Source organism: Vibrio penaeicida, assembly GCF_030689305.1.
Classification (GTDB): domain Bacteria; phylum Pseudomonadota; class Gammaproteobacteria; order Enterobacterales; family Vibrionaceae; genus Vibrio; species Vibrio penaeicida_B.
In genome coordinates this window covers 1-56,359 of sequence record NZ_JAUYVM010000011.1, presented here as the reverse complement: position 1 = coordinate 56,359, position 56,359 = coordinate 1, and the positions used below count along the sequence as shown (strand labels likewise).

General features: G+C 44.7%; 58 protein-coding genes. 36 read left to right on the top strand and 22 right to left on the bottom strand.

Features of this window, described 5'->3' with window-relative positions; genetic code table 11:
- Window positions 1-219 precede the first annotated feature (219 nt).
- Window positions 220-2,667, bottom strand: a complete 2,448-nt coding sequence (gene fadE, locus Q8W40_RS17615) for an acyl-CoA dehydrogenase FadE (protein WP_305399057.1) — start codon at window positions 2,665-2,667, stop codon at window positions 220-222.
- 359 nt (window positions 2,668-3,026) lie between these two features.
- Between fadE and lpcA the strand changes: the two genes are divergently transcribed.
- Window positions 3,027-3,602 (top strand): D-sedoheptulose 7-phosphate isomerase, encoded by a 576-nt coding sequence (lpcA, locus tag Q8W40_RS17610; protein ID WP_104402061.1) that lies wholly within the window; start codon window positions 3,027-3,029, stop codon window positions 3,600-3,602.
- Between the two features lie 16 nt (window positions 3,603-3,618).
- Window positions 3,619-4,464 carry a class II glutamine amidotransferase gene (locus tag Q8W40_RS17605; RefSeq protein ID WP_305399056.1) on the top strand — a complete coding sequence of 282 codons (846 nt, stop codon included), beginning with the start codon at window positions 3,619-3,621 and terminating at the stop codon, window positions 4,462-4,464.
- A gap of 38 nt (window positions 4,465-4,502) precedes the next feature.
- Here the strand turns inward: Q8W40_RS17605 and Q8W40_RS17600 are convergent, their stop codons facing one another.
- Window positions 4,503-5,738 (bottom strand): alpha/beta hydrolase, encoded by a 1,236-nt coding sequence (locus tag Q8W40_RS17600; protein ID WP_305399054.1) that lies wholly within the window; start codon window positions 5,736-5,738, stop codon window positions 4,503-4,505.
- Between the two features lie 309 nt (window positions 5,739-6,047).
- On the opposite strand from Q8W40_RS17600, the gene Q8W40_RS17595 reads away from it, so the two are divergent.
- The 14 genes from Q8W40_RS17595 (at window position 6,048) to Q8W40_RS17530 (ending at window position 19,788) form a co-directional block, all read left to right on the top strand.
- Window positions 6,048-8,348, top strand: a complete 2,301-nt coding sequence (locus Q8W40_RS17595; protein WP_305399052.1) for a bifunctional salicylyl-CoA 5-hydroxylase/oxidoreductase — start codon at window positions 6,048-6,050, stop codon at window positions 8,346-8,348.
- A 38-nt stretch (window positions 8,349-8,386) separates the two neighbouring features.
- Entirely contained in the window at window positions 8,387-8,839 is a 453-nt protein-coding gene (locus Q8W40_RS17590) for a MarR family winged helix-turn-helix transcriptional regulator (protein WP_305399050.1), read from the top strand.
- A gap of 81 nt (window positions 8,840-8,920) precedes the next feature.
- Entirely contained in the window at window positions 8,921-10,537 is a 1,617-nt protein-coding gene (locus tag Q8W40_RS17585) for an AMP-binding protein (protein ID WP_305399049.1), read from the top strand.
- Between the two features lie 63 nt (window positions 10,538-10,600).
- A complete protein-coding gene (locus tag Q8W40_RS17580) occupies window positions 10,601-11,740 on the top strand; it encodes an ABC transporter substrate-binding protein (protein WP_305399047.1) in 1,140 nt (379 codons plus the stop codon).
- 20 nt (window positions 11,741-11,760) lie between these two features.
- Entirely contained in the window at window positions 11,761-12,678 is a 918-nt protein-coding gene (locus Q8W40_RS17575; RefSeq protein WP_305399045.1) for a branched-chain amino acid ABC transporter permease, read from the top strand.
- Window positions 12,675-13,691: a branched-chain amino acid ABC transporter permease gene (locus Q8W40_RS17570; protein ID WP_305399043.1), complete on the top strand. Its 1,017-nt coding sequence runs from the start codon at window positions 12,675-12,677 to the stop codon at window positions 13,689-13,691. Before Q8W40_RS17575 ends, Q8W40_RS17570 begins: the two co-directional genes overlap by 4 nt.
- The gene (locus tag Q8W40_RS17565; RefSeq protein ID WP_305399041.1) at window positions 13,684-14,448 is read left to right on the top strand and encodes an ABC transporter ATP-binding protein; all 765 of its coding nucleotides are present in this window, start codon (window positions 13,684-13,686) and stop codon (window positions 14,446-14,448) included. The genes Q8W40_RS17570 and Q8W40_RS17565 overlap by 8 nt, the downstream gene beginning before the upstream one ends.
- A 1-nt stretch (window position 14,449) precedes the next feature.
- The gene (locus Q8W40_RS17560) at window positions 14,450-15,139 is read left to right on the top strand and encodes an ABC transporter ATP-binding protein (RefSeq protein WP_305399039.1); all 690 of its coding nucleotides are present in this window, start codon (window positions 14,450-14,452) and stop codon (window positions 15,137-15,139) included.
- 2 nt (window positions 15,140-15,141) lie between these two features.
- Window positions 15,142-15,558: an acyl-CoA thioesterase gene (locus tag Q8W40_RS17555; protein WP_305399037.1), complete on the top strand. Its 417-nt coding sequence runs from the start codon at window positions 15,142-15,144 to the stop codon at window positions 15,556-15,558.
- Entirely contained in the window at window positions 15,555-16,574 is a 1,020-nt protein-coding gene (locus tag Q8W40_RS17550; protein ID WP_305399036.1) for a carbon-nitrogen hydrolase family protein, read from the top strand. Before Q8W40_RS17555 ends, Q8W40_RS17550 begins: the two co-directional genes overlap by 4 nt.
- A 38-nt stretch (window positions 16,575-16,612) precedes the next feature.
- On the top strand, window positions 16,613-17,755 hold the full coding sequence (locus tag Q8W40_RS17545; protein ID WP_305399034.1) for a cupin domain-containing protein: 1,143 nt from the start codon (window positions 16,613-16,615) through the stop codon (window positions 17,753-17,755).
- A 41-nt stretch (window positions 17,756-17,796) separates the two neighbouring features.
- Window positions 17,797-18,720 (top strand): fumarylacetoacetate hydrolase family protein, encoded by a 924-nt coding sequence (locus Q8W40_RS17540; RefSeq protein WP_305399032.1) that lies wholly within the window; start codon window positions 17,797-17,799, stop codon window positions 18,718-18,720.
- Window positions 18,717-19,460, top strand: coding sequence for a maleate cis-trans isomerase family protein (locus Q8W40_RS17535; protein WP_305399030.1), 744 nt, complete (start codon window positions 18,717-18,719; stop codon window positions 19,458-19,460). The genes Q8W40_RS17540 and Q8W40_RS17535 overlap by 4 nt, the downstream gene beginning before the upstream one ends.
- A 55-nt stretch (window positions 19,461-19,515) precedes the next feature.
- Window positions 19,516-19,788, top strand: coding sequence for an Lrp/AsnC family transcriptional regulator (locus Q8W40_RS17530; protein ID WP_104402026.1), 273 nt, complete (start codon window positions 19,516-19,518; stop codon window positions 19,786-19,788).
- 146 nt (window positions 19,789-19,934) lie between these two features.
- On the opposite strand, the gene purN is transcribed toward Q8W40_RS17530, so the two are convergent.
- Window positions 19,935-20,573, bottom strand: a complete 639-nt coding sequence (gene purN, locus Q8W40_RS17525) for a phosphoribosylglycinamide formyltransferase (protein WP_305399029.1) — start codon at window positions 20,571-20,573, stop codon at window positions 19,935-19,937.
- A 3-nt stretch (window positions 20,574-20,576) separates the two neighbouring features.
- Window positions 20,577-21,617 carry a phosphoribosylformylglycinamidine cyclo-ligase gene (purM, locus tag Q8W40_RS17520; RefSeq protein ID WP_305399028.1) on the bottom strand — a complete coding sequence of 347 codons (1,041 nt, stop codon included), beginning with the start codon at window positions 21,615-21,617 and terminating at the stop codon, window positions 20,577-20,579.
- A 248-nt stretch (window positions 21,618-21,865) separates the two neighbouring features.
- Here purM and upp point away from each other — a divergent pair, with 248 nt between their 5' ends.
- Window positions 21,866-22,492: a uracil phosphoribosyltransferase gene (gene upp / locus Q8W40_RS17515; protein ID WP_305399026.1), complete on the top strand. Its 627-nt coding sequence runs from the start codon at window positions 21,866-21,868 to the stop codon at window positions 22,490-22,492.
- 156 nt (window positions 22,493-22,648) lie between these two features.
- On the opposite strand, the gene Q8W40_RS17510 is transcribed toward upp, so the two are convergent.
- The 3 genes from Q8W40_RS17510 to Q8W40_RS17500 form a co-directional block, all read right to left on the bottom strand.
- Window positions 22,649-24,034, bottom strand: a complete 1,386-nt coding sequence (locus tag Q8W40_RS17510) for a TRAP transporter large permease (protein ID WP_305399025.1) — start codon at window positions 24,032-24,034, stop codon at window positions 22,649-22,651.
- Window positions 24,021-24,527 carry a TRAP transporter small permease subunit gene (locus Q8W40_RS17505; protein WP_305399253.1) on the bottom strand — a complete coding sequence of 169 codons (507 nt, stop codon included), beginning with the start codon at window positions 24,525-24,527 and terminating at the stop codon, window positions 24,021-24,023. Before Q8W40_RS17505 ends, Q8W40_RS17510 begins: the two co-directional genes overlap by 14 nt.
- 111 nt (window positions 24,528-24,638) lie before the next feature.
- Window positions 24,639-25,643 carry a TRAP transporter substrate-binding protein gene (locus Q8W40_RS17500; RefSeq protein ID WP_237322445.1) on the bottom strand — a complete coding sequence of 335 codons (1,005 nt, stop codon included), beginning with the start codon at window positions 25,641-25,643 and terminating at the stop codon, window positions 24,639-24,641.
- 214 nt (window positions 25,644-25,857) lie between these two features.
- Here Q8W40_RS17500 and Q8W40_RS17495 point away from each other — a divergent pair, with 214 nt between their 5' ends.
- Window positions 25,858-26,868: a sensor histidine kinase gene (locus Q8W40_RS17495; protein WP_305399023.1), complete on the top strand. Its 1,011-nt coding sequence runs from the start codon at window positions 25,858-25,860 to the stop codon at window positions 26,866-26,868.
- Window positions 26,865-27,494, top strand: coding sequence for a response regulator (locus Q8W40_RS17490; RefSeq protein WP_305399022.1), 630 nt, complete (start codon window positions 26,865-26,867; stop codon window positions 27,492-27,494). Before Q8W40_RS17495 ends, Q8W40_RS17490 begins: the two co-directional genes overlap by 4 nt.
- A gap of 79 nt (window positions 27,495-27,573) precedes the next feature.
- On the opposite strand, the gene Q8W40_RS17485 is transcribed toward Q8W40_RS17490, so the two are convergent.
- The gene (locus tag Q8W40_RS17485) at window positions 27,574-28,827 is read right to left on the bottom strand and encodes a uracil-xanthine permease family protein (protein WP_305399020.1); all 1,254 of its coding nucleotides are present in this window, start codon (window positions 28,825-28,827) and stop codon (window positions 27,574-27,576) included.
- A 207-nt stretch (window positions 28,828-29,034) separates the two neighbouring features.
- Here Q8W40_RS17485 and Q8W40_RS17480 point away from each other — a divergent pair, with 207 nt between their 5' ends.
- Window positions 29,035-30,375, top strand: a complete 1,341-nt coding sequence (locus tag Q8W40_RS17480; RefSeq protein WP_305399018.1) for a DUF2066 domain-containing protein — start codon at window positions 29,035-29,037, stop codon at window positions 30,373-30,375.
- Between the two features lie 128 nt (window positions 30,376-30,503).
- Here Q8W40_RS17480 and Q8W40_RS17475 read toward each other — a convergent pair whose 3' ends face one another.
- From Q8W40_RS17475 to Q8W40_RS17460, 4 genes are all read right to left on the bottom strand, one after another.
- Window positions 30,504-30,920 carry a DUF2069 domain-containing protein gene (locus Q8W40_RS17475; RefSeq protein ID WP_101112919.1) on the bottom strand — a complete coding sequence of 139 codons (417 nt, stop codon included), beginning with the start codon at window positions 30,918-30,920 and terminating at the stop codon, window positions 30,504-30,506.
- A 24-nt stretch (window positions 30,921-30,944) separates the two neighbouring features.
- Window positions 30,945-31,532 (bottom strand): NAD(P)H:quinone oxidoreductase, encoded by a 588-nt coding sequence (gene wrbA, locus Q8W40_RS17470; protein ID WP_305399016.1) that lies wholly within the window; start codon window positions 31,530-31,532, stop codon window positions 30,945-30,947.
- On the bottom strand, window positions 31,529-31,879 hold the full coding sequence (arsC, locus tag Q8W40_RS17465) for an arsenate reductase (glutaredoxin) (protein ID WP_305399014.1): 351 nt from the start codon (window positions 31,877-31,879) through the stop codon (window positions 31,529-31,531). Before arsC ends, wrbA begins: the two co-directional genes overlap by 4 nt.
- Before the next feature lie 116 nt (window positions 31,880-31,995).
- On the bottom strand, window positions 31,996-33,453 hold the full coding sequence (locus Q8W40_RS17460; RefSeq protein ID WP_305399012.1) for a beta-barrel assembly-enhancing protease: 1,458 nt from the start codon (window positions 33,451-33,453) through the stop codon (window positions 31,996-31,998).
- A 234-nt stretch (window positions 33,454-33,687) separates the two neighbouring features.
- Between Q8W40_RS17460 and Q8W40_RS17455 the strand changes: the two genes are divergently transcribed.
- Both Q8W40_RS17455 and Q8W40_RS17450 read left to right on the top strand, forming a co-directional pair.
- Window positions 33,688-33,918, top strand: a complete 231-nt coding sequence (locus Q8W40_RS17455; protein WP_101112915.1) for a sulfurtransferase TusA family protein — start codon at window positions 33,688-33,690, stop codon at window positions 33,916-33,918.
- Window positions 33,918-34,994 carry an AI-2E family transporter gene (locus tag Q8W40_RS17450; protein WP_305399010.1) on the top strand — a complete coding sequence of 359 codons (1,077 nt, stop codon included), beginning with the start codon at window positions 33,918-33,920 and terminating at the stop codon, window positions 34,992-34,994. The genes Q8W40_RS17455 and Q8W40_RS17450 overlap by 1 nt, the downstream gene beginning before the upstream one ends.
- 64 nt (window positions 34,995-35,058) lie before the next feature.
- On the opposite strand, the gene bcp is transcribed toward Q8W40_RS17450, so the two are convergent.
- The gene (gene bcp, locus Q8W40_RS17445; RefSeq protein ID WP_305399008.1) at window positions 35,059-35,529 is read right to left on the bottom strand and encodes a thioredoxin-dependent thiol peroxidase; all 471 of its coding nucleotides are present in this window, start codon (window positions 35,527-35,529) and stop codon (window positions 35,059-35,061) included.
- Between the two features lie 18 nt (window positions 35,530-35,547).
- The gene (locus Q8W40_RS17440; RefSeq protein ID WP_305399006.1) at window positions 35,548-36,090 is read right to left on the bottom strand and encodes a glycine cleavage system protein R; all 543 of its coding nucleotides are present in this window, start codon (window positions 36,088-36,090) and stop codon (window positions 35,548-35,550) included.
- 302 nt (window positions 36,091-36,392) lie between these two features.
- Here Q8W40_RS17440 and dapA point away from each other — a divergent pair, with 302 nt between their 5' ends.
- Together dapA and bamC are read left to right on the top strand one after the other, a co-directional pair.
- Entirely contained in the window at window positions 36,393-37,271 is an 879-nt protein-coding gene (gene dapA, locus Q8W40_RS17435) for a 4-hydroxy-tetrahydrodipicolinate synthase (RefSeq protein ID WP_305399004.1), read from the top strand.
- A 69-nt stretch (window positions 37,272-37,340) separates the two neighbouring features.
- The gene (bamC, locus tag Q8W40_RS17430; protein WP_305399002.1) at window positions 37,341-38,366 is read left to right on the top strand and encodes an outer membrane protein assembly factor BamC; all 1,026 of its coding nucleotides are present in this window, start codon (window positions 37,341-37,343) and stop codon (window positions 38,364-38,366) included.
- A 45-nt stretch (window positions 38,367-38,411) separates the two neighbouring features.
- Here bamC and Q8W40_RS17425 read toward each other — a convergent pair whose 3' ends face one another.
- Complete coding sequence (locus Q8W40_RS17425) at window positions 38,412-39,170, bottom strand: Crp/Fnr family transcriptional regulator (protein ID WP_101112896.1); 759 nt, start codon at window positions 39,168-39,170, stop codon at window positions 38,412-38,414.
- A 113-nt stretch (window positions 39,171-39,283) separates the two neighbouring features.
- Between Q8W40_RS17425 and Q8W40_RS17420 the strand changes: the two genes are divergently transcribed.
- From Q8W40_RS17420 to Q8W40_RS17400, 5 genes are all read left to right on the top strand, one after another.
- On the top strand, window positions 39,284-39,724 hold the full coding sequence (locus Q8W40_RS17420) for a CopD family copper resistance protein (RefSeq protein WP_101112894.1): 441 nt from the start codon (window positions 39,284-39,286) through the stop codon (window positions 39,722-39,724).
- A gap of 102 nt (window positions 39,725-39,826) precedes the next feature.
- Complete coding sequence (locus tag Q8W40_RS17415) at window positions 39,827-40,318, top strand: hypothetical protein (protein WP_101112893.1); 492 nt, start codon at window positions 39,827-39,829, stop codon at window positions 40,316-40,318.
- Between the two features lie 60 nt (window positions 40,319-40,378).
- Window positions 40,379-41,872, top strand: a complete 1,494-nt coding sequence (locus Q8W40_RS17410) for a hypothetical protein (protein WP_305398998.1) — start codon at window positions 40,379-40,381, stop codon at window positions 41,870-41,872.
- A gap of 4 nt (window positions 41,873-41,876) precedes the next feature.
- Window positions 41,877-43,961 carry a TonB-dependent receptor domain-containing protein gene (locus Q8W40_RS17405; protein ID WP_305398996.1) on the top strand — a complete coding sequence of 695 codons (2,085 nt, stop codon included), beginning with the start codon at window positions 41,877-41,879 and terminating at the stop codon, window positions 43,959-43,961.
- On the top strand, window positions 43,955-45,253 hold the full coding sequence (locus Q8W40_RS17400; RefSeq protein ID WP_305398995.1) for a hypothetical protein: 1,299 nt from the start codon (window positions 43,955-43,957) through the stop codon (window positions 45,251-45,253). Before Q8W40_RS17405 ends, Q8W40_RS17400 begins: the two co-directional genes overlap by 7 nt.
- Here Q8W40_RS17400 and Q8W40_RS17395 read toward each other — a convergent pair.
- Genes Q8W40_RS17395 through Q8W40_RS17380 form a run of 4 tightly spaced genes read right to left on the bottom strand, consistent with a single transcriptional unit; the run spans window position 45,250 to window position 47,617 of the window.
- Complete coding sequence (locus Q8W40_RS17395; RefSeq protein ID WP_305398993.1) at window positions 45,250-45,441, bottom strand: DUF2897 family protein; 192 nt, start codon at window positions 45,439-45,441, stop codon at window positions 45,250-45,252. The genes Q8W40_RS17400 and Q8W40_RS17395 overlap by 4 nt on opposite strands.
- 1 nt (window position 45,442) lies before the next feature.
- Entirely contained in the window at window positions 45,443-46,117 is a 675-nt protein-coding gene (locus tag Q8W40_RS17390) for a M15 family metallopeptidase (RefSeq protein ID WP_305398991.1), read from the bottom strand.
- The gene (dapE, locus tag Q8W40_RS17385; protein WP_305398990.1) at window positions 46,114-47,253 is read right to left on the bottom strand and encodes a succinyl-diaminopimelate desuccinylase; all 1,140 of its coding nucleotides are present in this window, start codon (window positions 47,251-47,253) and stop codon (window positions 46,114-46,116) included. The genes Q8W40_RS17390 and dapE overlap by 4 nt, the downstream gene beginning before the upstream one ends.
- Window positions 47,254-47,269: 16 nt before the next feature.
- Entirely contained in the window at window positions 47,270-47,617 is a 348-nt protein-coding gene (locus Q8W40_RS17380) for an ArsC family reductase (protein WP_305398988.1), read from the bottom strand.
- A gap of 355 nt (window positions 47,618-47,972) precedes the next feature.
- Here Q8W40_RS17380 and Q8W40_RS17375 point away from each other — a divergent pair, with 355 nt between their 5' ends.
- A complete protein-coding gene (locus Q8W40_RS17375; RefSeq protein ID WP_101112879.1) occupies window positions 47,973-48,254 on the top strand; it encodes a winged helix-turn-helix domain-containing protein in 282 nt (93 codons plus the stop codon).
- 293 nt (window positions 48,255-48,547) lie between these two features.
- On the opposite strand, the gene Q8W40_RS17370 is transcribed toward Q8W40_RS17375, so the two are convergent.
- Window positions 48,548-48,889, bottom strand: coding sequence for a DUF4156 domain-containing protein (locus Q8W40_RS17370; RefSeq protein ID WP_305398986.1), 342 nt, complete (start codon window positions 48,887-48,889; stop codon window positions 48,548-48,550).
- Window positions 48,882-49,229 (bottom strand): DUF2956 domain-containing protein, encoded by a 348-nt coding sequence (locus Q8W40_RS17365; protein ID WP_305398985.1) that lies wholly within the window; start codon window positions 49,227-49,229, stop codon window positions 48,882-48,884. Before Q8W40_RS17365 ends, Q8W40_RS17370 begins: the two co-directional genes overlap by 8 nt.
- A 74-nt stretch (window positions 49,230-49,303) precedes the next feature.
- Here Q8W40_RS17365 and Q8W40_RS17360 point away from each other — a divergent pair, with 74 nt between their 5' ends.
- From Q8W40_RS17360 to Q8W40_RS17350, 3 genes are all read left to right on the top strand, one after another.
- Entirely contained in the window at window positions 49,304-49,756 is a 453-nt protein-coding gene (locus Q8W40_RS17360; protein ID WP_305398983.1) for a DUF2919 domain-containing protein, read from the top strand.
- A gap of 180 nt (window positions 49,757-49,936) precedes the next feature.
- On the top strand, window positions 49,937-50,836 hold the full coding sequence (locus tag Q8W40_RS17355; RefSeq protein WP_305398982.1) for a Dyp-type peroxidase: 900 nt from the start codon (window positions 49,937-49,939) through the stop codon (window positions 50,834-50,836).
- Between the two features lie 236 nt (window positions 50,837-51,072).
- Window positions 51,073-52,206 carry a flagellin gene (locus Q8W40_RS17350; protein ID WP_101112871.1) on the top strand — a complete coding sequence of 378 codons (1,134 nt, stop codon included), beginning with the start codon at window positions 51,073-51,075 and terminating at the stop codon, window positions 52,204-52,206.
- A gap of 31 nt (window positions 52,207-52,237) precedes the next feature.
- Here the strand turns inward: Q8W40_RS17350 and Q8W40_RS17345 are convergent, their stop codons facing one another.
- Window positions 52,238-53,122 (bottom strand): LysR family transcriptional regulator, encoded by an 885-nt coding sequence (locus tag Q8W40_RS17345; RefSeq protein WP_305398978.1) that lies wholly within the window; start codon window positions 53,120-53,122, stop codon window positions 52,238-52,240.
- A 125-nt stretch (window positions 53,123-53,247) separates the two neighbouring features.
- Between Q8W40_RS17345 and Q8W40_RS17340 the strand changes: the two genes are divergently transcribed.
- The 3 genes from Q8W40_RS17340 to Q8W40_RS17330 form a co-directional block, all read left to right on the top strand.
- Window positions 53,248-54,147: an N-acyl homoserine lactonase family protein gene (locus Q8W40_RS17340; RefSeq protein WP_305398977.1), complete on the top strand. Its 900-nt coding sequence runs from the start codon at window positions 53,248-53,250 to the stop codon at window positions 54,145-54,147.
- Between the two features lie 509 nt (window positions 54,148-54,656).
- Window positions 54,657-55,790: a flagellin gene (locus tag Q8W40_RS17335; RefSeq protein WP_305399251.1), complete on the top strand. Its 1,134-nt coding sequence runs from the start codon at window positions 54,657-54,659 to the stop codon at window positions 55,788-55,790.
- A gap of 414 nt (window positions 55,791-56,204) precedes the next feature.
- Window positions 56,205-56,359 (top strand): flagellin N-terminal helical domain-containing protein (locus tag Q8W40_RS17330; protein ID WP_442316513.1); only part of this gene is annotated, 155 nt, incomplete at its 3' end.

The window sequence follows — 56,359 nt, the reverse complement described above, 5'->3', positions numbered from 1 at the left end:
GCGACCCAATCCAATAACTTAGGATTCACACTGGGATGTAATTATTTGTCGGAGGGATTGTTAATTACTTGGAGGAAGATCTCAATTGCCCGTTTGTACTATTTTTGAGACTAGAGCGTTTGTCTTAAGTTTGAGAGGGTTTGTGGAAAGGCTAAGTAATTGTTTGGCTAAGTATTAGATGAGTCTTAGTTCACCTAATACTTAGCTGAGGGAAAGAAACTATGCGACTTCATCCATTTTTGAAGGCATATGAGGGTTTGCTGCAAGAGCGTTGAAGTCGAAATCATCGACGTTGATGGTTTCTAACCTTAGCTTCTCGGCCAATACCAATAAATTAGCCTCTTCTTGAGAAAGAATATTATTTTCAATTCCTATATTTGCTACTTTATCTAGTTGCGTAAATGGTATTCTTTTCTCAATTTCTTTGCATACTTTATTAAATAAAGGCTCTGCTTCCAAAATTATTTCCAACGCATATTCTAACTTACCCGCAGGGTTATTTTCCGTTGGAATTAAATATTGGTTACGACCTATTCTAGAACGTGTTTCACTTGGCACTTGAAGGATTGCCGCTACTTTATGATCTAAGTTATCTGAAGGTGATTTTCTGATTCGACCAAAAGGTAGAATGATGACTCGGAGCATTTTTCCTAGCCAAGGGCTTGGGAAGTTCGCGAGGAACTCATCAATTGCGATTTCTGTTTGGATCAAACTGTCTTGCATTCCCCATTCCAGCAATGGCAAATCTTCTGTTTTATTTCCTTCATTTTCGAAACGCTTTAAGGTTGCGCTTGCCAAATAGAGTTGACTCAGAATATCACCTAAACGTGCACTTAAGCGCTCTTTTCGTTTTAGTGAACCACCCAGAACTGCCATGGAAATATCGGATAACAATGCCATATTCGCACTGTAGCGATTAAGCTGTTGGTAGTAACGACGAGTCTTGTCGCTGGTTGGGCTGTCTGAGCCTCTGCCATCCGTAACACCAAGCCAGAAGCTACGTACCAAGTTACTCATGGTAAAGCCTATGTGTCCCATCAGTGCCTTATCAAATTTAGCTAACGCGTCTGGCTTATCTGAATGAGCGGCATTCATCTCTTCTAAAACATAAGGGTGACAACGAATCGCTCCCTGACCATAAATGATCATCGAACGTGTCAGAATGTTTGCGCCTTCAACCGTAACGGCGATGGGCGAACCTTGATAACCACGAGCCAAAAAGTTAGATGGACCTAGGCAGATTCCTTTACCACCGACAATGTCCATGGCGTCGATGATGCTTTGCTGTCCTCTGTGAGTACAGTGGTATTTAACGATAGCGGAAATAACCGATGGTTTTTGCCCCATGTCGATCCCAGCTACTGTAAGGCTGCTCGCGGCATCCATAACGTAAGCATTACCTGCAAGGCGCGCTAAAGGCTCTTCTATTCCTTCCATATGACCAATTGGTTGCTTGAATTGGCGACGAATTCGAGCGTACGCCCCAGTTGCTAACGCTGCCGTTTTGATGCCACCAGTTGAATTCGAAGGTAACGTAATACCGCGACCTACACTTAAGCATTCAACCAGCATACGCCAGCCTTGCCCTGCCATTTTAGGACCGCCGATAATGAAATCGAGTGGCACAAAGACATCGTTACCTTTGGTCGGGCCGTTCTGGAATGGAACATTCAATGGGAAATGCCTACGACCTATCTCAACACCATCAATATTGGTTGGGATCAACGCACAAGTAATACCAAGATCTTGCTTTTCACCTAATAGCCCATCTGGGTCTTGTAGCTTGAATGCTAAACCCAAAACGGTCGCGACAGGCGCTAAAGTAATATATCGCTTGTTCCATGTTAGGCGCATTCCCAACACTTCTTTTCCTTCCCATTCACCCTTGCAAACCACACCATAGTCAGGGATAGATCCCGCATCCGAGCCAGCTTCTGGGCTCGTTAAAGCAAAGCAAGGGATCTCTTTACCGACAGCGAGTCTTGGCAAGTAATGGTTTTTTTGTTCTTCGGTCCCATAGTGCTGAAGTAGCTCACCAGGACCTAAAGAGTTAGGTACGCCAACCGTGGAAGAAAGTACACCCGAGACGCCAGTGAGCTTCTGCAATACCAAAGATTGAGCATAGGCAGAAAACTCCAAGCCGCCATATTGCTTCTTAATGATCATAGCGAAGAATTTGTGGTCTTTAAGGTATTGCCAAACTTCTTGAGGAAGATCGGCAAGTTCGTGAGTGACCTGATGATCACTTGTCATCGCACACACTTCATTCACCGGGCCATCAAGGAATTCTTGTTCTTCTTTTGTCAGAGTGGGTTTTTTAATGGATTGAAGTTGACGCCAATTTGGCTTGCCTTTAAATAGCTCCGCTTCCCACCATACTGTACCTGCATCCAATGCTTCTTTTTCTGTTTGAGACATGGCAGGAAGAACTTTTTTAAAGAACTTAAGCGCTTTGGCACTGAACAGGGACTGTCTTACTGCTGGAATCGCTACGATGGCACTCAACACGATAAATACAATCCAACTTGTTCCTCCGGTCCAGCCTAGAACAGTTGTCCCGATTAGTGCGGCACCAATGATAAGCAGAGAAACAGCGAGCGACGTTCGATGATAGAGCACTAGCCCGACGGCTAGCACCAGCGTAATTGTAGAGAGCAAGATATCCATAATTATTATCCTTTTAATTGGCAGTCTACTGCCTTATTCAGGTAAGAGGTCATACCAGTTAATGTGGATTGTAACTTAGATGTTACTGACTTGTAAAACTGTTATTTGTTCAAGATTTGATCGCGATCTGATGTGCGAGCAACCAGTTTTATTTCAAGCAACAAATTCTCACTACAATTGAGAGGATTCTGCTCTCTGCTATCGACACGAAATTAATAATCGGTAAAATTTAGGGGGAAGGTAATCGGAACTCCCATTCCTCAATTTTTTGGGGATATATACTCAAACTGTTTGAGTTTAGGAAAGGGTTGGCTCTCCACATTGGAAGGCTGAAAGCAAACAACTATTCAGAGAAAACCATGTACCAAGACCTAATAAAAAATGAACTGCAAGAAGCTGCCGACGTACTGAACGCATTTTTAAGTGATGATGCAAACATCAAACAGATAGAAAGTGCTGCTAAATTAATCGCCGACTCTTTCAAACAAGGTGGAAAAGTCCTGTCATGTGGAAATGGGGGCTCGCATTGTGATGCAATGCATTTTGCTGAAGAATTAACAGGGCGATATCGTGAAAACCGCCCAGGCTACCCTGGGATCGCGATTTCAGATCCAAGCCACCTTTCTTGTGTGAGCAACGATTTCGGTTATGAATCGGTATTTTCGCGTTATGTAGAAGCGGTAGGTTCAAAAGGCGACGTGTTGTTTGGTCTTTCAACGTCTGGTAATTCGGGCAATATTTTGAAAGCCATTGATGCTGCAAAAGCAAAAGGAATGAAAACCATCGCCTTAACGGGTAAAGATGGCGGAAAGATGGCTGGTTTGGCTGATATAGAAATCAGAGTACCTCATTTTGGTTACGCTGATCGAATTCAAGAAATTCATATAAAAATTATTCATATCGTTATTCAGCTTATCGAAAAAGAAATGGAATAAAGGAGTACCAGTACTTATGTGCGAATTGCTCGGAATGAGCGCCAATGTGCCAACAGACATTTGTTTCAGTTTTACAGGGCTGATGCAAAGAGGCGGAAATACGGGACCACACCGTGATGGGTGGGGAATCACGTTTTATGAAGGGAAAGGGTTTAGGACGTTTAAGGACCCAAACCCGAGCTGCAAGTCTAAAATTGCTGAACTGGTGCAGAATTATCCGATCAAAAGTAAAGCCGTCATTAGCCATATTCGGCAAGCCAATCGAGGGGGAGTGAATTTAGAAAACACTCACCCTTTTACTCGAGAGCTTTGGGGGCGTTACTGGACTTTTGCACACAATGGGCAGTTGAGTGGGTACGACAAATTAAAAACAGGATTCATTCGACCTGTTGGTCAAACAGACAGTGAATTGTCATTTTGTTGGCTACTCAATCGCTTGCAAGACCGTTATCCAGAGCCGCCACAAGACATGGTTGGCATGTTTAAGTTTGTTGCCGAGTGCTGCGATGAACTGAGAGAGCTCGGCGTGTTTAACATGTTGCTCAGTGATGGTGAGTATGTGATGACCTATTGCACGAATCACCTGTATTGGATAACAAGACGCGCACCGTTTGGTAAAGCAAGCCTTATCGATGAAGATGTCACCATTGATTTTCAGAAAGAAACGACACCAAATGATGTTGTTTCTGTCATCGCAACTCAGCCGTTAACCGACAATGAGGCTTGGCACCGTATGAAGCCAGGGGAATTTAATATTTTCCATTTTGGTGAAAGTATTGACGGAAATCACGGTGAGCTTGAGCACGTTCCTTTCGCGGAAGCGAAACCAAAATCGCAGGCTCCGACAGAACCATTAGAATAATCTATTTCAAATCCCACTTACTTCGGTGGGATTTTTTATCACATCTCTTCATCTTCATTCTTCTCTTTTTCATTCTTCTCCAAAATCAAATCCAAACAATCAAAGAAGGTTTGCGTAGACTCGGAATAGAACTCATCAACGGCAGAGAAGTGATTTTTATTCGGTAGCACTACCTTGCTGCCAAGCATGCCGTTTGAATGTATGTATTCCAGAAAAATATCGGTTTGTCTTTGAAACTCATCACTTTCATTTTTTCCTACATAAAGGTGGAAGTCGACGGGCTCAACAGCGCCGCAATGGATAGGGCTTGTGTCTTTTAGCTGTGTTAAATCGAGCTTCAACCGATCGCGCATCACGATAGATAATGGCTCCAAATCGTAGAGACCTGAAAAGCCAATAACGGTTTGAAAAATATTGCGAGGCATCGCGGGGTCGAGCATCGACCAATTAGTCAGCCCCATCATTGCAGCAAGGTGCGCACCTGCGGAATGACCTACTACGGTTATCGCGTTTGAGTCTATACCGTATTCTTCCGCTGCGAGAAACAAAGCACGAATACCTTTGCGACAAGAATCGATGATTTCACTCATCGGGACATCTGGGGCTTGAGGGTAGTTTAAGTTAGCCACCGCAACACCGGATTGAGTAAAAGAGTTGGCGATTTTGATGTAGATTTCTTTATCCGTGTACTGCCAATAGCCCCCGTGAATATGGATAAGCAAGGGCAATTTCTTATTTCGTTGTTTTGGGGTAAACAGATCCAATGAGTGGTGATAGGCAGAGTCGCCGAACACCATTTCTGTTTTGTCACAATCAGGCGAGGGCTGGGTATTGACCCAATTACGAATAATTTGTGGCGCATCTGGGGCAGTCAAAAACGTGTAATATTGATCAAAGAGCGCTGTTTTTGTGTAACCGCGAAAGATAACCTCATTCGATAGAGGCTCACGTACAATTGCCGCTTCTAGTGCTACCGTTTCGCTTTCAACTAATGCCACCTCACCAATATTTCCTGCTAGCTTGAATCTGAGTAACTTATCTATTTCGTCCGCATTGTTATAAAAATCTTCGAGTGATTTTACAAAAATCGTTAGCGTTTTGATGGATGATCGGTTCACGCCATAGGAATGAAATTTTGCGTTAATTTTAGTAGCAAGGACGTCAAGGGATTCGATTATATTTTTAGAATTTTTATCTGACTCGTTTTCTATGAAAATTTCATTATTTTCAATGCTTTCTATCGGTATTTTGCGATTTATAGATGTGATTTTCATGGCTGCTCTCCTTGCACTTTAGTATGGCAAACTATCAAGCGATTAGGCAAAAAAGCCCAAGTTTTCTGTTGTAGTGAGATGCGTCTCTTATGCACTGAAAATCTCCATATGCACACAAGATTCCTGCGATTTTTTCTAGAATTCCCCCAAACCTTCAAAGTCCTTGATTAAAAATATAATTCTTCAAATTCTATAAAAACAGCATAACAATACAGATCACATTTGTTTTAAGTATATATATTTTAAGCTTGAAGTAATTTCTTTAATTGTATACTTTTTGATCAATTCATCAAGGCAAGGAGCACGAAAATGAGAGTCGCTTGTATCGGAGGTGGACCTGGAGGTCTGTATTTCGCAATATCAATGAAACTGCGCAACCCTGAATCAGAAGTGGTCATTTTTGAACGGCATCGTGCTGATGATACGTTTGGTTGGGGCGTCGTATTTTCAGCGGAAACACTAGACAACTTTGCACAAAATGATCCGTCAAGCGCAGAAGCGATAAGAGAAAACTTTGCTTATTGGGATGACATTGCTTTGGTCCGAAACGACGAAAAAATTGTTTCCACTGGCCATGGTTTTTGTGGAATAGGGCGTTTAAGACTACTGAACATTTTGCAAAAGCGCGCGGAAGAACTTGGTATTGAAATTCGTTACGCCACCGAATCACGTCCTGCCGAGGAATTAGCGAAGGAGTACGATCTTGTTGTGGCTTCTGATGGCTTGAACTCCAAAACTAGGCAAGCGCACGAAGCTGAATTCAAACCCAATGTGGAAATGAGACCCTGCAAATTTGTTTGGCTAGGGACCCCACAAAAGTTTGATGATGCGTTCACATTCATTTTTGTGGAAACCGATAAAGGCTGGGTTTGGGCACACGCCTATCAGTTTGACGATGAGATGGCGACGTTCATTGTTGAGTGCGATGAAGAGACATGGCAAAACTATGGATTTGGGGAGTTGAGCCAACAAGAATCTATCGAAGTTTGTCAGGAAATTTTCAAAGACCACCTGTCCGGTCAGCCTCTCATTACCAACGCTAATCACATTCGTGGTTCCGCCTGGATCAACTTCCCACGCTTACTGTGCGAAAAGTGGAGTTTCAAGAATATTGTCTTAATGGGTGACGCCTCAGCGTCGGCGCATTTCTCCATTGGCTCTGGCACGAAATTGGCGATGGAAAGCGCCATTGCCCTAGCTACTTATTTGAATCAAGAAGAATCCATCCAAGATGCGTTCCAGCTGTATGAAAGTGAACGTCGAGAGCAGGTACTGCGGATTCAATCGGCCGCCATCAATTCTTTAGAGTGGTTTGAACACGTTCATCGTTACTTAGGATTTGATTTAGAGCAGCTGAACTACGCCATGCTGACCCGATCACAGCGAATCGGGCATGAAAACCTGAGAATGAGAGATCCCAATTGGCTAGCGGATGCGGAAGCTTGGTTTTGCAAACAGGCTGGTGGCACTGACTCAGATCGCGTTCGCTCCCCTATGTTTACCCCGTTTTCTCTGCGTGACTTGGAATTGGTGAACCGCGTAGTAGTTTCCCCTATTGCTCAATACAAAAGCAGCGAAGGGCATATTAGCGACTGGCACTTAATTCATTATGGTGAGAGAGCAAAAGGCGGTGCGGGTTTGGTGTGCACAGAAATGGTGTCGGTGTCTGAAGAGGGACGCCCCACACTAGGCTGTGCAGGGCTTTATCACGACTCCCAAATAGAAGGTTGGAGCAGAGTTAACCGATTTGTTCATAAAGAAACTCAAGCGGCAACCTGTTGTCAGCTAGGTCATGCAGGCGCACGCGCGGCGACTCAGTTGCCTTGGGAAGCGGAAAATCAACCATTGAACAAAGGTGGGTGGCCACTGAAATCTGCTTCTAACGTACCTTGGTCTCCTAGCAGTGAAACGCCAGAACCGCTTTCCGTACATGACATGGACACCGTGTGTGAGCAGTTTGTTCTCGCCGCAAGAAGGGCGGAACGTGCTGGGTTCGATATGCTGGAAATTCACGCGGGTCATGGTGGGCTATTAGCGTCATTCATATCGCCGCTCACCAACCTACGGGATGATCAATTCGGTAGCCAATCACTTGAAAATCGAATGAGGTTTCCGCTTCGAGTGGTCACAGCAGTTAGACAAGCGTGGCCAAGGCAAAAACCGATATCTGTTCGTATTTCTGCCAGTGACTGGTCTGGCGACAAGGGGGTAACGCCTGATGAAGCCGTGGACATTTCCGCCATGTTTAAACAAGTCGGCATCGATATCATTGTGGTTTCATCCGGTGAAACCACGTCTTCGGTTAAGCCAAGGTACGGTCGCCTATACCAAACGCCTTTTGCCGATCAAATACGCAATGAAGCGGATATCAGTACCATGGCCGTCGGGAATATCTACGAAGCTGACCATGTGAATTCCATCTTGCTCGCAGGTCGAGCCGATCTCGTGGCGATAGGTCGTCCCCATTTGTCGGATCCTTATTGGACGAATAGGCAAGCCGCGCTCATACAAGATAAAGAGCAGGCATGGTCGAGCCCATATCAAACAGGTAAAGAACAGCTCCAGCATTTAGTAAACAGAGAACTAGCAAACACAGATTTGCCCAAATAGAGAGTCTTAAACGCATGAGTGAATTGAAGAGATCAATAATGAATACCGATGAGCAAAAATCGAAATCGCGTCTTCGGTTATGGCTTAGGATCCTCGGCGTCAGCCAGTCCGTTCAGTCGGAGCTTCGCCAGAATTTTCGAGTTGAATTCAATTCGACCCTTCCTCGTTTTGATGTGTTAGCCACGCTGGCACGTTACGAAGAAGGGATGAAAATGAGCGACTTGTCTAAAGCGTTACGCGTTTCGGGCGGCAATGTAACGGGCATTATCGATAGGCTCATAGAAGACGAGTTCGTTGAAAGAGCTGTAATGCCTAACGATCGCAGAGCTTCTTGTGTGTCGCTAACGGAGTTGGGTCGTAAAGAATTTGAAGTTCAAGCGAAAGCCCATGAAACGTGGGTGAATGATCTTTTGATTTCATTGGATGACGAGTCGCTCGACACTCTGTGCCAGCAACTCGACGATATTATTCATCATACCGTCAAAGATTAGGGCAATAGAACCCTATTATCTGTCGATCACTGACAGAGCGATTGATGCAATGTCTATACATAAGCGTAGTGAGGGAAAACTATGTTAGGACCAACCGCACATGTCGATCCGTTTACACGGAACAACCTGCCACCTGCTGAGACGTGGCCAGAATTGCTGTATACGGAATCGCGCTACCCCGAATATCTCAATGTCGCCGAAGAATTGACCGACAAAATGGTCGCAATCGGGTTCGGCGACCATACTGCTCTTATTGGAAATGGACGCAGACGAACCTACAAAGAGCTATTGGATTGGAGTAACCGAATTGCCAATGTTCTGGTTGAGGATTTGGGGCTCGTCCCTGGAAACAGAGTGCTCATTCGTTCCTCAAATAACCCAGCGTTTGTCGCATGTTGGTTAGCCGTAACGAAAGCGGGTGGTGTTGCGGTCAATACAATGCCGATGCTAAGAGCATCCGAGTTGGCTCAAATCGTTGAAAAAGCAGAAATAAAGTATTCATTATGCGATTCTCGGTTAATAGATGAACTTGAAAAGTGCCAAGAATCTAGCCCATGTTTAGAGCATGTTGTTGGGTTTGATGGCAGTTCAAACTTCGATGCCCCACTCGACAGAATGGCATTGGAAAAGTCGGTGAAGTTTAGCCCAGTCAAAACAGGGCGAGACGATGTGGCCTTACTCGCGTTTACATCTGGCACTACAGGTAAGCCGAAAGCAACAATGCACTTCCACAGAGACTTGCTACTGATAGCGGATGGATACGCAAAAGAAGTGTTGCAAGTATCGCCCGACGATATTGTCGTAGGTTCTCCTCCGCTAGCCTTCACTTTTGGGCTCGGTGGATTGGCGATATTTCCCTTACGTTTCGGTGCATCAAGCATCCTGTTAGAAAATGCGTCCCCAACCAATATCATTGAAATTATTGATAAGTACAAAGCAACGATTTGCTTTACTGCACCAACGGCGTATCGAGTAATGCTGAAAGGCATGGAAGAAGACGCGGATCTGTCTTCGCTAAGAGTGGCTGTGTCTGCAGGTGAAACGCTTCCCGCGCCGATTTATAAAGAGTGGTTTGAGAAAACCAAAAAGCCGCTGCTCGACGGGATAGGGGCTACCGAAATGCTGCACATCTTTATTTCCAATCGCCTTGACGATCATGCTCCAGGTTCAACAGGGAAACCCATTTCAGGATACGAAGCCAAAATCGTCAACGAGCATGGTGAAGAGTCCACGGTGGACGAAGTTGGGAGGCTGATGGTTCGCGGTCCAACAGGATGTCGATACCTCAACGATCCTCGCCAACATGATTACGTCTCTTCTGGTTGGAATATCACGGGAGATGCCTTTTACAAAGACGAACAAGGCTTCTTTCATTTTGTTTCTCGCAACGACGAAATGATTGTGTCTTCTGGCTATAACATTGCTGGACCCGAAGTGGAATCGGCGCTGCTAAGTCATCGATATGTAAAAGAATGCGCGGTGATTGGAACCAAAGACGAAGCGCGAGGCATGATTGTTCAAGCCCATATTGTATTAACAGAAAATACCGCGCCGTCAGAACAGATCGTTAAAGAACTTCAAGACTACGTCAAAAATACCATCGCCCCATTTAAATACCCAAGGTCGATAAAATTTATTGAAGCGTTACCAAAGACAAAAACAGGGAAAGTGCAAAAACACAAGCTAACCAGAGTTTAAGTTAGCTTAACCATTTAATTAAGTAGGCAAATACCATCTCGTATGGTGGATAAGGACAATGCTATGAAATTAAAGATATATTTATCAATAGTGGTTTCGTTATTTTTTTCAATCTCATCGTCGTATGCGAATGAGCTCAAAGTGGGCTTGATTACTACGCTTTCGGGAGGTGGCGCAGCGCTTGGTATTGATATTCGCGATGGGTTTCTATTAGGGATTGAACAAGCGGGCAAGGGTAATATTTCTGTTGTGGTCGAGGATGATCAGCGCAAGCCGGACATTGCCATCAAAGTCGCCGACAAAATGATTCAGTCCCATAAAGTGGATGTCTTAACAGGGATCGTTTTTTCCAACATCGCGATGGCGGTGATTCCGAGTAGCCTTTCTCAGAAGAAATTTTATATCTCTTCCAATGCGGGGCCTTCGTTACTGGCGGGTAAACGCTGCCACAAAAACTATTTTAATGTCGCTTGGCAGAACGACAATTTACATGAAGCCGCGGGCGCATTTGCGAATTCTAAACAGTACAAGAAAAGCTTCATTATGGCGCCAAACTACCCTGCCGGTAGAGATGCATTGAACGGATACAAAAGATTGTACCGTGGTGAATTGGCGGGTGAGATAAAGACCAAGCTAGGACAAACCGATTACGCCTCTGAAATTGCTCAAATTCGCGCATCGGGTGCAGACAGTGTGTATTTTTTCCTGCCGGGCGGAATGGGGGTTTCTTTTCTTAAACAATATGCCGACAGCGGTGTCGGTATTCCTTTGATTGGTCCAGCGTTCAGTTTCGACCAAACCATTTTAGCGGCAGTAGGTAAGGCAGCGGTAGGAGTGAACAATACTTCTCAGTGGAACAAAGATCTTGATAACGAAGCGAACAAAGCATTTGTTTCTTCATTTAAGGAAAAGTACGGTCGATTGCCGTCCCTTTATGCAAGCCAAGGTTTTGATGCGGCAGTGCTTTTATCCAATGTGAATGCTAAGGCGTCTATTTCAAATCCAGATCTGTTCCGAGCGGAACTAGAACAAGCGGACTTTTCTTCGGTACGAGGTGCATTCAAATTTGGGCGTAACCATCACCCGATTCAAAACTACTTTGTGAGAGAAGTCGTGAAAGAAGGCGACGTCTACACAAACAAGACGGTGGCAACGGTCCTGACCGATCACGGAGACGCGTACTCTCCTGAGTGCAAGTTTTAGCCCAAGGTGTAGGTGAGAAGATGTCGTTACTCCTCATTATTGAGCAATTGTTAAATGGGATACAGCTCGGTGTCATGCTGTTTCTTGTCTCGTCAGGGCTGACTTTAGTGTTTGGCGTGATGGGTCTCATTAACTTGGCTCACGGTTCCCTTTATATGGTTGGCGCATTTGCTGCGGCATATGTCGCCAGCATCACTGGGTCCTTTCTTGCTGGTATCGCCGCTAGTGTGGTTGTTTCGGGGCTTGTTGGGGTTCTGGTGGAATTTACCGTCATGCGAAAACTGTATGCGCGCGACCACCTAGATCAAGTGCTTGCTACGTTTGCCCTGATCCTCATTTTCTCTGAAGGAACACGGCTGATATTTGGGTCGTTTCCCCTGTATCTATCGATACCTGATTATCTGTCGGGGCCGGTAACCCTTCCCGGTGGGATTAACTACTCGCTTTATCGTTTGGTGCTGATTGTTATTGGGTTGTGCATTGCCATTGGTATGCATCTTTTGATCAGTAAAACCAAACTGGGTATTCAAATTCGAGCGGGGGAAAGTGACCGGGAAATGATCGCGTCTTTAGGGGTGAATATTTCCAAGTTATACACCGTGATATTTGCTATTGGTGCCGCTTTGGCTGGGCTTTCGGGCGCATTAGTTGGGGCGATACAGTCGGTGCAAGTAGGCATGGGTGAACCTGTCTTGATTACTGCCTTTGTGGTAGTGGTGATCGGGGGTATCGGCTCCATAAAAGGGACGTTCTATGCCGCTATTTTAGTCGGTTTAGTGGATACCCTTGGGGGGTACTTATTGCCCATCTTGTTCATTTCACTTTTTGGTTCGGAAGCGCACGAAACGGGTGCCACCATCGCCTCGATGCTGGTGTATATCTTAATGGCGTTGGTATTGCTATTTAAGCCAACGGGTCTTTATGGAGCATCGCAATGATACGTTCTAATCCGTTGACATGGGTTAGCCCATTGTCTTCAACCTCTTTGAATGCGCTGCTCTATCTGAGCCTCATTTGCATTGCCGTTGTCGCGCATTTGGTGGGGGAAGTGTTTCTTATCACGCTGTCTACGCGAGTAGTTATCTTTGCTTTGGCAGGCATTGGTTTGAATATCGCTTTAGGGTATGGCGGGTTAGTCAGCCTTGGTCACGCGGCTTTCTTTGGGCTGGGTGGATACTCCATGGGTATCCTTGCCAGTCACGCACAAGATTATATGCCTTTGTATGAAGGGGTGATAACCGTTTCAGGCACGCAGTCCATGCCGATTACCTGGCTTGTTGCTCTAGTAAGCAGCGGGATTGCGGCGTTCTTTATTGGGCTCTTATCTCTTAGAACCTCGGGCGTTTACTTCATTATGGTGACCCTAGCCTTTGGTCAGATGCTTTACCATTTTGCTATCAGCTGGTCTCGCTATGGTGGTGAAGATGGGCTGGTTATCTATACGAGGAACACCTTCCCAGGGCTGGATACACTCGACCCTCTGCAATTTTTCCTCATTACTTTTGCCTTGCTTTCAGTCGTGCTGTATTTCACTGCTCGCCTAAGGTACTCACCATTTGGCATGGTGTTAAAAGCGGTGCGACAAGCCCCCGGTAGGGTGGAAGCGGTCGGTGTTCACCCTTTTAAAATTCGACTTATCGCGTTTGTGATTTCAGGGATGATCACGGGCTTAGCTGGGGCGTTGTACGCCGATCTCAACCGATTCGTTAGCCCTGAAATGTTTAGCTGGCAGCTGAGCGGTGAAATTATGATCTTTGTGATTTTAGGCGGTGTTGGGCGGTTATTTGGACCCGTAGCGGGCGCTGGAGTGTTTGTTTTCCTTGAATACTTACTCGGTGGCTTAAGCGATTTTTGGCACATCTACTTGGGCGCGATTTTGCTGTTTGTCGTCTTGTTTGCTAAGGGCGGTATTGTGTCGATTCTGTCTAAGAAGGAGTCGGTTCATGAGTAACTCTGTTTTGTCTTTAACAGGACTATCTAAATCATTTGGAGCGCTTAAGGCGACGCAAAACGTGTCTTTAGATTTGGCTCCAAATGAGATACACGCCTTGATTGGTCCGAATGGTGCCGGAAAGTCCACCTTGATTAAACAAATCGCGGGTGAGCTTCAACCCGACGAAGGGACAATTCACTTTTTAGAGCAGGACATCACTGCATTGGGCGTGGTAGAGAGAGCGCGAATGGGCTTAGGAAGAAGCTTTCAAATCTCCTCAATTGTGCCGGAGTTTACGGTGATGGAAAACATTCTATTGGCGCTAAAAGGGCGCGAACATGTTTGTTTTCAATTTTTTACTCATTGGAAATCGGATCGTCAACTGAATGAGCAAGCCGTGGAGTTCGCCGAGAAAACCAAGCTTCATCACCGCTTGTCGGTACCCGCAGCCGAACTGGCACATGGAGAACGTCGCCGTTTGGAGTTGTCCATGGCGCTCGCCTTGAAACCCAAAGTCTTTCTGCTGGACGAACCCATGGCAGGGCTAGGGAGCGAAGGCGCATCGGAAATGACGGAGTTGCTGTCGGAGTTGAAATTCGATGCTCCGATTTTGCTTGTCGAACACGATATGGACGCCGTATTTGCGTTGGCAGATTCCATCAGCGTGCTGGTGTATGGCGAAGTCATCGCTAGAGGCACTGTGGATGAAATTCGATCACACCCTGATGTTCGCCGAGCTTATCTGGGCGAAGAATCTGCAGAGGAAGGAGCATGATATGAATTTACTCACGGTCTCTGGGTTACAAGCCTCTTATGGTCCGTCCAAAGCTTTGTTTGGTGTCGATTTAACCGTTGATAAAGGAGAAGTCGTGGCATTGATGGGGCGTAACGGTATGGGGAAAAGCACAACCGTTAAATCCATTTGCCGAATGCTGACGGAGACCCAAGGCGAAATACGCTTTCTCGATCGCTCTTTGCATTCGATGGCGTCTTTTGAAGCCGTTCGGTTAGGCATTGGATTAGTACCAGAAGGGCGACGCTGCTTTCCCAGTTTAACGGTGCATGAAAACCTCATAGTTGCCTCTCGTGCCGGGTACTGGGACTTCAACAAAGTGGGCGAGTTGTTTCCACGTCTTTTAGAGCGAGAACACCAGCCTTGCAAAACACTGTCGGGTGGGGAGCAGCAAATGGTCGCGATAGGCCGAGCGCTTATGACCAACCCAAAATTGTTGATTTTGGATGAGGCAACAGAAGGTCTTGCCCCCATTGTTCGGCAAGAAATATGGGGAGCGATTAAAGCGCTCAAAGACAAGTCCGACATGGCCATCCTCATCATAGATAAATCGATAAAAGAGCTATCGACCATCACTGATCGTGCTGTGATTTTAGAGCGAGGAAAGAGCGTGTGGGAAGGTCGTTTAGACAGGCTCGATGACGAAACCTTAAATGAACGCTTAGGGGTATAACGATGACTTATATTGTGAAACAGAAAGTCCTTTTCAAGCACTGCGATCCCGCTGGCATTGTCTTTTATCCTCGGTACTTTGAGATGATCAATGATGTCGTTGAGATGTTTTTCGCTGAAGCGTTATTGATGCCATTTGAAGAATTGCTCAAAACGGGTGGGTTGCCTACCGTCGAAATCTGTACTCGTTTTCATTCGCCGAGTAGGCACGGAGAACACTTACATATTTCTCTAGAGCCCAAGCGGCTTGGGCACTCCAGTATGGATGTGGATGTGAAAGCAATTTGTGAAGGCGAAGAACGATTTTCGTCATCACTCACATTGGTCAATGTCGATTCAAACGGAAAGTCCTGTGAATGGAGTGGAGCGATACGAGAAAAAATCGTGTCGCTGATGTCGACAGAAATGGAGGAGGCATGATGAAAGAGTTTCCAAAATTTAGAGCCGCAGCCGTGCAAACAAGCCCCGTTTTTCTTGATGCTGAAGGCACGGTAGAAAAAGCCGCTCAGCTGATCGCCGAAGCGTCAGACAATGGCGCAAAGCTTATCGTGTTTCCCGAATCATTTGTGCCGGGATACCCATATTGGAATTGGATTACTGATCCGGTTTCTGGCAGTGAGTGGTTCGAAAAGCTCATCAAAGCGTCCATTTTTGTTCCCGGACCTGAAATCGATGTGGTTTGCGCCGCTGCTGCCGCTGCTAATGCTTATGTGGTGATTGGCGTCAACGAGCGAGCGAAAACATCGCTAGGTACTTTATACAACACATTGGTGTTTATTGACCCTCAAGGTCAGATCATGGGGAAACATCGCAAGCTGGTTCCTACATGGGCTGAAAAGCTCACTTGGACGGGCGGTGACGGTTCTAGCTTAACGATTTACGACACCGACATTGGTCCCTTAGGTGGCCTTGCTTGCGGTGAAAACACCAATACGTTAGCGCGTTACAGTTTATTGGCTCAAGGTGAATTGGTGCATACCGCCAGCTACATATCACTTCCGGTCGCTCCCCCTGATTACGACATGGCGGAAGCCATCAAGCTCAGAGCGATGTCGCATTCCTTCGAAGGCAAGGTGTTTACCGTTGTTTCAACCTCCACCATTTCAGAAGAAATCATCAATGAGATGGAGAAAGTTCGTCCCGATTCCCGCCATCTAATGGAACGGAAATCCAGTTGTTATTCCGGTGTCATTGGACCTGATGGTAGAGCGGTAGGCGATGAATTGATTGATGAAGAAGGCATTGCTTATGCCGACATCGACTTAGCACGCTGCATTCAGCCCAAGCAAATGCACGACATTGTTGGGCACTATAACCGGTTCGATATTTTTCAACTGACGATCAATCAAGCAAAGCAGCAACCGATTTTTCAATCTGATATTCAAGATTTAGCCAAAGATGATCCTACTGAAACACCGACCTCTCAGGGTTCTTAGTTGATACGAGGTAGGGCACAGCATAAAGGGTGATAGATATGAATAACTTTAAAGAAAGCTTAGACGGTAACCAAGATAGGACGGATGACCAACTTGGTCGGTCGAGAGTGACAGATAGCGATGCACTAGAGGCTTACTACTCGGAATTAGATGGACAGAACACCGGTGCGTTTTGGAAAGTCGCCAACAATATTGAGCCTTGGGAACCCAAAGCGTTATCTGAACCTGTGGTTTGGAAAAGTGAAGAACTGCGAAAATTGGTGTTGAAATCAATTGACTTGGTCAGCCCAGAAGATGCTGGAAGACGCGTGGTTTATTTGAAAAACCCTAAGCGTACCGAAGTGAGTGCGGCTTGCGGTTGGTTGTTTTCTGGCTTGCAAGTGATGCAACCGGGAGAAAGAGCCGGAGCGCATAAGCACGCGGCATCGGCCTTAAGGTTCATCATGGAAGGAAAGGGGGCTTACACCATTGTTGATGGTCACAAAATTGATCTTGGGGCGCGTGATTTTGTCATTACTCCGAATGGAACGTGGCATGAACATGGTGTCGCTGAAGATGGCGAAACCAGCATGTGGCAAGACGGGTTGGATATCCCGTTAACCAATGTACTGGAATCGAACTTTTATGCCGTTCACCCTGAAGGCTATCAAACGGTCGAACTGCCGAAAAATGACAGCCCGCTCACCTATGGAGCACCGGGGTTACTACCCGAGTTGGACAAGTGGGATAAACCCTATTCGCCACTCATGAAATATTCATGGGACCAAAGCTACGAAGCACTGTTGAACTACTCAAAAGTGACCGATGGCTCACCATACGATGGGGTCATCATGCGTTACATGAACCCTCAAAATGGCGATGACCCGATGCTTACCATGGGGGCGAGCCTACAATTGCTTCGCCCATCGGAGCGCACCAAAGCGCATCGCCATACCGGTAACATTATCTACCAAGTGGCGAAAGGTTCAGGGTATTCGATCATTAATGGGCAACGATTTGATTGGAAAGAGAAAGATATTTTCTGTGTTCCAACATGGATGTGGCATGAGCACGTTAATACATCGTCATCTGATGATGCTTGTTTGTTTTCTTTCAATGATTTACCGACGATCAAGAAACTAGGGTTTTATGTCGAGCAAGGCTTGGTCGACAACAATGGGCATCAGGTTGTGGTTGCCTAAATTCCGTTTTTTGTCAGTTCAAATAACTAAAGGATGAGTAAATGAAACTTATAACGTACAGAAATGGGCAACAAGGTGAAGCCCGATTGGGTGTGGTTTTAGACAATATGGTGGTGGATGTCGAAAAGTTGGGAAGCGCAGTCGGTCAAACCTTCCCCAACTCTATGCTTGAATTGATCGACCAAGGTCTAGATGGCTTAGCGGCGATAACCCGAGCATTAGAAGAAACACAGGCAAACCGACCGAATGGAATCGCAACCGCGGAAGAGAATGTTACGTTGATGGCACCCATCCCCAAGCCTAGAAAAAACATTTTTGGTATCGGGTTAAATTACGTGGAGCATGTTGCTGAATCGGCAAAGTCTCTGGACACATCAAAAGATCTACCCGACAAGCCAGTTGTGTTTTCTAAGCCACCGACCAGCGTGATCGCCACTGGTGAATCCATTCAACATAACGCAGCAATGACTCAGCAATTGGATTGGGAAGTGGAATTAGCGGTCATTATCGGTAAGCGTGCCACGCGAATTAATAAAGAAGATGCCATGGATCACGTATTTGGTTACACCGTAATCAATGATGTTTCTGCTCGTGATAATCGCAGAGCTGGTCAATGGATCTTCTCCAAAGGTCAGGATTCTTATGCGCCGATGGGACCGTGTATTGTGACGGCGGATTCGGTCGAAGACCCGCATAATCTCGACTTATGGCTAACCAAAAACGGCGAGGAAAAGCAGCGCTCGAACACCCAGCATTTGCTGTTTGATATCCCCACACTCATTTCCGATATCTCAACGGGCATCACCCTAGAACCCGGGGACATTATCGCAACGGGAACACCTTCAGGAGTAGGGGCTGGTCGTGAACCTCAAGAGTGGATGTGGCCAGGTGATGTAATAGAGTGTGGTGTCGAAGGGATTGGAATTATTAGGAATCCTGTCGTTAACATTGGGGCGCAGTCATGAGTCAAACATTCAAAATTGGGCAAATTGTGCCCAGTTCTAACCTCACAATGGAGCGTGAAATCCCAGCAATGCTAAGTGCAAGAGAAGCGGTTTACCCAGAGCGATTTTCGTTTCACTCCAGCCGGATGAGGATGAAGCATGTTACGCCGGAAGAGCTGAAGTCCATGGACAGCGACAGCGATCGATGTGCATTGGAGCTGTCGGACGCGGATGTGGATGTTATGGGTTACGCTTGCCTTGTTGCCATTATGGCGCAAGGCAATGGCTACCATAGGGAAAGCCAGAAAAGGTTGCATGAAGTGACCCAATCTAACGGTTACCCGACACCAGTGGTGAGCTCCGCTGGAGCGCTGGTGGATTGTTTGAAATTAATGAATGCCAAACGGATTTCGTTGATTACCCCATACATGAAACCGCTTACTCAATTGGTCTGTGATTACATCGAGTACGAAGGCATCGAAGTGCACGATTCTGTGTCGCTCGAAATCCCCAACAATTTAGAAGTTGCAGCGCAAGACCCTATGAATCTGGTCGAGATATATAAGCGGTTAGATCTCACTGGCATCGATGTATTGGTTTTGTCTGCCTGTGTTCAAATGCCTTCATTGGCAGCAATACAAGCCGTGGAAGATGAATGTGGGATACCTGTCATCTCTGCCGCGGTGGCGACAACGCATCAAATTCTGACTACTTTAGGGTTGGAGGCTAAGGTGCCCAACTGCGGAAAGCTACTGTCTTGAGGGTTAGTTGTATTCAAGGTGTCGCTATTACGGATAACAGATAGGAGAAAATCCCATGTTAACGTCAATTATTTTTTTCAATGTTGAGCGAGATAAAATAAACGCCGTCGCGGAGCAGCTAGCGGGTTTAAAAGAAATGTCGGAAGTCTTTTCTGTGAGTGGTGCTTTTGATTTGATTGCGATTGTTCGAGTAGATAAAGCGGATGATCTGTCTCGGCTTGTAACAGAAGAGATGATCAAAATAGAAGGCATCACCAAAACCGATACGATGTTGGCCTTCAAAGCGTATTCTCGACACGATCTTGAAAGCATGTTCAGCTTTGATTGAGCTTATGTTAGAGCGTTGTCGAACATATAGACCAAAAATAAAAAAGGTGACCGAGCGGTCACCTTTTTTCTATCAAGTATTTTCTAACAAACACTTTCGAACAAATATCGTTTAAAGAAGCATCGCCTAGCAAGCATGTAAGCAATTTATTCTTCAGCGTAGCCATTCTCGCCTAGGATATGACCATCCAAAACCGCTTTACCGTCTTGCATGGCTAGCCTGTTGGTCACAAACCACTGCGCAACTAAAGGGTAGATGCGGTGTTCCTGAGTTTGGATACGCTCTGCTAAAGCTTCCGCTGAATCATTTTCGAACACAGGGACTTTTGCTTGCAAAATAACCGGTCCACCATCAAGCTCTTCTGTAACGAAGTGAACACTGGTTCCATGTTCCTTATCGCCAGCATCTATTGCACGTTGATGAGTGTTTAAACCAGGGTACTTCGGAAGAAGAGATGGGTGAATGTTGATCATCTTACCCATATAGTGACGAACAAATCCTTCACTCAGAATACGCATGTAGCCTGCAAGAATAATTAAGTCGGGTTGGTATTGGTCGATTTCGCCCATTAGCGCTAAATCGAATGCCTCACGCGACTCAAAATCTTTGTGGCTGACAGCGCGGGCATCAATCCCGCTGCGTTTTGCTCGTTCCAATCCGTAAGCGTCAGCTTTGTTAGAAAAAACGGCGCTGACTTTTCCTTCAATGCTTCCATTTTCACAGGCGTCAATGACTGCCTGTAAGTTACTGCCATTTCCGGAAATTAAGACAACGATATTTTTCATGGCTTAGCGAATCTCTACTTGCTCTTCACCAGCTGCTGCTGATGCGATTTCACCGATAACCCAAGCGTTTTCGCCTTCTGCTTTAAGCAGTTCAACTGCCGCTGATGCTTGCTCTTTTGGTAGAGCAACAATCAGGCCAACACCACAGTTGAAGGTACGGTACATTTCATGAGTTTCAACGTTGCCTTTCTCTTGTAGCCAAGAGAAAATTGCCGGCCATTCCCAGCTGTTGCCATCGACAACCGCTTTTGTGCCTTCAGGAAGAACGCGTGGGATGTTTTCCCAGAAACCACCACCTGTGATGTGCGAGATCGCGTGAATATCGTGCTCTGCAATCATCTTAAGTGCTGATTTAATGTAAATTTTCGTTGGTTCAAGCAGTTGCTCACCAATAGTACGTCCGTTTAGCTCTTCGCTTAAATCTGCTTCAGAAACTTCAAGAATCTTACGAACTAGAGAGTAGCCGTTTGAGTGAGGACCACTAGAGCCTACCGCGATAAGTGCATCGCCAGCCGCAACTTTGGTACCGTCGATCACTTCAGACTTTTCTACAACACCGACACAGAAGCCAGCAACGTCGTAGTCTTCGCCTTCGTACATGCCCGGCATTTCAGCGGTTTCGCCACCGATTAGTGCACAGCCTGCTTGAATACAGCCTTCGCCAATACCCGCAACTACATCTGCTGCAGTATCAACATCTAGCTTGCCTGTTGCGTAGTAATCAAGGAAGAAAAGAGGTTCTGCACCTTGAACGATAAGATCGTTCACACACATTGCAACCAAGTCGATACCAATGGTGTCGTGTTTTTTCATATCCAATGCTAGGCGAAGTTTCGTGCCTACGCCGTCTGTTCCAGACACTAGCAGTGGTTCATTGTATTTAGTTGGTAATTCGCATAGTGCGCCAAAGCCACCAATACCGCCCATTACTTCAGGACGACGAGTGCGCTTTACCACACCTTTAATTCGGTCTACCAGAGCATTACCAGCATCAATATCTACACCAGCGTCTTTATAACTTAGAGAAGAGTTGTTACCACTCACGGGGATGTCCTCGTCATAGGTTGGATGTGAAAAACGGCGCTATTCTAACAGGGGTTGAAAAGAAAAGGAAAACGTTTGCGCAGTTTTTTTTCTTCGCGTTTTTGTCTCTCAAATCAAGCCACGTAAAGGCTGGGTACTTATTGTTTTTACAGTCAGTTAGCTAGGCAAGTAAAAGGTCTGCAACTCTGTAACTATTCCGACCAGTTAGGTATAATCTGAAAGTTTATTAAAATTTGCTGGAGTTGGAAATGAAAGTTGTTGAAGTAAAGCACCCATTAGTTAAACACAAACTGGGCTTAATGCGAGAAGGTGACATCAGCACTAAACGTTTTCGTGAGCTTGCGACTGAGGTAGGTAGCCTACTTACTTATGAAGCCACCGCGGATTTCGAAATGGAACGTGTGACGATCGAAGGTTGGAACGGTCCAGTAGAAGTGGAACAAATCAAAGGCAAAAAAGTAACGGTTGTGCCAATCCTTCGTGCTGGTTTAGGCATGATGGACGGTGTACTCGAACATATGCCTAGTGCGCGAATCAGTGTGGTGGGTATCTACCGTGACGAAGAAACACTTGAGCCAGTACCGTACTTCAATAAACTGGCGTCAAATATTGATGAGCGTATTGCCTTAGTAGTCGATCCAATGCTGGCGACTGGCGGCTCGATGATTGCGACCATTGATCTTTTAAAAGAGAAAGGCTGTAAGTCGATCAAGGTACTTGTGCTGGTTGCTGCGCCTGAAGGTGTAGAAGCATTGAAAAAAGCACATCCAGAAGTGGAGCTTTACACGGCTGCGATTGATGAAAAACTTAACGACAAAGGCTACATCGTTCCTGGGCTTGGTGATGCAGGCGATAAGATTTTCGGCACTAAGTAACCGTACCGTTTATTAACTCTTTTCTAGAGAAAAAATACCCAGGCTAAATGGTTAGCCTGGGTTTCCTACAAAGCGCACTAATCAACGCAGTGCCAATCGGAGCTTCGAGCCGAAGAAGTCCCCCTTCTTTCTAGTTATATCAAGCAAATATTCCGTTTAGTTATAAGCGATAGACGGTAACCACAGCGCGATACTCGGCCAGAATAAAATCAGTAACAACGCTAAAAGCTGCAACAGAATAAATGGTATTACCCCTTTATATATATCCGACAGTTGTATCTCTGGTGGGCACACCCCCTTCAAGTAAAACAGTGCGAATCCAACCGGTGGTGTTAGGAAACTGGTTTGTAACGTCATGGCGACAAGCATGACAAACCAAACCGTTGTTGGGTCATCGATACCAGCAAATTGACCAATGTTCAGATCCAATCCCGCTACAACCGGCGCTAACAACGGCAATATGATCAGCGTGATTTCAATCCAATCGAGAAAAAAGCCCAGTAGAAACACCATCAAAAGGATGAAAGCGATAATGCCGTAGGGACCGAAAGGGAGCTGTTGAAAGATGCTTTCAATGAATTCATCCCCCCCTAATTCTCGCAAGACCAGTGAAAAGCAGGTTGCCCCAATGAAAATGGCAAAGATGTAAGCCGTGGTTTTATAGCTTTCAATGGTGACTTCTTTCAGAATTTTGAGGGAAAACCGTTTGTAGTATATAGCTAGTAAGGTTGCTCCAGCCGCACCAACACCGGATGCTTCTGTCGGCGTGGCAATACCGGCAAATATGGACCCTAACACTGCAAGAATGAGCAGCAACGTGGGTATGATTGCTTTGACGACTTGCCAGATAATTTTGAAGGATACTTTTTCAGCAGTATCCGGTAACGGCAGTGCATTAGGTTTTAGTACCCCCGAAATGAGGAGATAGAATATGTACATTGCCCCAAGTGCAAGCCCCGGAAAAACCGCCGCCATGAACAAATCACCAACCGATAATCCCAGTTGATCCGCCATGATGACCAACATGATGGATGGGGGAAGTAATATTCCAAGGCAACCAGAAGACGCAATGGTTCCGAGCGCTAAAGGTTTACTGTAGCCTTGTTTGAGCATGGAAGGCAGGGCCATCATTGCGAGTAGCACCACGGAAGCGCCAATGATTCCGGTTGATGCGGCTAAGATGATGCCAATAGAAACAACGGTAATTGCTAAGCCACCATGTACTTTTCCAAACATCGCTTGCATAGAGAACATCAGCCGATCAGCTACCCCAGACTTGTCCAACATATTTCCCATGAAGATGAACATCGGCAAGGCAACTAGGATCCAGTTATCCATTATCTTATATAGGCGGTTCACCAATAGTCCGAGTGTTTGAAAGTCGAGTCCTGTGATGGTATCTAGGTACAGATCTGAGAAATATGCCAGACCGCCAAATATAATGCCAATTCCCCCCAGTACCCACGCCACAGGAATACCTAAAAAAAGCAAAAGGATAAAGCTGCCAAACATGCTTATGATGAGAATTTCATTGATTTCCACGGTTGGCTCCTTTTCGTATTGTGGCAAACGAGCGAATAACCTTAGAAAGCCCCGCAAGTGCGAGTAATGAGAAGGCTAGCGGGATGGTCGATTTGATGAGCCAACGGAAAGGCAGCCCAGATGGGGCATTAGAGCGTTCGCTGACCCTCCATGACTCATAAACAAAATCGATAGAATGAAGGAATACAACCAGAATAAATGGCATAAGAAACAAAACGATGCTAACGATCTCTATCCAAGCTTTAGCCTTGGCGCTGAAGCGATGATAAAAAATGTCAACGCGCACATGTGAATTGGTGATTTCAGCGTATGCGAGACCAAACAACACGCCAATGGCGTACAAATGCCACTGAAATTCTTCTAGTGCAATCAAGCCATGGGAGAACCCTTTTCGAAGAATAACCTGAGTTAAAATGACCAAGACTAAACCTACGTAAACCCAAGCAATGCCATGGCTTACTTTTTTTATGAACGCATCCATTCTGTCGGCCATTGGAGCTGGTGCGTTAATATGAGTACGATTCAAAACGACGAACCTTTCTGAAAAACGGTAGAAATTACCCAAGCCACAAGGGTGCGGCTTGAGTGTACTTTTCGCTGGGGATTACTCTCCCGTTCTTGGTAAAAACGCTTTGTCAGACCAGACTTTGTAATTCGCACGGAACTGAGTCAGATCCGTCCACACTTTGTTGAAGAAGGCGTCTTTCTTCTGTTCTTCAACCACTTCGAGCCATGTGCTTTCGAACAGATTCAACATGTCGTCGTTCCAATAAAGTTGTTTAACGCCGTTTTCCTGAGCTTTTATCATTGCGTCATATTGCAGCGACTCACCTTCAGCCATGGAGTAGGTCATGGATGCCATACATACGGTTTCAACAGACGATTGTTGATCGCTGTCCATTTTGTTCCATGTGTCTTTGTTGATCAGAAGTTCCCATACCGTCGACTGTTGGTGCCAACCAGGGAAGTAGTTGTATTTCACGATTTTATGGAAGCCCAATCGGTGGTCGATGGCAGGCTGTGAAAACTCGGTAGCATCAATGGCCCCCTTCTCAAGTGCCCCGAAAATCTCACCGCCTGGCAGTTGAACGGTGCTGACACCTAGCTTCTCCATGATCTGCGCACCCAGCCCAAAGAAGCGCATGTTGAGACCTTTCAGATCTTCTGGTTTATTGATGGGCTTGGCGAACCAACCAGAAGTTTCTGGTGAGTTGATTGCACAAGGCAACACTTTGACGTTGTAGCCAGCTTGGTCATACATTTCTTGGTAAAGCTTATTGCCGTTACCGAAATACAGCCACGCCATATATTCTGGGGCTTCTGGACCAAAAGGTACGGCAGAAAACAATGGAGCAGCTGGAATTTTTCCTTTCCAGTAACCCGCGGTGGTGTAGCCTGCATTTACTTTACCGGAAGAAACCGCATCTAAGATTTCATTGGCGGCAACCAATTTTCCAGGTTCATAAATCTTCATTTTTACGGTACCACCTGATGCAATGGGCAATTGCTTGGATACCCATTTCATGGGGGTTCCGAGTGCTGGCAAGTGAGTACCAATAGCCAGTGGGGTCTTCAGTAGAACTTTATCTGCGTGGGCAGGTAATGCCATAAAGGTGGCTGTCACTGCCAATGTAATGGCCGATTTTCCGATGTGCTTTTTCATTCTTCACTCCTTGAATTAGGCGATTTTTTCGCCTTGCATGCCATGTCTTGGTTTTTATGTTACGAATATGTAAATATTTATTAAATTCGTAAGACAGCGTAATTTGTAGACGTACATTCATGGATGAAATGTACGCAGTACTACGTACAGGACGTGAAAAATGACAGAAGAAGAAAATCGATTTAAGCAGAGAACGATCGTTCTTTCTCAGATACCGATATTGCTGATGTTGATTTACATTTTGGCGCACATCTACACCGAAACCGATCCGCTGTTCACTCAAGAGTATTCGGATAAAGTGGCCAGAGCCGTTCAAGAGGAAATGGCTGAAGACACTTATATAAACAATGAATTCAAATCCATTTCACCAGTTCAAAAACACGAGTTGGATTCCTTTCTATTGGAACTGTCCATCTTCATCTTTTTAGCCTGCGTCTTGGTTGCTGGGTGGGTCAGTGTGGTACACATCAATCGCAGTGAATTGGCCAATAAACAGCTTGTTCTGCTCAACAAACAGCTCATCGACATGCAGGAAGAGGAGCGAGCCAGAGTCTCTCGTGAGCTACACGATGGAATCAATCAGATTTTAGTGTCCACCAAGATGCGGTTTGAAAATATAGAAAACGCTAACCCAAATGACCAAATCTTAATGCAAACGGACTTGGGTCGGAAAAGTGTCGATCTCGCGATGGACGAAATTCGTCGTATTTCGAAAGCGCTTCGCCCTGCTGTATTAGACGATTTTGGGCTGGTGGTCGCCATCGAGAATTTAGCAAAGGAATGCCGAACACGTTCTGGTATTGATGTGGTTTTCGAACACCAGATAGATGAAAGCCTTTGTTCTCGTAATGTCGAACACGCGCTCTACCGAGTGGCTCAAGAAGCCATTCACAATGCGGAGAAGTACTCAAAATCGAACGCGATTGATATCGTCCTTCAAGAAGAGAAATCTCAAATTATCTTCACAGTAGCGGATGACGGTAGAGGGTTTGACCTATCGGATGTAGAAAATCGAAATAAGACCATTGAATCAGGTATGGGGCTGACCAACATCCGTAAACGAATAGAATTGATAGGTGGGCAACTAGAAGTGAACAGCGACCCGGATGACGGAACGGAAATTCGGGTGATCTTTGCGATTTCAATGGACGATGAAAGGAACGAAGTATGACTACGATTGTATTAGCTGATGATCATACGTTGCTCCAAGATGCATTAGTCGAGCGTTTACGTCGTGAGGAACAATTTTCAATTGTCGGCACCGCTGAGAATGGGGTGGAAGCCGTTGAAGTGACATTGGAAAAAGAGCCAGATATTTTGATTACCGACATTTCAATGGAAAAAATGACGGGCATCGAAGTGCTCGAAACCCTGAATAAGCAGGGTGCAAACTCAAAAGTGGTCATTTTGAGCATGCACAAAGAAGAAGAATACGTCATGTCAGCCATTAAATGTGGAGCGAGTGGCTACATTTGCAAAGACATTTCTTCGAATGAACTGATTAAAGCACTGGAGGTGATTGCGAGTGGCGGGACCTTCTTTAGCAAAGGCATTTCAGCGCAATTATTTCAAGCATTCAGTCAACATGATGACCACGACGTAAATACACAACTAACCCCGCGAGAAAAGGACGTTTTGCTGTTGATTGCGGAAGGGGAGTGCAACAAATCTGTCGCCAATACCTTGTGCATTAGCGTCCGAACGGTTGAGACACATCGATTGCGAGTGAAAAAGAAACTGAACATCAAAACAACGGCGGGATTAGTGAAATACTGTTTAAGTCAGGGGTGGCTATAGAGTTTCTACCTTTGCCAGCACTAAGAAGGAAATAGAGGCAGTCATTCATTGCTGCCTCTATTTGCTATCAGATGTTTGGCTATTTACTTCTTTCCTCTTCCATCTGAGCGTTATCCACGACATGAGATTCACCCATGTCTTTAGGTAAAATTAGGTTTAACGCAATGGCCACGATACCGCACAAGCTCACGCCTTGAAGGCTGAACTCACCAACCCCAAAAGCCATTCCGCCAATACCAAAGACTAACGTCACCGCGACAATCACTAGGTTTCGGGATTTGTGGAGATCAACGTGATTTTTAATCAGCGTATTCAAACCGACAGTGGCGATGGAGCCGAACAGTAGAATCATAATGCCACCCATCACAGGAACAGGGATGGTTTGTAGCAGCGCGCCTAGCTTTCCTACCAGCGCAAGCACAATGGCGGTTACCGCTGCCCAAGTCATGATGACTGGATTGTATGCTTTAGTCAGCATCACTGCGCCAGTCACTTCACTGTATGTTGTGTTCGGTGGCGCGCCTACCATAGAAGCCGCCATTGTAGCAACACCGTCCCCTGTAATGGTGCGGTGAAGCCCTGGTTTTTTGAGGTAGTCTTTTCCGGTTACATTAGAAATGGCGAGCATGTCACCAACGTGCTCAACCGCCGGCGCAATGGCAACAGGGATCATGAAAAGAATCGCGTTAATGTTGAATTCTGGCGTTGTGAAGTTAGGAAGAGACAGCCAGCTTGCTTGAGCAACGGGTGTAAAGTCGACGATTCCGTACAGTAAGCTGAGCGAGTACCCGACAGCGATGCCTCCAAAAATAGGCAGCAACTTTAAGAAGCCCTTGGCAAAAACACTGATAGCAATGGTGGTGGCTAGAGACGCAGAAGCGATAATAAGGGCGGTATTCCCATCGATAAGCTGAACCGCTCCATCGCCCGTTTTCCCTAAAGCCATGTTGACCGCGACTGGTGCAAGCCCCAACCCAATCACCATTATAACCGGACCAACAACGACGGGGGGTAACAGCTTATGGACGATTCCAACGCCCCGCAGTTTGATCACCGCCCCTAATGCGACGTAAACCAAACCTGCACACATAAGCCCACCCATGGTGGATGCAATGCCCCACGTTTGTACGCCGTACATGATTGGTGCAATGAACGCGAAAGAGGATGCAAGGAAAATAGGAACGGTGCGACGAGTGATAAATTGGAATAAAAGGGTGCCTACGCCAGCGCCGAATAGAGCCACACTAGGGTCGAGTCCTGTGAGTAAGGGGACGAGGACGAGTGCGCCAAATGCGACAAAGAGCATTTGGGTACCTTGAAGTATTTGAGTCATGATTCTCTTCCATTTTTAAAATTTGCAGGATTTTATCACTAAGAAAACGATTGCATTGATAAACAGGTCAAAAAATATCTATAGATCTTGTATACAGGAGTAATTATTCCAGTGAAGGGGGATGTCACTGTATTCGCGATGTTTCCTTGCTCCGGCATTGAGAGTTGCTTATCATTTGAGGTTCATTCACGTTGTGACAGAGAATTTATGAATCGGATAGCTTGTTTGTTGTTGAGTTTGCTGGCTTTTCCTGGCTTTGCTTTAACTAAAGTAGACGTATTCCAATCTGAAATTGTATTGACTGAAGAAGAAAATTCAGAGGATCTTGCGAAAGCTCAAGGGTTAGAGCAGGTTCTTATTAAGGCATCTGGACAAAAAACCGTTGCCAGTAATCCGGTTATCGAAAAAGCGAAAAAGAGCACGGGTCCTTATCTTTCTCAAATCAGCTTCGGGCAATTAGATGGGCAAGAAACGTTAAAAGTCGCTTTTAATCCAAGACAAATTCAGGGGTTATTGACTCAGGCGGGCTTGCCATATTGGTCTGAAAATCGCGCTTCCATTTTAATGTGGATTATTGAAGAAGATCGCTATGAACGCCAAATAGTGTGGGAGCAAAGTGGATCTAACGTTACCAAACTGTTGAACCAGTATGCCAATTCTCGAGGCTTGCCCATTACCGTACCAGTTGGTGACTTTGATGATGTTACAGGAATCTCTGCACCGGAGATCTGGGGAGCTTTTGTTGAACCAATCAGTAGAGCCAGTTCACGTTATCCTGCGGATGCGGTATTGGTTCTGCGGGTACAACACTTAAGCTCAGGCAGAGCATCTGTGCGTTGGACTTTGTTTGACCAATCGCCGGAGCAAATGCTTGGTTCTCAGCAATCTCCTATGTCGGGGCAGGAGCGAGGTGAATTTAACTCTACACTGCAAACTGTGGTAGATAGCATCAGCGATTACTTTGCGAGTAAAAGTGCGGTTCAGGTTTCGGATGTATCGACAGAAAGCGTGACAGTTCAATTTTTGGACGTTAAAAGTTCACGCGATTTCTTCCAATTAGAGTCTTTGTTTGAAGGCTTGAACTCGGTTGCATCGACAGAGATTTTAAAAATCAAAGGTAACGATGTCACTTTTAAAGTCAATTTGCTTGCTCCAGTTATGGATTTTCAGCGTGAATTAGAAAACTTTAAACAAGTGAGAGCGTTCACTTTGGATGCTTATGTTGAGAATGAAGAAGAGCAACTTGTTGAAAGTACGCCAGTAGAATCTACCGACCCTCAAACAGCCGAACCTGAACTTGTCGCACCCGAAATCGTCGATGAGGGCGCGGTGGAAACAGACGTAGCTACAAGTGAAACGACAGATCAGCTAGTCAGCGATGAGCTTTCAGTAGAAGGGGAGACTTCAGAAGCCCCTGTACAAACAAGTGATACAGCAATCGATGAGTCGTCCACTGTTGATGGCGTTTCAAGCATTAACGCTGAAATAATCGAAGAAGCGGCTCCTGAAGAAAAAGCGGACTTGGTTTATGAATGGCTTGGTCTTTAAGCGCTAGTCGTTTTTAAAAGAAGTTCGTACACAATAGAATTACATGCATAAAAAAGAAGAGCTGCCGATGGGGAGCTCTTCTTTTTTTGATGCTTGATTGACTACTCAAGCATTAACTCTTCAAATTTCTACTGCTCAAAACGTGCTTTTTCTTGTTTCTCTACTTCAGAAAGCTTCGTGAGTTTTAGGCCTAATTCTTTTCCTCTTTGCCGCGCATAAAGGGTGTTTCCTACAAAGGCAATAGTGGTCAATAAAAGCTCCACTACCGCAAGCCATCGCTCGCCTTCATTGACATACAAAATGGTCAGCGCATGCAGAAAATACAACATCAAAACAAAATTAGCCCAAGCGTGTGTGTAGGGTTTACCCGCTAAAATGCCCGGTAAGGGCAGCAGCAGCGGGACACACCACGCAAGTGCTAGTGTAACGCTATTGATATGAGGGTGAGGAGATAGGCTGATCTGCCATAAAGCCACCCAGCCTAAAAGACCAATGTTTCCAGCTAACGCTAAGTATCGATACTTAATGGATTGAGATTCCGTCATACAGAGTCCTTAGGGCGGTTACCCCTAGCTTTTCAGTTTTTTTGCACACTCTGCCAGACGCTTTCCAAGAGCAAAAGCTAACTGCCCTTCATCTGACTGGTTTGATTGTATCTGACTACCAATAGTGGATGCACCATATGGCGTGCCACCTTGTGATGTCGTGTGCAAAGCGGGTTCAGAATAAGGAATACCCAATAGCATCATGCCGTGATGAAACAACGGAAGCATCATACTTTGAAGTGTGGTTTCTTGACCGCCGTGCATGGAAGAGGAAGACGTAAATACGCAAGCTGGCTTATCGATGAGATCACCACCTACCCAAAGAGGGGTTGATGTGTCCCAGAAGTGTTTGAGTGGTGCCGCCATGTTTCCAAACCAAACTGGGCTTCCCATAGCAAGACCATCGCAGGCTTTTAACTCGTCTAGCGTGAGAATAGGATCGTCTAGTTCAGCGAGCTTACCTGAATTAACGGAATTGTCTGAAATTTCGTTGACCGTTCGGAGCAGCGCTTGGCACTGTTCAACAGAGGCAATGCCACGGGCAATCTGGCGAGCCAGCTTTTTGGTGCTTCCGTGGCGGCTGTAATAAAGGACAACAACCTTTATGCTCATAAAATTTCCAGAACCTGTTCTGGTGGTCGTCCAAGACGAGCAGCGTCGCCTTTAATAACAATAGGGCGCTCAATCAATTTAGGGTTGGCGACCATAGCTTCAAAGAGCTGCTCATCAGTGACGGATTCATCGCCTAAACTTAATTCTTTGTATATCGACTCTTTGGTTCGCATCATATCTCGTACGGAACTCAAACCCAGCTGTGTGTAAACGGTTTTCAGTTGATCAACACTTAACGGGCTTTCCAAATACTTGATGACTTCTGGTGCAATGCCTTTTTCTTCAAGCAAAGCAAGTGTTTGTCGGCTTTTTGAGCAGCGAGGGTTGTGACAAATCGATACTGACATGGTGATTCCTTATTAACTTTTTACCTTGCACACAGTTTGAATTCACAGACGGTGAGTTCTCAGGCTGTGGTGCTTGTGTTTTCTAAGTGCCTATGTTTTCTAAGTGATTATGTTTTCTAATTTTGAAGGGCGTAAAAGCGGTCGCGTTGCAGCCCTAGCTGGTCAATTCTCGCGTCATATCGCGCCTGTTTTAGGCTTCCAAGTTCTACCAGCTTACTGGCTTCGGCATAGAAACTGATGGCTTGCTTCCAATCCGCTTTGAGAGCAAAAATCTCGCCTCGCGCTGCTGCCTCTTCGTCTCGTTTGCCTTGCTGACCGGTAGAATCCGCAAGCATTGCCCAGCCGTTAACGTCTTCTGGGTGAGAATGTGTGTAACGTTGTAAAAGCCGAGTCGCTTCATCGTATCTTTCGCTTTCAACTAATAAGTTAGCGTAGTTGATTTCAAGTACGGGGTTATTCGGCTTTTTATCCAACGCTCTTTTTAGCATAGCCAGCCCTTTATCGTATTCTTTTTTATATAAATACAAGTCTGAAAGCGCGTCTAAGTAAAAATTGTTGTTTGGGTCTTGTTTGTCTAACTGGACTAACAGCGTTTCTGCTTCATCCAGTTTTTTCATATCGAGCAATGCGAGGGCTTTACCGTATTTTAATGTCGGTACGATATCTCTATGGGCTTTCTTAAGCCTTCTGTCCATCCAATCAATGGCTGCTTCACTCTCGATACCCGCGTGCCGTGCAATAATCCTTGCTCTGGCTAAGTTGTATTCAATAGATGGACCTAACCGTTTTGGAGGCATGCTCTGTGCTCTTGCGCGCGAATCCGTAATTCGGTCTTCAGGCAATGGGTGCGTCAGTAGCATTGGAGGTGGCTTACTCACGTAACGAAATTCATCCGCCAATCGACCAAAAAATTGCGGCATGGCTTGAGGATCGAAACCAGCTTTAGATAGGGTGACAATACCAAAGCGATCGGCTTCTTTTTCATTAGATCGAGTGTAGTTAATTTGGCTTTGAATCATCCCTGCTTGAGTGGCAGCAATGGCAGCAATGCCCGCTTGAGGTGCGGCAACGGCAAGCAATAAAGAACCTACCAATGCAGCGATGGTAGCAGGAGAACGACGAGCTTGATCTTCCATCGCTCTCGCTAGGTGGCGCTGAGTGATGTGTGCGATTTCATGAGCAAGCACTGAAGCTAATTCGCTTTCTGTTTGTGCATGTAGGAACAGACCAGAATGGAGTGCAACGTATCCACCAAAAAAGGCAAAGGCGTTGATATCTCTATCTTGAATAAGGAAGAAGTTAAACGGTGTTTTTACGTCGTTGGCATTAGCAACGAGTTGATGACCAATGGTACTAATGTATTCGTTTAATACTGGGTCATTAACGATAGGTTGGCTTCTGCGCAACATGCGCATGTAAGCATCGCCATACAATGATTCCTGATCGATCGTCAGTGTAGAGGCAGCAGCCGTTCCTATATCTGGCAATTCATACCCCGAATTCTGCGCCAGAGTTGGCTGACTCAGGAGAGCGGCCATGCTGAGGTACAGGGTTGAACGAGTAAATTTAAACATTCTGCTCCATTACATTGTCATTTTTATGTCGTATCGTGTAATTGGACTGTTGAACACAGATATGGTTCGCCTATCAATTTTTGATTGCTATTTATTTCATCAATGGGCGCAGTTTAAAACATAAAGAGCTCAAACATTTCGACATGATCATCTTCACTTCTGCGAATGAAGTGGGAGACCATAGGTCCAAATGCTATTACAATACAGGCACAATAGTAAGTATTGGTGCTAAGAATGAACAGCTACACGCTTGATTTATGTGAAGAACGCTGCCCAATGGCGTTGCTTCTAGCGAAGCGTCGCGCAGCAAGCTTAAAAGAGAAAGAGACCTTAGTCATTCAAGTGCATGATAAAAGCTCAATACAAGATATGATACGATACTTTTCTTCATCCCTCTTTTCGGTCCATTTGGAAGAGAATGAGTGTGTGTCCACTTTAACCGTAGTAAGAGAGAGCGATTCATAATGTTCGATATGGTCAGCCGCTGGTATAAGCGACGTTTTTCCGACCCTCACGCAGTCAGCTTGGTTGCTATTCTTCTGTTTGGCTTTGCCACTATCTACTTTTTCGGACACTTAATTGCGCCGCTGTTAGTCGCAATAGTGATCGCTTACTTGCTTGAATGGCCGGTAATGCAAATGATCCGTTTGGGGCTGCCTCGTGCGGCGGCAGTGCCTATTGTGGTGTTGGCTTTTCTAGGTCTTATGCTAATGGCTGTTTTTGGTTTAATGCCAACCATATGGAGCCAAGTAGGTAACTTGATCAACGATATTCCCAACATGTATAACGGGCTTCAAGGGTTTATCGCTTCCATTCCGGAAAATTACCCAGAGTTAGCTAACCTTCAAATTGTTGAATCGATTGTTTCAAATGCTAAGAACAAAGTTCTTGGCTTAGGTGAAAGCGTAGTGAAAGGGTCACTGGCTTCACTCGTTAGCATTGCAACACTTGCTGTTTACCTAATCTTAGTGCCCTTATTGGTGTTCTTTTTGTTGAAAGACAAAGCAGAAATGATGTCGATGTTGAGTGGCTTTCTACCTGAAAATAGACGTTTAGCGACCAAAGTTTGGCGCGAGATGAACCAACAAATTTCGAATTACATTCGCGGAAAAGTGATGGAAATCTTAATTGTGGGTGGTGTCAGTTATGTGACATTTGCCATTCTCGATTTGAGATATTCCGTTTTGCTAGCGGTTGCGGTGGGTTTGTCCGTTCTGATTCCTTATATTGGTGCGGCGGCAGTTACTGTGCCAGTTGCCATTGTCGGGTTATTCCAGTGGGGGTTAACACCGCAGTTTTACTGGCTTCTTGTCGCGTATGGCATCATTCAAGCGCTTGATGGTAACGTACTGGTTCCTGTGCTGTTTTCTGAAGCAGTGAATTTGCACCCAGTCGCCATCATTGTTTCAGTTCTGGTGTTTGGAGGGCTGTGGGGCTTTTGGGGAGTATTCTTCGCCATTCCTTTAGCGACGTTGGTGAAAGCCGTCATTAACGCGCTGCCCAATACGGAATCAAAAGCCCCAATACCTAAATCCGATTAGCTTTGAATGCAGATATAAAAAAGGCCTCTGATATCAGAGGCCTTTTTGGTTTTGCAGTTAATTCTTACGCAGATTGATTGAAATAATCCAACACAACCTCATGGTGCGTCTTAGTTTTGAACTTGTTGAACACATGTTCAATCACACCTTCTTCATTAATCAGGAAGCTGATGCGGTGCAGACCGTCGTACACTTTTCCCATGAATTTTTTTTCGCCCCAAACACCGAACTGTTCAGCAACGGCATGATCTTCATCAGAAAGTAGGGTGAAGTTGAGTTCATCTCGTTCGATGAATTTACCCAAGCGTTTCACTGGGTCGATGCTAACACCAAGAACCGTAACATTGTGTGCATCCAGTTCGGCTTTGACATCTCTAAGACCTTTAGCTTGCACCGTGCAACCCGGAGTCATGGCTTTAGGGTAAAAGTAGAACAATACCTTTTTGCCTTCAAAGTCAGATAATGTCACGGTGTTACCGTCTTGATCTAATAGTGAAAAGGCTGGAGCAGGCGCGCCAGCAGTTAAAGTTTCCATTGAGCGATCCTTTATTTTTTATTGGCTGTTTTTTATGAAATTTAGTGAGCCTTGAACCGATAGCTGTGAACACAGTATTTGGAAGTCTTCTTCCAACTGCATCAGGTTACACTCGCCATCGACGTGGGCTGTCAACGCAATATGAAATTGATTCTGTTCTTTTTCGACCTTGGATTTATCGATAGTTTGCGCACTAAGTGAAGACATACCGATTTGTCGGTCAGCAAAAAACTGAGTGAATTTCTCAGTCAACCCTAGTTTGTCTTCGGATTCAACAAAGACTTCTATCCGATAGACATGATCGGGGTGCTGATGAGGAGAGGTACGTTTCATGATCGTAATTAGATCATGTTCTTGACCTAAAAGAGGAAGGCGAGTTTCTACTCGGGCTAAGCTATTGCTGTTTCCAGACAACAACATAATCAACGTAAATTCGCTGCCGAAGAGTGCAATGCGGCTGTCGATAATATTGCATCCCGATTCGGTAACCAAATGGGTAATTTGGTTACTGATACCCGGGCGATCCGTACCAACAGCGGTAATCACTAAATGTTGTAACATGAGGAGGCAATTTTTCAATAACTGTTAATTTGCATGTTAGCACAGTTCCAACTATTCGCTCGGATACCCACTGAGAATTTCAGTGTGTAAACCTGAAAATTTACCCAATTCGATAAATTTTCGACCAATCCATGCTTAACCTCCAATTATTAACGTGAGATTGTCATCTAAGGCGCTCTGAACCCTTGTTTTATTCAAGGGTGTTACAGTACCATGCTAGAAGCCCATTTGAGCTGAGGTAGACCTGCTGGGGGTCGTTGAAGTGACGCCATTTGGTATAAGAATTTATTAAGGAGATGGACATGTTTTCTGGAAGCTGGGTTGCGCTTTTGACACCGTTTAATAATGAAGGTGAAGTGGATTTCGAAAGCCTGAAGCAACTTGTTGAATACCACGTAGAAGCGGGCACCGATGGAATCGTCGCTGTTGGCACTACGGGTGAGTCGGCCACTCTAACAATCGAAGAGCATGTCAAGGTGGTGAGCAAAGCAGTCGAGTACGCTGATGGTCGTATTCCTGTTGTTGCGGGAACGGGAGCAAACGCTACTCACGAATCAGTGACGTTTAGCCGCTTGCTTCAAGGCTCTGGTATTGTAGGTGTGCTAAGTGTTACGCCTTACTATAACAAACCGACCCAAGAAGGTTTATACCAGCACTACAAAGCCATTTCTGAAGCCAGTGATGTGCCAATCATTCTTTACAACGTACCAGGTCGCACAGCGGTTGATCTTCAACCTGCCACCGTGGCTCGTTTAGCCAACATTGAAAACATTGTTGCTTTGAAAGATGCGACAGGCGATTTAGAAAGAGTTGCAATTCACCGTGAACTTTGTGGCGAAGATTTTATCTTACTAAGTGGCGATGACTCTACAGGGCTCGAATTCTGTAAGTTAGGTGGTCATGGTGTAATCTCTGTAACGAACAATATTGCAGCAGCAGATATGGCGAAAATCATGCACTTAGCTCAAGATGGAGAGTTCAAAAAAGCGGAATCCATCAATGCGCGCTTGATGACATTGCACAAAAACCTGTTTATTGAAGCTAGCCCTATTCCAGTTAAGTGGGCTGCGCATAAACTTGGTTTGATCGCAAATGGTAGCCTAAGGCTTCCAATGACAGAGCTTTCTGAAGAGGCTCAGCCAGTCATTGAAAAGTCTCTAGCAGAAGCTGGGATCAGCTAGGGTCAAACCAACGAACCCAATAAAGTTAACCCCGAAGCCAAGAGCTTCGGGTTGTATTTAGGAGTTTTAATGAAGTTTTCACGTCAGCTAGTGATCGGTTCACTGGCTGTTTTTGTTCTCGCTGCTTGTTCAAGTGATCCTTCATCTCGCCGTCAGGCTAAAGATGATTTTTCGTACCTTGATTCAACGCCGCTAAAAGAGTGGTCGCTTCCACAAGGTGCCACACCGCAGTTCTATCCTAACTACGATATTCCAGCGGGTGAGTACACAGGTGGAATTGGTAAAAACGTTGATATTCGTCCGCCTCAACAAATTTTGGACTTAATTCCTGGTGCACGTTCAGAAGTGAAAGACGGCGAAGCAACCTTGTGGTTGGTTCGAGAAACGGAACAAGAGAAAGTATGGCGAACTGCTTTACAGATGCTTTCAAACCAAGGCATTAGGTTGAGAGAAAACACAAATACTCGTATCGAAACGGAATGGGTAACGTGGAAATCGGAAGATGAAGACTCTGAGATTGGCAGCCGTTATTCAATAGAAAAGTTGGAATCGAACCGTCGCTACGGCTTCAAAATTTCACTTATCGATTGGCGTGAAGGCAATCAAGTTAAGCCTGTTAAAGCGACTGACAAAGAGCGTTACAACATTCTGATGACTAACTTAGTTACGTCAACTTATGATCAGAATTTGCGTGCTGAAGCGGCGTTGAAAGCTCAGGAGCTAGTGAAGCGTATTCCTATCAGTCTTGGTAAAGACCGTAGTGGATTGCCTGTTATTATAGCTCGAGCGCCATACTCCACATTGTGGCAACACATGCCAACTATTTTGCCGCAAATTGGTTTTAATATTGAAGAACGAAACCAGTCCCAAGGTATTATTAAGGTGAAGTACGCCAAACCAGACGATGAATTCTGGCAAGAAATTGGTGTTAAGCCGTTAGACTTGAGTGGCAGTTCCTTTACGTTCTTGATGGGTGACTTGGACAACAGAACATCTATCAACGTAACAGACAGTTCTGATAAGCCAATTAGTGAACAGTTGCTTACTGATTTGGTGCCGATCTTAGCGAAAGTCGCTGAGAAATCACTAAAATAGCAAAACGAAAATCTATAGAAAGCCCATTTTTCGAAGTGGGTTTTTTTATATCCAATGACCTGAAAGGTTACAACACCCAGACCATGTTTCTTTTCCTTCCAGATCTGCTCGATATTTAAGAGGGTTGGGTAAGTTGACAGATTGGCACATCTTATCGATATCCAATAAAACGACTACGCCTCCTTTTCCACTGATACATTCTTCATTTTTCAGCTTTTTAAAGAGTCGAGATAACGTTTCTGGTGCAATATTTAGCTGCCCTGCGAGTACGCTATGAGCGACGGGCAGTTTTAGCCAATCGGTTCCTTGCTGTTCATGCAGTTCCAAAAGATACGAAACGAGTCGTTGATTGGCACCCTTCAACGTTAACTGATCAACGCGATTCACCGCTTGGTTTAATTTTGAAGCCATAGCTCCAAGCAGTTGAAACGAGAAGGCTGAATTACTTTCACAAAAGGTCAGCAAGACTTCCCTAGAAAAAGAGAGCAATTGACAGTCCACTTTTGCTTTTGCACTTACAGGATAAAGGCTTGGCTGCATAAACATGGCGGCTTCCGCAATGGCATCTCCATGAGATAGCTGCTGAAATATTTTTTCATCACCTTCTGGAGAGAAACGGTACAACGCAATCTCGCCCGATTTCACGATATAAAATCGTTTAGCTTCGTCTCCGGCGTGGAAGACGTGCTTTCCTTGAGAAATATTCACCAGTTGCATGCCTTTACACAAAGCGACTTTAGTTTCCAATGAAACGCCACTAAAGATAAATGAGTTCTCAATCAAGCTTGTGGTTAAGTTGTCCATGCGGTGTCCCTGTTGACAAATGTCATTTGCATATTTTAGGAGAATGTTAATCTAATTAATAACAATTATCACTACTATCCATTCTGATAGATTTAATATTTAGGAATTCAGTCATGCATTACGGCGTATTAGTAGGTTTACACTTACTTTGTGCGGCTATTTTTATTGGTATTGTGGCGTTCGAAGTGTTGATCTTAGAGGGTATTCGACCCCACTTGCCACCGAAAACCATGTCACTAGTAGAGCAGGGTATTCATCTTCGCGGGCGTAAGATCATGCCTTTTGTTGTTGCTACCTTGTTTATTACGGGGGCGATGATGGGATATCAACACCTTAGCCCATTACCTTCATTGTTTGCGACATCATTTTCAACACTGCTAACCATAAAAATTACATTGGCCATCAGCGTGCTGATTCATTTTTTGGTAGCGATGAAATATTCCATCTGCGGCAACATGTCTTCAAAGCGTTTTAAATACACACATCTCAGTGTTTTCTTCCATATGTTAGCCATCATTTTTCTAGCGAAAGGGATGTACTACATCCATTGGTAATAGAAATTTTCACAAATTGACAAATGTCATTTGGAATTAAGTCTGACGATATCAGAATTAAACACGAATAATAATCATTATCAATACAGTATGGAGAACGTAATGAAAACTCAACTTGCCGCACTAGCCCTATCGCTTGTTTCTGCATCAGTGTTTGCAGGCACTGCCAATATCTCAGGAAACTATTCTGGTACATACAACTTAGAAGTAAGAACAACAAGTAACGCTCTAATGGCGAAAAGTTCTCAGGCTTACAATTGGAAGTGGGATTTTGATAAGAAAACAGTTTCGATCAATAACGGTTTTATTAGAAGTAAGTTCGCACCTTTCCCAGTGGGTTATGCAGTACATAAGCCAGTTTCATTTAAAGACAACGGTAACGGTACTTACACGCTAGATTACACCTTCCAAGCTTACAATCCACTTTATGGCTTCCCTAAAGCGAAAACAAAAACGGTATTTGAAATTACAGACACAGGTTTTGGTTTGGAATTCAAAACGCTAGACAGCGATGGCAATGGCGTAATCGGCGAGCCAATCTACGGCCTGTTCCCTTGGGATATTGAATTGAACTGGACTGGTTCAGCGAACTAACTACCCGTATTTGCTAGGTTGGTGACCTCCAGGTCACCATTTTCTTAATGGAATAACAAAATGAAACTCAAAAATATTGCCTGCCTTGCAGGGGCACTGGCTTGCTCATTGACCTCAGCTTATGCATTCGCTGAGAAGCTTACAGGGACTTATGTTGGCGGATATCATTTGAAGATGAACGTCCATGCAGCTCATGGTATTGGGAAGGATTCAGATGGAAATCGAACCCCATGGCCTGAATCAGAATTAAATGCTGAGATGAATGGTCAAAAATACAAAGTGTTAGGAGATACAACAACGCTAGGCACTTGGATTTGGGATTTTGATAACGAAGTTGTAACGATTAACGGCTCGACCCTACTAGCCTTGGGATTTGAAGTAGTTCCCTTTCAAGCTTTCAATATTAATGAGCTGGAAAATAAGCGACCAAATACAACCAGAGAGGTGTTTAGTTTAGCGGAAGTACAATTACCATTTCAGTATGACGAGCTATCAGATACCTATACCGTGGAGTATGCGCATAAAAAATATTTTGAGAAAGAAACTCCGGATTATAAAGTTTCATACCCGATAGGGCACACGTCTACAACTTTTAAGGTCAATGCCGTTGAAGATGGAAGTATCGCCATAAATACGCTTGATGTTGATAAAGATAATGTTCCAGGTACTAGATTGGAAAATGTATTTCCAACAATTGTACAAATTGAGTACAACTCAGAAAACATGTACTTAGATAGTGGGGCCGATGGAAACAATGATGGTATTTCTGATGTCATTTCTAGTGTATTGAATCTGAGTGATAAGACAGTTGATTTTGATAATGATGGTTTAGACGATGCAACCGAAATTCGCTGGGGATTCATAACTTTTGATTCAGATGCTGATGGTGTACCAAACCATATTGAAAGAGGGGATACAGCAACAGAAGCACAAGTACTCGATTCAATTCTGTTGGCTGGGAATACAAAACTATCAATCCGAGCGAATACAACTTACTCGTTGAACTTACCCCGTGTAGAAAAATTTGATTTTGAACTAGAGCAGTCGGAGGACATCTATCCTTTTGATGGTTCTTTACCCTTAACGGAAACTAACCAAGGCGTTGCTTTGAATTATGATCTAGGAAAGCTAAGGATATTTCATAGTTCAGCGTCTGAATTTCCAATGCCAGGTTCAAGAGAAAACTTAGCTTTAGAATTCAATCAGATTCCAGAAGATTTAGTTATCTACCAGTATGTTGCAGGAATGAAACCAGATTTTTCGTTTGGGCAGGGTTTTGAAAGGCTGGAGTATATTAAAAGTGGCAATAATCTAAATCTAAGTGTTAATAAATCGCATGTATTACCGCAAGAGATCATCTTGATATTTGGTACATCAGAGACCATTCCTGATAAGACTACCGAGCCAAAACCAGAAGTTAAACCGGACGTAAAACCTGATAACAAGCCAAACGCAGATTCGAACAACGCGACTTCTGGGGCAAGCTTTGGTTTATGGTCCTTACTCCTTCTTAGTACTGGTGTGTTTGTTCGTCGCCGAACCCTAAAATCCTAGATTTATGAAGGTATTTCAATTATCTACCGTGGCAATGATGTCCGCGGTAAGTTTCGTTTCACTGGCTGACGAAGTAATGACTGTTGAATCTCAGATTCAAGCAGAAATGGACAAGTCTGTGATTGATAGCTCGTTAGAGCAAGTCGCAGGCGGTACAAACCTTATCGATACTTCGGAGCTAAGAGGCAGTCAGTCTTCGTTAGCAAAAGTATTGAGCCAACAAACCGGAATCGTTGTTCAAGAATTTTTTGGCGGTAATGACCAGCCTAGAATCAATATTCGAGGTTCGGGTATTCAAGACAACCCAGTTAACCGAGGCATACAGTTACTGCACGACGGGCTTGCACTAAACCAGGCCGACGGCTCATTTGTGATAGGCATTATTGATCCAGAACAAGCGAGACTGATCAGTGCGTATCGTGGCGCGAATGGAATGCGTTACGGGGCAACCACATTGGGTGGGGCGATCAACTTTCATAGTAAAACAGGTTTGAACAGCCCAAGTGAAATTCAACTAGAAGGCGGGTCTTTTGGGTTTTACAAGGGCAGTGCAACGTTATCAGAACGCAAAGACGCTTGGGATTTTTGGCTAAACGCAGCATCCAGCCAAAGAGACGGCTACAGAACAAACAGCAGCGCCAGCAGAAAAAGCGTGGCTTTGAATTTGGGTTACACAGCAGCGTCGTGGCAAAACAGAAGTTACATCACTTATAGTAATAATGATTTTCAAATTCCGTTCTTGTTAACCAAGCAAAGAGCGGTTGAGAGTTCGAGCGAAGTGATGGGTGAAAGCAGTGACCCTATGGATGAGTTACTCAATATTCCAATCCGAGAGCCTTTCCGGCGCACAGAACAAATCCGGTTGGCCAATAAAACGCATTGGTATGGTGATGATAGCGAGTTTCAAGCGGGTTTTTATTTTGAAAAACTGGATGACCAATTTCGAAACCCACTGACTCAAGCAAATACTCTAAATCAAAATATAGGGCTGGATGCGAGCGCCAAATTGGACTTTTATTCCGATGATTACTTGCTTAGAGAGCTTCTGTTTTTTACTTCTGTGAATATCGGTGAAATGCCAAGAGACATCGCTTCTGTGCACCCTTCTAAGGGGACACTTATGCCTACCTTCGCGTCTATGGATTTGTCTGCAAGCAATATTGTTCTTGGTGCTCAGCTGCAATACGAAGTGATTCAGGATTTGAGTGCGATCGCATCCATTCAATGGGTGAATAATCAACGTACGATCAAAGACAAGCTCAACTTGGGCGTACTAGATAGCCAGTTCAGCTATACCGTTGTTAATCCAAAGGTTGGGTTCAATTACCGTCTAAATGAGAACAAAAGGGTATACGCAAACGTAAGTGCAAGCTCAGAAGCCCCCAATTTTTGGCAACTGGCGACGGTTTCGGCTAACCCAACCGATCCCCTCAATAACCATGTCTACATTAATGATCTTTCCATGCAAACAGCACTGACCGGAGAAGTGGGAGCAGACGTTGAAATCGACGAGTGGATTGTGAATGCCTCTTGGTACTATTCGCAAGTGAGCGATGAATTGATATCGGTCGTAGGGGATTTTGCCGTGAATGGGAAAACCATCAACTACGACGGCGATACCATCCACCATGGTGTAGAAACGGCGATCAGTCACCAAACACACGATGCATTGCAAACGGGCGATGTCGTGTCGTCGCGGCTGCTCTACAATTGGAGCCATTTCTATTTTAAAGACGGTCTATATAAAGGTAACCGTATCGCGGGCGTACCCGTGCACCTTATCCAAGGTCAGGTCGATTATTTGATGGCGAGTGGTCTGCGTGTTATCCCTAACTTTAGCTGGCAACCGACAGAAAATTACACCGACCATTTGAACAGTGGAAACACTCAAGATCCCTATTTCTTACTTGGGTTCAAAGTGGGTTATGAAGCGTCCAATGGTGTTGAGGTGTTTGTGGACATCAACAACCTAACCAATACCACCTATCAAACGGCTTACGCCATTCGCGGTCAAGGAGCCGCTGAGCTGCCAACCTTTATTCCCGGTCCCGGAATTAACGGCATAATAGGAGTGAAATACCAATGGTAAATAAAATGGTATGGGCGTGTTTCGTTTGGGTTGTTTCTTGCAATGCTTCTTGGGCGAGTTTGCCAGCATCGGGCAAGTTTACAGGTGAATACCAAATTATTATGAGAGCCGCACCTTCAGGAAGTATCTTGGGCAAGGGCGTGAACAAAGCACAGTGGACGTGGGATTTTGACAATGATACAGCCACTTTACAAGGTACAACGCTCTCTGTCGGGTTTAATTACGGCATTCACGATATCGACGATAAAGACAAATCCTCCGATGTGGTGCACTTCTCAAGAAATAGTGATAATACGATAACGTTGGCGTACGCCTTGCGGATTTATCACCCCGGTTTGGGGTTTCCAATGGCCAACGCAACCACAACATTTCGTGTTGAACAAAATGGGGCGCAGTGGAAAATTCAGACGATAGATCGTGAAGCCGGAGAGCCGGATGGCATCATTGGTACTCAGATTCCCGGAGTCTTTCCTTTGACTATTGAGCCTGACCTACACGGCAGTGTCGTGGCCTTTGGAGAGGACTCGAATCTGGATGGAATTGATGACTACACGGCATTAAAGCTTGGGCTGGATCCCAATTCCCTTGACAGTGATAACGATGGGTATCACGACAGATATGAAATCGGCGCAGATATAGACAACCCAAGAGACAGCGATGGCGATTCCGTCATTGACGCTCTTGAACCGAATGAAGACGCTAACGATTCCACTACTGCCTCCGGGCTTAAAACCGTTAATGAACAGCCGCTGAACGTGAAAGTGAATGGTGCTTCCACCATTGTGCAAGTGCATGCGGGCTCGATGGAACGAGAAGTCACGACACCAAAAGACAGTGATGACTTCGCTTCTTTGGATTCAACATTAGGTCAACCCGGATTGAAATATGAAAGAGGAAATATCGCATTAACGCTATATGGTTCGGAGGCGGAGATTCGTGCTTCAGAAATAACACTGATTTTTGGACAGGCGTTGCCTGATAAATTATTAGTCTATGCAGAAGGAGCGGCAGAAAACTCACCTTACCTTCTAATTCCTAAAAACGAATGGCGAAAAGTGACCTCTAATGCCATCGCTATCTCACTAGACAACAGTATGAAATGGGCAGAGGCGCGTTCACCAGATTCTGGATATCATTTCGTATTTGCAGTCACAGAAAATACATTGGGTGGGAAAAATGTAGAGGAAAGTAAGGGTGTAGTGGCGGGCAGTAATTCACTTCATGTCTTTATCATATTGCTGTTTGCTGGCTTACTTCGTCTTGGTAGAAATCATAAAACAGAGCCAGCTTAATGCTGGCTGCCATCGTCTTTTCTTTTTTGGTTTTCTTTATCCAGTTCGCTTAGCCTGTCTAGGTCGCTTTTTTCTTTGTTAGAAGGTGTAAACTTCATTTTTGCAGTGTACTTTAGCGCCGCAATGTTGCCGATAACGACAGCCAAAACAATGGTGATAATGACCCAAGGGTTGGTTAGAAATTCCATCTTAGTCCCTCACATTTATTATGAAGCGATTGTACAGGGTATCCAGTAAAGGTAGCACCGCTGTTTGCCCTTCAATAGGGGAAAGGTGCAATGCCTCACGAATTATTTCAGTCGTTAATGAAGCGAGATTTTTACTCGCAACACTAAGGTAGCTTATGTGCCAAGGCTCAATTGCGACGCCGCCCAAATCTTCACGATAAGGGAGGAAAAAACCGAACTCTGGCATCGCTTCTTGTAACCATTCTGAAAAATCTCGCTGATGACCCGTTTGGTATTCCCAAGGCTCAAGTTGCAGCTGTGTATTTTCAGGTAAACAGTTCTTAGCATATACATCGAAATCCGTCCCCCAATGATGGCGGCTTGCACCTGGTAATGCCGACCAGCGCAAAATGGCAACGGTCTTCTCTTCGTCAGATAACGTAGAGATATCTATGGGGTTAGATTGACTGTCTAAGATAGCCCTTTGACCGGAGTACTTTGCATTCCAAATGGATTTTTGACGTTCATAGTCTCGAAATCCACTGGCGATTGCCAGTTCAAACCCTTTGTTTTTGGCTTCCTTGTACAGGGCAATTAGTGCTTTTCCTGCTGCTGGGGAAGCTTGGATCTTTTGAGCACCAACGAAGTGCTCAATAAGATGCGATTGGGTTTGTCCGGTCAGTTGGGCTGGAGTCATTTGTTTGCCAATAGCTCTTCTAATGTCGCTTCGTACATGTCAGTCAGAAGCTCTAAATCTGCTACGCTTACACATTCGTTCACTTTGTGAATGGTTGCGTTAACTGGACCAAGCTCGATAACTTGCGCGCCCATAGTCGCAATGAAGCGACCGTCTGAAGTGCCACCCGTTGTTAGCAATTCTGGTTTCTTGTGATTCACTCTTTCGACAGCACGTACAATGGCTTCTTTAAGCTCACCTGTATCGGTTAGGAATGGGTGACCACTTAACGTCCAGTTAAGGTCGTAATCTAACCCGTAAGAGTCTAGTGTGGAATGTACGCGGCGTTTGATTTCTTCATCGGTCAATTCAGTGCTGAAGCGGAAATTGAATTGAACATTGAACTCGCCAGGAATGACATTCGAGGCACCTGTACCAGAATGCAAATTTGGAATTTGGAAACTGGTTGGTGGGAAATATTCATTTCCCTCATCCCATTTCGTGGACGCCAATTCCGCTAATGCAGGCAATGCATGGTGTACTGGGTTATTCGCCAAGTGAGGGTAAGCGACATGACCTTGTATGCCTTTAACGACAAGATCGCCAGTAATTGAACCGCGACGACCATTTTTAACGATATCACCGACGTGCAGCGTACTTGAAGGTTCACCGACGATACACATGTCGATGATTTCATTTCTCTCTACAAGGGTATCTACAACGCGAGTTGTACCATTGATGAATGGACCTTCTTCATCCGATGTAATCAAAAATGCAATAGAGCCTTTGTGGTCAGGGTTTTCAGCAATGAAACGTTCCACCGCCACTACCATACAGGCTAGTGAGCCTTTCATATCAGCGGCACCACGACCATGTAAATGCCCATCAATGACCGTTGGTTCAAAAGGTGGAGTGTGCCATTGTTCTAGAGGACCAGCTGGCACAACATCGGTATGCCCGGCAAATGCAAACAAGGGGGCTTCTGAGCCACGGCGAGCCCAAAAGTTGGTGGTGTCTTCAAACACCATGATTTCAATTTCAAACCCTAGCGCTTTTAAGCGGTTGATCATGAGTTCTTGGCAGCCTTCATCCAACGGAGTGACCGATGGGCGGCTAATGAGATCTTTGGCAAGCGCCAATACAGGGCTATCTGTCATCCTTGAAAATCCTTACTTACTTAAAAATAGTTTGGTACTGATCGGCTTTGAAGCCAATGTGGTATGTATTTTCTACCACTAAAATAGGGCGCTTGATCATGGCTGGGTGCTCTACCAGCAATTCAACCGCAGTTTGTTCATTGAGCGAATCTTTCTGCTCTTGAGATAGCTGACGGAATGTTGTCCCGCGTTTGTTTAAAACTTGCTCCCACCCCAATTGCTCGCAGAAAATTTCAACCATGGATTTATCGATACCTTGCTTACGGTAATCGTGAAAGTCGTATGCGATGCTTTCAGCTTCTAACCACTTTTTTGCTTTCTTAATTGTGTCGCAGTTAGGAATGCCATACATAGTGTTTGCCATAGCGTTTTCTTATCCTTTTTTCTTTCGAAGCCCAAATCCTATCAGGTTGAAAAAGTGGAGCAAGAGGAAACCGCGTGTGGGAGCAAAATTGACGTTCCATATTGAGCTTTTAGTAAGTAATTGGTGTTTATTAGTGAAATCGACTATTCCCAATAGAAACAAATCGGTTCACGTACGATAAACGAGAAGTTAATCACCTCCAATCTCATCAAATTTGATCACGCGCAACATTCCGCGTGCCAGAAAACCAATAATGTGAATAGACCCAGTTGGTGTGGGGAAATAATCAAGACCTCAGTAGCAGGTCTCTAGGGCGACGAGCTCTAGTAAAAAAATACAGCGGTAGGAGGCATCAATGGAATTGAATCCTGTATTTGCGAGACGACTATATTTGGCTTTGTTGGTTGAAAGTCTAGAAAGACCCAATGTACCTAAGCTGATTGAAATTACAGGTTGGCCTAGACGAACCATTCAAGATGTATTGAAAGCCTTACCAGGCTTGGGTATTGAACTAATGTTTGTGCAGGATGGACGTCGCCATAACGACGGGTATTATCAGTTATCTGATTGGGGACCGTTTGATAGCCAATGGGTTTTAGATCGACAAAAAGACATTGCATCGACCCTAGGTTACTAGGGGCAAAGAAGGTTATTAGGGGTAAAGAAGGTTATTAAGAGAAAAGAAAGGGGCTAGGAGCAAATAAGGCGACTAGAAACCCAGATCCAGAAGTAAGATGATTCGGAACCACAAATCTTAAGATAGAACAGAGCTTAAGACAGATTGCGTTTGGTCGCTAAAAATCCGTAAGCCAGCCCACAACGTTGTAGGCTGGTTTTTTGGTATTCGCAATTCAATCAATACTCAAGCTACAGGATTCAAAGCTTATCTTCTGTCCCATTTCATCATTAAAGAAGTATAGAAATAATAAGTTACTGGCAAAGGTAAGCGTTGCCTAGAAAAGTAACAGATGTTTTAAAGTGAATAGGGCTGTTCAGGTAAACCCGGTTCGCACCTAGGCGTGCTGCCTGATTTTTTATGTCATTTACCGCACCTTGAATCATGACGTCATTGTTGTAGAACAAAAATGAGTACCAATGACCCTCGCTGCCAGTAACTTCACCTTTCCATACACAGCCTGAAGCGACAATGGCTGAATCAGCATACACAGAGACGCTTTGAGCGTCGGAAATCAATTTCTGCGATGGTGTGGCGCACGCCGTTATTAAAGGAGTGATGGCAAAAGCAAGACAGCGCCAACTTAGCTTATACATATTGGTTGCCCATTACATACGCAATAAAGCCAATCCAACTCACGATAAGAAGAATCCAAGGTAATAGATTGGATGATTTATCTGTTGTCGTTGGCTCAGTCGGTTGATGTTCTTCTACCGAATCTGTCTGCAGTTTGCTTCTTTGCGCTTTTTTCTTTGCTTTGTCGGCTTCACGTTGCCTTTCTTTCTGCTGTTTTTTGTACAGCGCAATGCCTTTTTCGATACCTTGCGCAATTAGCTTGGTCTGTTCCTTTGTTTGACCAGGCTTTTGCGTAGCTTTAGCAATTTTTTGCGCATCAGATTGTGTTTCTGCAGATGGAGTGTTTTTTTTCTGTTTCATTGCTAACCGGGGATTGATATGTTTGGCCTATAGGGTGAAACCCTAGTCTACCATTATGAAATGCAGAGGTGATAGTGCGCTATCCAATTGAAGACTACGACAAACATGGTTATCTAAAAGCTCCGATCTGGCTTTGGCTCGGTTGGATATTTCTAGCTAAGGCATGGGTAGTATTTGTTGTAGCTGGGGTCAGCCGAGAGTCTGGCAGTAAGCTTCTTGAAATCATCTACCCAGTAAAAGACACACTGTACCTTGGGTTGGTCATTGGTCTTCCTTCAATCTTATTGATGTGGCTAATTGGCTTTCGAAACCCAGATAGAACATGGATAAATCGCTTCATTAGCTGGGGGAGAGGGCTCACTTTGCTATTGATTGGTGGGCATTTTGGCTTGGTTATCTATCAAATCACACTCGACAATGGGGTGTTTAGCTGGTCGCATTCTATAACGGCTGTTTTACTCGTTTGGTTTTTTTTGTTTGTTTGGAAAAGCCGTCGATTGAAAGAATGTTTGAAAATAACGAAATAAAGATCACACTTATTTGATATTGCTTGCACTCTTGTGACTCACGTTTATGGCACTATATTTTTATATACATATACCCAAGTGACCTCAAGATGCTGGATTCAGCGAGCATCTTGAGGTTACTTGGGTATATCCGTTCATCAAGAAACGGAACAATAAAGCTAACTAAATGTGAGAATAAATATGTCGAATCCGCAAACTGCGATTGTACCGGAAGGAAGCCCTTTCGCGCTTTACTCTTTATTTAAAATCACGAGCGAACCTCAAACGGTATTGTCTTCGCTTCAAATGCTGCCCGCCTTAGTGGAAGAGATTAATCAGCAGCAAGGTGCCAATGTTAAACTGACGGTGTCTTTCACGCATCAATTCTGGTCGAAGCTGAATCAACCTATGCCTAGCGAGTTAGAACCCTTTCGCGAACTGGGCAAAGACAAGGTGATTGCACCGTCAACAGATGTTGATTTTCTGATTCATTGCCATTCCGATCGTCACGACTTACACTTTTTTGCTCTACGTAAGTTCTTAACACCGATTGCTGAATACGTAGAACTCGTCGATGAAACTTACGGTTATCGCTATCTCGACTCGCGTGATATGACGGATTTTGTTGATGGCACAGAAAACCCAGAAGGTGAGCAACGCCATGAGGTTGCCATTATCCCTGAAGGGGAGTTTTCCGGTGGCAGCTACGTGATGCTTCAGCGCTTCGTGCATAACTTGCCTGCTTGGAGCCGACTCAATGTCTCAGCGCAAGAAAAGGTGGTAGGAAGAACTAAGCCAGATTCAATTGAATTGGATGACGTCCCTGCGGCATCTCACGTTGGACGTGTTGATATAAAAGAAGAAGGGAAAGGGCTTAAGATTGTTCGCCACAGTTTGCCTTATGGCAGTGTGTCTGGCGATCACGGTTTGTTGTTTATTGCCTACTGCCATACGCTCCATAACTTTAAAGCCATGCTTGAGAGTATGTACGGTGAAACAGATGGAAAAACAGACCAACTCCTGCGTTTCACAACAGCGGTGACTGGGGCGTATTTCTTTGCGCCTTCGCAATCCATGTTGTCTTCTCTAGAATTGTCGTGATGATATGTCATCAAAATGCAGGTCGGCATAATGCTTGTTTAGCATAAGACCGTCTAGCCCAAGCGATGTTAGTTGCACCGATCTTCTAACGTTTGCTTGGGTCTACCAATCCTATTAGTGAATCAACCAGATAACTGGAATTTCCCTCCGTATAAAAAATATTCAAATTTTTGCTAAAGGTTTCTTTTCTACTGCCGCTATAAAGCTGAATACCCTTATTTTGAGTGTGAAGGTTTATGGCCGTTACGGTTAATACAAATGTTTCAGCGATGGTCGCCCAGAGAAATCTTGGGGTGGCGACTCAGGCGTTGAACCAATCTTTGGAGCGGCTTGCTTCAGGGAGTCGTATTAACAGCGCAAAAGACGATGCTGCGGGTCTGCAAATTTCCAATCGATTGGAAACACAAATGCGTGGTTTGGATGTCGCGGTGCGCAATGCTAACGATGGCATCTCCATCATGCAAACCGCCGAAGGGGCGATGAAAGAAACCACGAATATTCTGCAACGAATGCGTGATTTGTCGTTACAGTCTTCAAATGGTTCAAACAGCCGAGCAGAACGAATCGCTCTTCAAGAAGAAATGAGTGCGCTCAATGATGAGCTTAATCGGATAGCAGAAACCACATCGTTTGGCGGCAAAAAACTCCTTAATGGAACCTATGGCACTTCCGCTTTCCAAATCGGAGCCAGTGCTGGTGAAGCTGTCAACGTGTCACTTAGTAATATGCGTTCGGATACCCTTGCCATGGGGGGAGCAAGTTACATGGCAGCAGGAAAAGCGGACTCAAGCTGGACGGTTAGTGCAGGGCAAAACGAGTTTAATCTTAGTTTTACCGACAAGGCAGGGGACCTCGTTAATATCAATGTTCAGGCAAAAGTTGGCGATGATATTGAAGAGTTGGCAACTTACATTAACGGGCAAACCGATCAAGTTTCGGCATCTGTTAACGAAGACGGGCAACTGCAAATTTTTGCCTCGGCAGATGTGGTTGCAAGCCCGATTACATTCAGTGGCAGCTTGGCATCTCAGTTAGCAATGTCGGGACCTGCTCTAGAAACGGTTGATGACCTCGATATTACAAACGTTGGCGGTGCTCAACGTGCGGTTTCAGTGATTGATACGGCATTGGAATATGTGGATAGCCACCGTGCGCAATTGGGGGCTTTTCAAAACCGATTTGACCATGCCATCAGTAACTTAGATAACATTAATGAAAACCTAGCGTCTTCCAACAGCCGAATCAAAGATACCGACTTTGCTAAAGAGTCTGTCGAAATGATAAAGCAGCAAATGCTGCAACAAGTCAGTACCACCATTCTTGCTCAAGCCAAACAAGCACCAAATATTGCTTTGACTCTTTTGGGGTAGTCCCAGTACCAAACGATAAATAGGCTCTAGATTACAATTGAGAAAACTTCACCTCAAGAAAGTGCAGCAACGCTTGCGTTTTCTGAGACAAGTATTTCTTAGATGGATACACACCATAAATCGGTCCAGGGGTTTCCACTTGGTAGTCCGGAAGCAACTTAACCAATTGACCTTTCTTCACAAATTCTTCGCCAAACGTTGTCGGCAAAACGCCCAGTCGATCTCCGTGAATTAGAGCTTCAGACAGCGGTCCAAAATCATTACTGAAAACACGATATCGCGTTGCGATGACTTCACTATGATTACCCTTAAAAACACGCCAATCTTTGGCTAGATAGGGGATGGTGAGTGATTCCATTTGGTTTAATTGGGATGGGTGTTTAGGCAGTTTATGTTTTTTAAGCCATGCAGGGCTCGCAAATATACTCATTCTGGTTTGGTAAAGTTTACGTGCAACCAAACTAGAATCTTTCAGTGGTCCGGGGCGGATTGCGACGTCAATTTGATCGCTGAGTAAATCATCAAGTTTATTGCTGATACGATATTCAATATCAAGCTTTGGATGCAAAGCCTGAAATTCGGCAATCCATGATGAAAGGCGAAAATAGGACATGAAAATAGGCGAAACTACGGTGAGTTTTCCACTTATCGAACTACTTTGTTCCTGCAAAAAAGAGACGCTATCAATTAACCCTTGTATATGAGGGCTCGCTTGCTGATTCAATATACTACCAGCTTCTGTTAAGGTCGCGGAACGTGAGGTACGTTGAACCAAAGCGACACCTAATTCTTTTTCCAGTTCCGAAAGCCTTCGGCTAACTGTGCTGGTGGGCATGTTGAGTACTTGTGCCGCCGCACTAAAACTGCCTTTATCGGCGATAGCTTTGAGTACTTGTAAATCATTGAAATTAATCATTGTGGGTGTTTTAAAGGTAATTAGAATTATTATCCCAAATTTGGGATTTTGATTTCAATATATCGTATTTAATTATCATTTTTGGGTCTATAACATGACGGGAAATTCATGAGAGGATTCAAACAATGACAATACGTTGCATTCTGATTGGTCTATTAAGTGCTTCATTTTTTCCAGTACAAGCCAGTGTGATAAATCAAACTTCTAACCCCGCGCCAAACCCTGTCAGCTTTTCCCAATTTTCGACTAAGGGTAACGTGAACGTTGCTATCAGCATTATTGATTGTGGTCGAATTGAGGCGCGAAAGCCCACCATGTTTAACCCGAAAGCATCCAACGATAACCCTATAGAAATGGTGAACAGTTGCTATGTTATCTCTCACCCGAAAGGCAAGCTGTTTTGGGATGCGGGTATTAACGACAAATTTGTCGCACAAAAGGATGGCATTGAAGTGATGGATGGCGCATTTCATTTTTCTGTGCAGAAAACCCTCTCATCTCAATTGGAATTGTTAAACCTCGATGCTAATGACATCGAACATCTCGCGTTGTCGCATCTTCATTGGGATCATTCCGGTAATGCTTATAAATTTTCAAATGCGCAATGGTTAATCCAAAAGCCAGAGTATGACATCGCTTTCGATCAAGAAAAATTTAAAAGCTACGGCTTCAATCAGGATGATTACGCCAGCCTAAAACCCAATGCAAAAGTGATAGAGGGTGATCATCAAGTGTTTGGTGACGGGTCTGTCGTTCTTATCTCTGCATACGGGCATTCGCCAGGTCATCAAGTTTTGTACGTTGATCTGCCTGAATACGGTCCCATCATTTTATCTGGTGACCTGTACCATACTCGTGAAAACCGTAGGTTACGCGCCATCCCTATTTTTAATCAGGTAAACCAAAGCAAACTTGCCTTTGAAAAGGTGGATAAAATTTTAGAAAGAACAGGCGCAGAGCTTTGGATTGGGCATGATGCAGAGGAGTTTTACGAGAAAAAACACGCTCCGCATTGGTACAAATAGCCGCATATACCTAGTTAAATTGAGGTTACTTGGGTTTGTAATCTAGAACGTCGTTTTTTACGGGGTTAATAAGGCTACTTAGTGAGTACACTGCAAAGTTGTCTTGAATTTGAGAGGCTGGTTTTTATTGAATCTTCACTTGGTAAAAATAATAACCTCCTTTTCAAGCCTTTCTATATAAGGGCTACAAGAGAAAAAAGAAAGTTGTATCGGCAAGGGAAATGTTAACTTTAGAAGGAAATGACAAAATATATCGCGTTTGGTCTATTTGTAACCACTTAAGCTGTAAAATCCATTTTTTCTTAAAAAACACCTCAAGGAAAAATACTTCGTGTCGTTAACTGTTTCATCTTGAAAATACCCAAGTGACTTTTGATTCTGATTTCTTAGGTCACTTAGGTCACTTAGGTCACTTAGGTCACTTAGGTCACTTAGGTATCAATCAACTTGGTTTTCCGAAGCTTAGGCTCGGAAAGCGTAGTATCGGAAAATCATTTGGAGCAGTAATCATGAGCATGACAGTAAACACCAACGTATCGGCGATGACAGCACAGCGCCATCTTAATAACGCGGCAAGCGATCTAACGACATCTATGGAGCGCCTGTCTTCAGGCTTCAAAATCAACAGTGCAAAAGATGACGCTGCTGGTTTGCAAATCTCCAACCGTTTGAACGTTCAAAGCCGTGGTTTGGATGTCGCAGTTCGAAACGCTAATGATGGTATTTCTATTGCTCAAACTGCCGAAGGTGCGATGAATGAAACCACCAACATTCTGCAACGTATGCGTGATTTGTCTTTGCAATCAGCGAACGGCTCTAACTCTAAATCTGAGCGCGTTGCCATTCAGGAAGAAGTAACGGCATTAAATGACGAACTGAACCGAATTGCTGAGACAACATCTTTTGGTGGTAACAAGTTACTAAATGGTACTTACGGCACTAAATCGTTCCAAATCGGTGCAGATAACGGTGAAGCCGTAATGTTGACGCTGAAAGACATGCGCAGCGATAACTCGTTGATGGGGGGGCAGAGCTATCAAGCGGCTAACGGCAAAGACAAAGACTGGACAGTACCCGCTGCTGCATCAGATTTAACGATTAACCTGACGGACAGCTTTGGACAAGCACAGGCGTTGACCATTAACGCAAAAGATGGCGATGATATTGAAGAGTTGGCAACGTACATTAATGGTCAAACGGATTTAGTGAAAGCATCGGTTGGCGAAGAAGGTAATCTGCAAATTTTTGCTGGCAATAACAAAGTATCCAGCGACCTAACATTTGGTGGTGGGCTTGCTGGTGAACTTGCAATGGGACCGAAGCAAGATGTTACTGTTGATAGCATTGATGTGACCACTGTTTCTGGGTCACAAGAATCTGTTGCCATCATTGATGCTGCGCTTAAGTATGTGGATAGCCACCGCGCAGAATTAGGGGCATTCCAGAACCGCTTTGATCACGCAATCAGCAACTTAGATAACATCAATGAGAATGTGAACGCGTCGAAGAGCCGAATTAAAGATACGGATTTCGCATCAGAAACCACTAAGATGACGAAGTCACAGATCTTACAACAGGCTTCAACTTCTATTCTTGCACAAGCCAAGCAAGCACCTAACGCTGCGATGAGCCTATTAGGTTAATTAGATACCTGGCTAACAAACCCTAAAGATCAGAGCGTGCTCTGATCTTTTTTATTACCTCAACCTCAATAATTGGCTGATGCGCAGGCTATTCGATGGATTTGTCTTTAAAGAAACGAACCTTGAGAGCGTTTACGAATAGAAGCTGAGCTGATTTCGATATGATTCTTTGTCTACTTCATTTGATTAGTGCAAATAGCGACTCTATTGCCCTTGGTGTATACACCATCCAATGTGATTTCTAGCTCTCAATGTATTGATTTTATTTCAGTTTGAAAATTCATCTATTAACAGATGAATTTTTGCTAAAGATCTTTTCAGCTGAGCCGTTATAAAAAGCACGAGAGAGAAATACGCTTGGTTTTCCGCGACGGCGGAGACCGTAATATCGGAAAATCAATTGGAGAATACATCATGGGCATGACTGTAAACACCAACGTATCAGCAATGACAGCGCAGCGTCACTTAAACAACGCAACAGGTGACCTAAACCTATCCATGGAGCGCTTGTCTTCAGGTTTCAAAATCAACAGTGCAAAAGACGACGCAGCAGGTCTACAGATCTCAAA

Coding starts and splice junctions, on each gene's coding strand:
- fadE (WP_305399057.1), bottom strand. CDS start 2,667: ATGGATATCTTGCTCTCTACAATTACGCTGGTGCTAGCCGTCGGGCTA.
- lpcA (WP_104402061.1), top strand. CDS start 3,027: ATGTACCAAGACCTAATAAAAAATGAACTGCAAGAAGCTGCCGACGTA.
- Q8W40_RS17605 (WP_305399056.1), top strand. CDS start 3,619: ATGTGCGAATTGCTCGGAATGAGCGCCAATGTGCCAACAGACATTTGT.
- Q8W40_RS17600 (WP_305399054.1), bottom strand. CDS start 5,738: ATGAAAATCACATCTATAAATCGCAAAATACCGATAGAAAGCATTGAA.
- Q8W40_RS17595 (WP_305399052.1), top strand. CDS start 6,048: ATGAGAGTCGCTTGTATCGGAGGTGGACCTGGAGGTCTGTATTTCGCA.
- Q8W40_RS17590 (WP_305399050.1), top strand. CDS start 8,387: ATGAATACCGATGAGCAAAAATCGAAATCGCGTCTTCGGTTATGGCTT.
- Q8W40_RS17585 (WP_305399049.1), top strand. CDS start 8,921: ATGTTAGGACCAACCGCACATGTCGATCCGTTTACACGGAACAACCTG.
- Q8W40_RS17580 (WP_305399047.1), top strand. CDS start 10,601: ATGAAATTAAAGATATATTTATCAATAGTGGTTTCGTTATTTTTTTCA.
- Q8W40_RS17575 (WP_305399045.1), top strand. CDS start 11,761: ATGTCGTTACTCCTCATTATTGAGCAATTGTTAAATGGGATACAGCTC.
- Q8W40_RS17570 (WP_305399043.1), top strand. CDS start 12,675: ATGATACGTTCTAATCCGTTGACATGGGTTAGCCCATTGTCTTCAACC.
- Q8W40_RS17565 (WP_305399041.1), top strand. CDS start 13,684: ATGAGTAACTCTGTTTTGTCTTTAACAGGACTATCTAAATCATTTGGA.
- Q8W40_RS17560 (WP_305399039.1), top strand. CDS start 14,450: ATGAATTTACTCACGGTCTCTGGGTTACAAGCCTCTTATGGTCCGTCC.
- Q8W40_RS17555 (WP_305399037.1), top strand. CDS start 15,142: ATGACTTATATTGTGAAACAGAAAGTCCTTTTCAAGCACTGCGATCCC.
- Q8W40_RS17550 (WP_305399036.1), top strand. CDS start 15,555: ATGATGAAAGAGTTTCCAAAATTTAGAGCCGCAGCCGTGCAAACAAGC.
- Q8W40_RS17545 (WP_305399034.1), top strand. CDS start 16,613: ATGAATAACTTTAAAGAAAGCTTAGACGGTAACCAAGATAGGACGGAT.
- Q8W40_RS17540 (WP_305399032.1), top strand. CDS start 17,797: ATGAAACTTATAACGTACAGAAATGGGCAACAAGGTGAAGCCCGATTG.
- Q8W40_RS17535 (WP_305399030.1), top strand. CDS start 18,717: ATGAGTCAAACATTCAAAATTGGGCAAATTGTGCCCAGTTCTAACCTC.
- Q8W40_RS17530 (WP_104402026.1), top strand. CDS start 19,516: ATGTTAACGTCAATTATTTTTTTCAATGTTGAGCGAGATAAAATAAAC.
- purN (WP_305399029.1), bottom strand. CDS start 20,573: ATGAAAAATATCGTTGTCTTAATTTCCGGAAATGGCAGTAACTTACAG.
- upp (WP_305399026.1), top strand. CDS start 21,866: ATGAAAGTTGTTGAAGTAAAGCACCCATTAGTTAAACACAAACTGGGC.
- Q8W40_RS17505 (WP_305399253.1), bottom strand. CDS start 24,527: ATGGCCGACAGAATGGATGCGTTCATAAAAAAAGTAAGCCATGGCATT.
- Q8W40_RS17500 (WP_237322445.1), bottom strand. CDS start 25,643: ATGGCATTACCTGCCCACGCAGATAAAGTTCTACTGAAGACCCCACTG.
- Q8W40_RS17495 (WP_305399023.1), top strand. CDS start 25,858: ATGACAGAAGAAGAAAATCGATTTAAGCAGAGAACGATCGTTCTTTCT.
- Q8W40_RS17490 (WP_305399022.1), top strand. CDS start 26,865: ATGACTACGATTGTATTAGCTGATGATCATACGTTGCTCCAAGATGCA.
- Q8W40_RS17485 (WP_305399020.1), bottom strand. CDS start 28,827: ATGACTCAAATACTTCAAGGTACCCAAATGCTCTTTGTCGCATTTGGC.
- Q8W40_RS17480 (WP_305399018.1), top strand. CDS start 29,035: ATGAATCGGATAGCTTGTTTGTTGTTGAGTTTGCTGGCTTTTCCTGGC.
- Q8W40_RS17475 (WP_101112919.1), bottom strand. CDS start 30,920: ATGACGGAATCTCAATCCATTAAGTATCGATACTTAGCGTTAGCTGGA.
- wrbA (WP_305399016.1), bottom strand. CDS start 31,532: ATGAGCATAAAGGTTGTTGTCCTTTATTACAGCCGCCACGGAAGCACC.
- arsC (WP_305399014.1), bottom strand. CDS start 31,879: ATGTCAGTATCGATTTGTCACAACCCTCGCTGCTCAAAAAGCCGACAA.
- Q8W40_RS17460 (WP_305399012.1), bottom strand. CDS start 33,453: ATGTTTAAATTTACTCGTTCAACCCTGTACCTCAGCATGGCCGCTCTC.
- Q8W40_RS17455 (WP_101112915.1), top strand. CDS start 33,688: ATGAACAGCTACACGCTTGATTTATGTGAAGAACGCTGCCCAATGGCG.
- Q8W40_RS17450 (WP_305399010.1), top strand. CDS start 33,918: ATGTTCGATATGGTCAGCCGCTGGTATAAGCGACGTTTTTCCGACCCT.
- bcp (WP_305399008.1), bottom strand. CDS start 35,529: ATGGAAACTTTAACTGCTGGCGCGCCTGCTCCAGCCTTTTCACTATTA.
- Q8W40_RS17440 (WP_305399006.1), bottom strand. CDS start 36,090: ATGTTACAACATTTAGTGATTACCGCTGTTGGTACGGATCGCCCGGGT.
- dapA (WP_305399004.1), top strand. CDS start 36,393: ATGTTTTCTGGAAGCTGGGTTGCGCTTTTGACACCGTTTAATAATGAA.
- bamC (WP_305399002.1), top strand. CDS start 37,341: ATGAAGTTTTCACGTCAGCTAGTGATCGGTTCACTGGCTGTTTTTGTT.
- Q8W40_RS17425 (WP_101112896.1), bottom strand. CDS start 39,170: ATGGACAACTTAACCACAAGCTTGATTGAGAACTCATTTATCTTTAGT.
- Q8W40_RS17420 (WP_101112894.1), top strand. CDS start 39,284: ATGCATTACGGCGTATTAGTAGGTTTACACTTACTTTGTGCGGCTATT.
- Q8W40_RS17415 (WP_101112893.1), top strand. CDS start 39,827: ATGAAAACTCAACTTGCCGCACTAGCCCTATCGCTTGTTTCTGCATCA.
- Q8W40_RS17410 (WP_305398998.1), top strand. CDS start 40,379: ATGAAACTCAAAAATATTGCCTGCCTTGCAGGGGCACTGGCTTGCTCA.
- Q8W40_RS17405 (WP_305398996.1), top strand. CDS start 41,877: ATGAAGGTATTTCAATTATCTACCGTGGCAATGATGTCCGCGGTAAGT.
- Q8W40_RS17400 (WP_305398995.1), top strand. CDS start 43,955: ATGGTAAATAAAATGGTATGGGCGTGTTTCGTTTGGGTTGTTTCTTGC.
- Q8W40_RS17395 (WP_305398993.1), bottom strand. CDS start 45,441: ATGGAATTTCTAACCAACCCTTGGGTCATTATCACCATTGTTTTGGCT.
- Q8W40_RS17390 (WP_305398991.1), bottom strand. CDS start 46,117: ATGACTCCAGCCCAACTGACCGGACAAACCCAATCGCATCTTATTGAG.
- dapE (WP_305398990.1), bottom strand. CDS start 47,253: ATGACAGATAGCCCTGTATTGGCGCTTGCCAAAGATCTCATTAGCCGC.
- Q8W40_RS17380 (WP_305398988.1), bottom strand. CDS start 47,617: ATGGCAAACACTATGTATGGCATTCCTAACTGCGACACAATTAAGAAA.
- Q8W40_RS17375 (WP_101112879.1), top strand. CDS start 47,973: ATGGAATTGAATCCTGTATTTGCGAGACGACTATATTTGGCTTTGTTG.
- Q8W40_RS17370 (WP_305398986.1), bottom strand. CDS start 48,889: ATGTATAAGCTAAGTTGGCGCTGTCTTGCTTTTGCCATCACTCCTTTA.
- Q8W40_RS17365 (WP_305398985.1), bottom strand. CDS start 49,229: ATGAAACAGAAAAAAAACACTCCATCTGCAGAAACACAATCTGATGCG.
- Q8W40_RS17355 (WP_305398982.1), top strand. CDS start 49,937: ATGTCGAATCCGCAAACTGCGATTGTACCGGAAGGAAGCCCTTTCGCG.
- Q8W40_RS17350 (WP_101112871.1), top strand. CDS start 51,073: ATGGCCGTTACGGTTAATACAAATGTTTCAGCGATGGTCGCCCAGAGA.
- Q8W40_RS17345 (WP_305398978.1), bottom strand. CDS start 53,122: ATGATTAATTTCAATGATTTACAAGTACTCAAAGCTATCGCCGATAAA.
- Q8W40_RS17340 (WP_305398977.1), top strand. CDS start 53,248: ATGACAATACGTTGCATTCTGATTGGTCTATTAAGTGCTTCATTTTTT.
- Q8W40_RS17335 (WP_305399251.1), top strand. CDS start 54,657: ATGAGCATGACAGTAAACACCAACGTATCGGCGATGACAGCACAGCGC.